Raw genomic sequence first — 57,671 nt, 5'->3', positions numbered from 1 at the left:
TGCGCGGGGCCGCTTCACCCGGAACTTCGTCGTGCAGGGCAGCGCCGCCGACTGGGCCCTGCTGATGCTCGCCGCGCTGCGCAGCCGCTGCTCCCCGCTCGCCGCCGAGATCGTGTTCTTCCAGCATGACGAGGTGATGGTGCACTGCCCCGCCGGTGAGGCGGAGCGGGTGTCGGCCGCCATCCAGGAGGCGGCCGACGAGGCGGGGCGGCTCACGTTCGGCGAGAGCCCGGTGCGGTTCACGTTCACCACGGCGGTGGTGGAGTGCTATGCGGATGCCAAGTAGGTCCCCGCGCCACCCGCGCCCCTGGGTGCGCGCGGGTCGCCCGGCTCATCGCTCCGGGACCAGCGCCCCGGCGACGATCCGGGCGGCCTGGGCGATGGTCGCCCGGCCCGCCGTGGAGTCGGGGTCCTTCGGTGCCGTGTAGACGCTGAGGATCAGCGGGGCGCGGTGGGGCGGGCGGATGAGTGCGACGTCGTTGGTCTCCCCGTGGTTGCCGCTGCCGGTCTTGTCGCCGACGCGCCATCCGCCGGGGAGTCCGGCCCTGATCGACTTCGCGCCGGTGACGTTGGCGTCGAGCCAGGCGAGGAGCTGGTCGCGGTCGTCCGGTTGAAGGGCGTGGCCGAGGGTGAGGGTGCGCAGGTCCGTGCCCATGTGTGCGGGGGTGGTGGTGTTGAGGACGCCGTCGGCTTCGTTGACGCCCGGTTCTCCGCTGTCGAGGCGGGTCACGGGGTCGCCGAGGGTCCGTAGGAAGCGGGTCACGGCCGCGGGTCCGCCCGCCATCGACAGCAGCTGGTTCGCCGCGGTGTTGTCGCTGCGGGTGATCGCTGCCGCGCAGAGCGCGGACACCGTCATACCGTCGTCGAGGTGGCGCCCGGTGACCGGCGAGTTGTCGAGGAGCTGGGACCTCCTGAAGTGGACCACCTTCTTCAGCAGGCCCGGCCGTTCCCGCCCGGTCCGCAGGATCGCCGCCGCGACGAGCAGCTTGAACGTCGAGCACATCAGGAAGCGCTCGTCGGCCCGGTGCCGCACCTCGCTGCCGTTGCCCGTGTCCAGGGCGTACACCCCGATCCGCCCGCGGAAGCGGCCCTCCAGCGCGGCGAGTTCGGCCTCCGCCCGCCCGATCGCGGACGGGGCCGGGGAGGGTGTCGCCGCACGGGACGGCGTTGCCGCGCGGGAGGATCGGGTCGGTGCCGGGTCGGAGGCCGCCGGCCGGTCCGGGCCGCACCCGAGGAGCACGGCCCCGGCTCCCGCCAGGCCTCCGGTCAGCGCGGCACGGCGCGACCATCCGCCGCGAGGGCGGGGGCGGGGGTCGGGGCGAGAGGGAGTCGGCGGATGGTCCGCGGAGGCCTGGGGGGTCGGTTCGTGGGCCGTCGGTGCGTGGGCCTTCAACACCTTGGGCGTCGGCGACGCCCCGGCCTTCGGTGTGAGGGCGGCGGGGGTCTCGTGAGCCGTGACGCGGGCGCCGGCCGGAGTGCAGTCGGTCATGGGCACCAGTCCAGCAACGGCCCACCGATAGCGCAAATATGAACGAAGGCGGGCTACGATACGCGATCACATATGCATGCTGTTCAAAGGCTGGTGTCGGCGACCGATGGACCTGCTGCGCTATCTGAACTTCTTCGTCACCATCGCCGAGGAACGGCACTTCGGCAGGGCGGCACGGCGGCTGGGCATGGCTCAGCCGCCGCTCTCCCAGGGGCTCCGGCGGCTTGAGGACCATCTGGAGGTCACGCTGTTCGACCGGGGGCCGCGCGGGGTGACGCTGACCGCCGCGGGGCGCGACCTGCTGCCGCGTTCCAGGACCCTGCTGGAGGACGCCGCCGCTCTGCACCGGGCTGCGACACGGCACGCCGAGGCGGCGAGGACCCTGCGCGTCGGGGTCGTGCCGGAGCTCGGCGCCCGCGCCGCCGCCCGGCTGGCGGCCCGCGCCGCCCGGCACACCGGCAGGCGCACGTCACTGACCACGGGGCCCACCGTCTCCCTGGTCGACGCGGTCTCCGCCGGGGCGCTGGACATCGCGGTCACCGGGCACCCGGCGGTCCTGGAGGACGCCCGAGCGGGCCCGGTGGTGGCGCTGCCGACCGAGGTGCTCGTGCCGCGCACCCATCCCTCGGCGCGCACCGGGGGACCCGTCGCGTTGCGGGCGCTGCGCGACCTGGAGCTGGCGACCACGCCCCGGGCGCACGCGCCCGCCGCGCACGACCTGCTGCTCGACACGCTGGAGAGCCGCGGCCACCCGCCGCGGCCGGTCGAGGTCGACGGGCCCACGGCCGCGCTCGCGCTGGTCGCCACGGGCGCCGCGTTCGCCCTGACGCCGGACCCCGGCCTCGACAGCGGCGATGTGCGCCGGCTCCCCCTCGCCGGGGAACCGGTGCCGTTCCGGGTGCGGATCGCCTACGGCGAGCCGGCCGCGGCGGGCATCGTCGACGAACTCGCCGACGTCCTGCGGGCTCTGGCCTCGGGGGCCGGAGTGGAGGACGGAGGGGAGGCCGGAGCGGACGCCGGAGAGGAGGACGGAGAGGAGGACGACGCGGGCAGAGTGTCCGCCCGCTCCCCCGCGGCCGCGAAACGCGTCCCCTCGGCCGCCGAACCGAACCCGTCGCCGAGGAGGCCACCCCGGAATGAGGATCACCGATACCGGTACCGGTACCGATAGGGACACCGGCACCGACACCGAAGCCGCCGTCCGCGAGATCTTCCGGGACGCCGGTGTCCGCGGCTGGCTGCACGCCAGGCCCGTCGGGGGCGACGGACCGCGCTCGGCGGGCCGGGAGGTGTGCGTGGGCGCGGACGTGCCGGTGGTGATGGCCTCGGTGTACAAGGTCGTCGTCCTGGTGGCGTTCTGCCGGGCGGTGGACGCCGGCGAGCTGGACCCCCGGCAGCCGGTCACCGTCCGGCCGGGGCGCCGCACCCCGGGATCGACCGGGATCTCCGCGCTCGCCGACCCCGTCACCATGTCCTGGCGCGACCTCGTCACCTCGATGATCACCGTGTCCGACAACGCCGCCGCCGACGCCGTCCTCGAACGCCTCGGCCTGGACAGCGTGGACGCCGTGCTGCGGGACCTCGGCCTGACCGCCACCCGCATCCGCGGCGGCGACGCCGAGGTGCAGCGCACCATGCTCGCGGACACCGGGACGGACGACGTGGCGGCGGCGTTCTCGGTGCTCGCCGACAACGACGTCCCCGTGGCCTTCCGCGAGCTCAGCCCCGCCTTCGGCTCGGCCACCACGCCGAGGGACATGACCCGGCTGCTCACCCGGCTCTGGCAGGGCGAGGCGGCCTCCCGCGGGCAGTCGGACTTCGCCCGCCGCCTGCTCACCGCACAGCTCTGGCCGCACCGGCTGCGCTCCGGCTTCCCCGACGCCGCCGTGGTCGCCGGGAAGACGGGGACCATCGGCGCCGTGCGCAACGAGATCGGCGTCGTCAGCTACCCCGGCGAGCACCCCGTCGCCGTCGCCGTCTTCACGCACGCGGCGCGGACCGACGTCACGGTCCCGCGCGCCGACGCCGCCATCGGGGCGGCCGCCCGCCAGGCGGTGAACGCGCTGCGCGCGCCGGCGCTCGACGAGTGAGTGGCTGACGGACGGCCTCGCCCGCGCCCCGCGAGCGCGAGGGGGGAGGCGGCGTGTAGTCGGGCTTGCCGGTGAACGCCGTCCGCACCCGGCAAGCGCGAGGAAGGAGGCGGCAAGGAGGGCTGAGACCTCCGTGCCGTCCACCATGTGACCGGTATGACCTGCTTACGAAACCGACTGGTACGGTATTCAACCAGTCATGGTCACAGCGGTGCCCGGCGGCTCCAGGCCCGGCGTTGCGCCCGTTCCGCCACCGCTGCCCCGGTCCCGGCGGCCCCCGCGGTCCCGGCCCGTCCGCCCCCACGCGTGAGGTGCTGCACAGGTGCTTGCAGTTGAGTGACCCCCAGGCAACGTCGTCCGGCCCGGCCGCGCCGGGACGCCGGCTCATCCTGATCCTCGCCCTGGCGTGCGGCATCGGGGTGGCCAACATCTACTTCCCGCAGGCCATCAGCCCCCTGATCGCCGACGGGCTCGGCGTCTCGCCGGGCGCGGCGGCGTCCGCCGTGACCGCCTCGCAGTTCGGGTACGCCCTCGGCATCTTCCTGCTCGTGCCGCTCGGCGACCGGATCGCGCACCGCAGGCTGGTCCCGGCCCTGCTCGGCATCACCGGCCTCGGCCTGGTCGTGGCGGGCAGCGCGCCCGGCCTCGCGGTGCTGGTCGCCGCGAGCGCCGTGATCGGCGCGGCCACCGTGGTGCCGCAGGTCATCATCCCGATGGCCGCGGGCCTGGTGTCCGAGGGCCGCCGGGGCGCGGTGACCGGCACCCTGCTCAGCGGCCTGATCGGCGGCATCCTGCTGGCCAGGACGTTCAGCGGGTCGCTCGGCGAGTGGCTCGGCTGGCGGGCGCCCTACTACGTGGCGGCGGCGCTGATGCTCGGCCTCGCCGCGGTGATGGCCGTCGCGCTGCCGGCGACCGCCCCCACCTCCTCCGAGCGCTACCCGCGGCTGGTGACGGGGTCGCTCCGGCTGCTGCGCGAGGAGCCGGCGCTGCGCCGCACCTGCGTCTACCAGGCCGCGGTGTTCGCGGGCTTCAGCGCGGCCTGGACCAGCCTGGCCCTCTACGTCACCGGGCCGGCCTTCGGCATGGGGTCCTCGGTGGTCGGCCTGATCGCGCTGGTGGGTGCGGGCAGCATGTTCAGCACCCCGATCGCGGGCCGGCGGGTGGACCGCGGCGGGCCCGATCCCGTCACGCTGGTCTGCCTGCTGGGCACGCTCGCGGCGGCGGGGATCCTGGCCTTCGGAACGCTGCACGGCATCGCGGGTCTGGTGATCCTGACGGTCGGCATGCTGGTGCTCGACGTCGCCGTGCAGAGCGGCCAGGTCGCCAACCAGGGGCGGATATTCGCCCTGCGCCCCGAGGCCCGCGGCCGCATCAACACCGCCTACATGACCTGTGCCTTCCTGGGCGGCAGCGCGGGCTCCTGGCTCGGCGTGCGGGCGTACGGCCTGCTGGGCTGGGGCGGGGTGGCGGGTCTCGTCGCGGTGCTGGGCGCGCTGGCGCTCGTCCGGCACCTCCGGCACATGTGGCGGGCCCGGCGGACGGGGCCGGACGGCGCGAACGGTACGGACGGCATGGCCCGTACGGACGGCATGGCCCGTACGGACGGTACCGACGGAACGGACGGTACGAGTGTCGGCGGGTCGGCGGCAGCGGCTTCATGCGGCCACGGCAGGCAGGAGGCCAGCTGAGCCCGCTGAGCGGGCGGGCTCGCCGGGGACACGCGGCGTGTCCCCGGCGGAACCCTTGTGGGGGGTGGGGAGATGGCCTTATCGGGACGCCGGCCGGCCACCTTCCGGAGGCCGGGAACGTTCACTTCTTGACGCCGGGATGCCATGGCAACCCGAGGTGGTGCCAGAGAGCGCTCTCTGGTTGACCCGATGATTACGGTTCTGGTGCGTACACGTCAAGAAGGTGAACGCATATCAGTACGGGGGCGGCACGGGAGCGCCGCGGGGGGCCGTTGCCTGGGTTGACGAGACGGTCGGACGCCGCCGGGCGGAGGGGTTGTTGCGGTCGACCACCAGCCGGTGGGTGATCGCTCGCACAGTTCCCCCCGCCCGTTCAGGGCGCAGGTCGGCGGCCGGGCCCCACCGGCACCAGGGCACAAGCGGCCGTGAGGCCGAGGCGCTACCAGGTCGCGCCAGCGACCTGCCTCGTCGTCGCGTTCATGCGGTTGAAGACGTTGGTGACGCCGATCATCAGGACGAGTGCCGAGATCTGCCGCTCGTCGTAGTACTGCGTAATCTCGTCCCACAGGGCGTCCGGAACGGGGTCCGGGCGGTCCGCGAGGCGGGTGACGGCCTCGGCGAACGCCAGTGCCGCGCGTTCCTCGTCGCTGAAGAAGGGCGCCTCGCGCCAGGCCGCGACGGCGGTGAGCTTGTCGTCGTCGACGCCGGCCTTGCGTGCGCTCTGCACACCGCCGTAGACGCAGACGCCGCACCCGTTGATCTGGCTGGCGCGCAGATGCACCAGTTCGAGGGTCGACTGCGGCACACCGCCCGTTCCGGCCGACTTCAGCAGGGCCAGGATCGGCTGCATGGCCTCGGGGATGACCTCCGTGGGGTTCTTCATACGTGCGCGCATCGTTCGCTGCTCTCCCTGTGTGTCCGGGCATGCGCGCGGTACCCGCCTGGTCGCGGGCGCGCGCAAGCACGCGGTGGGTGTGGGTCGTGGTTCGCGGGTCGTGAGCGCTGCGCAGGCGCTCGTCCCTGTGGTGCGCCTTGTGGTGTGCGCTTGTGGTGTGCCTCGCGGTGTGCACGGCCGCTGCACGGACTCGCAGCACTGACGAAGGGCGGCGAGGCGATGTGACGAGATGGTGTGTGCCCCCCTCACTCGCCCCGCCCATGGCCCGCCTCACGTGCTCCGCCATGACCACCGTCGCGGGCTATGCCATGACCACCGTCGTGGGCTATGCCATGGCCACCGTCGCGGACCCCACCCCAGGCGCCGTACCGGGCCCCGCGCCCCGAGGCGCGCCCCACTCCCCGTACCGGAACAGCCCCCAACAACCGGCCGTGCGCGGTTCATTGACACCTGTAGTACGCATTGCTTGGATACGGCGAGCCTTTCGGTCATTTCACCCCGCCACTTCGCCCGTCGCCTCACCCCGTCACTTCACCCGTTGTTCCGCCCGGTCATCTCGCCGACATGGGGAGCGTGCGTCCATGGAGCCGTCGCGCCGCGCCGTGCTGTCCGTCCTGTCCCTCGGCACCGCGGCCGGGCTCTCGGCCGTGGCCGGGGCCGGGCCCGCCTGGGCCGCCTCCGGAGCCTCACGTGCCCCGGGAGCCGCGACCGGCCCGCGGGGCGCCGCGGCCGCCGACGAGGCCGGCGGCGACGAGGCCGCCGTGCTGGCCAACACCGTCGCCATGCTCGCCGGCACCGAGGAGTCCAACGCCCGGCCCGACGTCGCCGCCAAGGTCGCCGCGATCCAGAAGACGGCCCGCGACCGGCTGGCCCTGCTGACGCCCGAGGGTGACGGCGCACTCTTCACGGGCGTGCCGCTCGGCACCAGCGACTCCAACCTGACGAGGTCGTTCCAGTACCTCTACGAGATCGCGCTCGCCACCAGCACGCCGCCGGGCCCTACTCCCCCGGCGGGTGACGTCCTGTACGGCGACGAGGACACCCGGCGCCGGGTCATCGACGGCCTCGCCCGGCTGTACGACGAGTACTACGGGGACCAGTCGAAGGGTTACTACGGCAACTGGTTCAACTGGGAGATCGGGATCTCGCAGCACGTCAGCAAGGCGCTCGTGCTGCTCCGGGACACGCTAGCCGGCTACCGGCCCGACCTCACCGCCACCTACGTCGCCGCGATGGACGGCTACCTCCGCAACGGCAAGGACGGCGACGTCGACCTCGACTCGCGGTTCCACACCGGCGCCAACCTCGCCGACATCACCACCAACCGGGTCCTCCAGGGCGCCGTCCTCGACGACCCGGCGCGGATCTCCAAGGCGGTCTCCGACCAGCTCACCGTGCTCGCCACCGTCGACCCGTACGACCTGAAGCACGGTGTCACCGACGGCTTCTACGCGGACGGCTCCTTCATCCAGCACGCGTCCGTCGCCTACACCGGCACGTACGGCACCGGGCTGCTCAGCCGCGTCGTGCAGACGGTCAAGCTGCTGGACGGCACCGGCTACCTCGGCGACGCGGACCCGGCGGCCGTGGCGCGCGGCTGGGTCAGGGACGGATTCGCGCCGCTGATCTTCGAGGGCTGGATGATGGAGGCCGTCAAGGGCCGCGGCGCGTCACGCTCCAAGAGCGGCTACGGCGACGTCGCGACCGTCGTGGAGGCGGTCGTGGACCTCTCCGCCTACAGCACCGGCACCGACGCCACCGCCCTGCGGGGCTACGTCAAGCACCTTCACGCCACCACGAAGGCCCCGCTCGACCCGGCCACCTTCGTCTCCCCCGTCAGTATCGCCCGGTACGCCGACATCCTCGCCGACGCCTCCGTGCCGGCCCACGACCTCAAGGAGGCGTCGTACACGGCCGCGTTCCACGCGATGGAGCGCACCGTGCACCACCGGCCCGGCTTCGCGTTCGCGCTCGCCCGCAGCTCCGAGCGGATCAGCAAGTACGAGTACATGAGCGGCGAGAACCTGATGCCCTGGTTCCAGGGCGACGGCGCGCACTACCTCTACCTCTCCGGCCAGGACCAGACCGAGGCGTACGGCGCCGCTCACTTCGCCGTCGTGCCGCCGTACCGCCTCGCCGGTGTCACCGCACCCGTCGAGACCCGCAAGACGGTGCCCGAGCTGTACGGCACGGCGTGGTACGACAACCCGGGCGCGGGCTTCACCTCGTCCTCCGAGTCGCAGAACACGTACGTCTACTTCCCGCGCGGCACCAACGCCTTCTCCGGCGGCGCCACGCTCGGCGACCTCGCGGCAGCCGGCCTCGTCCAGTCCGACGACGTCGCCTGGGCGGCGAAGCAGGCCGGTGAGCTGCCCGGCGACTTCGTGGCCTACCGGAACGCCACCGCCACCAAGTCGTGGTTCCTCCTCGACGACGAGATCGTGGTGCTCGCGGCGGGCGTGGGCGACCCGGCCGGGCGCGCGGTGACCACCACCGTCGACAGCCGCATCGCCGCACCCGGGGACACGCTCGCCCTCACGGGACGGTTCGCCGACGGCACGCCCTGGCCGGGCCCAGGAGCCCAGGCGGCCGGGCACAGCGCCCCGCTCGCCTGGCTCCGGTACGCGAACGACACCCGGCGCACGGCCGTCGGCTACGCCTTCCTGACCGGCCCCCGGAACCGGGGCGGCGCCGCGGGCCACCCGGCCCCGGCCCCGACAGCGCCTCCGACGGCAACCTTGGAGACCGTCACGCGGAGCCTGCAGGCCGTCAACACCACCAACCCGGCGACCTCGGTCACCAAGCAGGTCTTCTGGCTCGGCGTGGAGCAAACCGCCGGCGCGCCCGAGGGCACGCTGGCGTACGCGCTGCTGCCGGGCGCCACCGAAGCGCGGCTGCGCGCCTACGCGCACGAACCGCTGACCGTGCTCGCCAACACTCCCCGGCTCCAGGCCGTCGAGCACACCGGCCTCGGCCTCCTCGCCGCCAACGCCTTCGTACCCGGCACGCACCGGGTGGGCCGGCGGCTCACGGTCGACGGACCGGCGTCCGTCCTGCTGCGGGAGGGCCGTGACGGTGCGCTCTCGCTCGCCGTCTGCGATCCGACCACGCACCGGGACACGGTCACCATCACGGTGCACGGCAGGCCGCTGCGCACGGTCACGGCGGACGACGGCGTCGGCGTCCACCGCGTCCCCGGCGGCACCCGCGTCGAGGTCACCACCCGCCACGCTTACGGCCGGAGCCTGACGGCCACGCTGCGGTAAGGCCCCGGGAGGGCAGGTCCAACGGTCACCGTGCGGACGGGCCGTGGACAGGGCAGAGCCCGGAACACCGTCCGGCGAAAGTGTCCCGGGCCCGCGGGAGGCCTGATGCGGCCTTACCCCGTCCATGCCACCCGCTCCGCGGTCGCGAGGCCGAGCGGGGGTTGCGGTGCGGCGCACACTCAACCATCGTCGACTTCTGAGCGCAATATCTGGCGCAGAGCATGAATAAAATCGACAACCGGCCGATCATTCGCGATGCCGCTGGGCGGGGGGTGCCCCGCACCTAGAGGGCGCCACCGATGGGCGCGAAGCGCCCGCTGAAGGGGCGCGGGGATGGGGGCACCTCCCACGCCCTGAAGGCAGTGGGGGAGCGACAAGCCACGACGAGACCGACTGCTTGCCACCCACCGCCACCCACCCAATGACGGGCGCGAAGCGCCCACTGAAGGGGCGCGGGGAACTGCGCAAAACCCACGACGAGCCCGCACCCTGGCGCCGCCGGAAGACCAGGCACCGGCACCCCGGCCGCGTCAGCGGCCCCCTCACCACGCCACCGGCAACCCATGCACCCCGTACACCACCATCTCGGTGCGGTACGAAACCTCCTCCGCCGCCTGATCCAGCCGCAACGTGGGAAACCGTCGCAGAAGGGCCGGATACGCAAGCTGCAGTTCGATCCTGGCCAGGTTCTGACCGAGGCACTGATGCGGCCCGGACCCGAACGCGAGGTGCCGGCGCGGAGTTGCGCGGTCCACGTCGAGGCGGTCGGGGTCCTCGAAGACCTCCGGATCCCGGTTCCCCACGTCGGTCGCGCAGATCACCGCGTCCCCGGCCTTGATGACCTGCCCGCCCACCTCGACGTCGGCGAGGGCGACGCGCCGCCGCCCCATGTGCGTGATGGTCAGGTAACGCAGCAGTTCCTCCACGGCGTTCGCGACCCGCGCCGGATCGCCGTCGCGGACGGCGGCCAGCTGGTCCGGCCGCTGGAGCAGCGCGCAGGTACCGAGGGCGATCATGTTGGCCGTGGTCTCGTGCCCGGCCACCAGGAGCAGCCTGGCCTCCTTGGCGCAGTCCTCCGTCGTGCGCCTGCCCGTGGCCACGTACTCGGTGGCGAGCCGGCTGAGCAGGTCGTCGCCGGGCCGGTCGACCTTGACGCGGACGAGGTCGGCCAGGTAGCCGACCAGTTCCCTGGAGGCGGTGAGCGCGTCCTCGGCCGAGCTCTTGGTGTCGATCAGGACGGAGCTGGCGCGCTGGAAGAAGTCATGGTCCTCGTAGGGCACGCCCAGCAGTTCGCAGATCACCAGGGACGGCAGCGGCAGCGCGAACGCCTGGACCAGGTCGGCCGGCGGCCCCGCCTGCTCCATCGCGTCCAGCAGCTCGTCGATGATCGCCTCGATCCGGGGCCTGAGTGCCTGCATGCGCCGGAGCGTGAACTCCCCCGTGAACTTGCGGCGTTCCGCGTTGTGCTCGGGCTCGTCCATGACGATGAACGTGCGGTTGTGCGTGCGCGAGACCTCCTGCGCCGCGCTGGTGACCGGGAACCCGGGGTGGGCGCTGTCGGCGCTGATGCGCGGGTCCCTGAGCAGCGCGACCTGGTCGGCGTGCCGGCTGACCAGCCAGGCCGTGACGCCGTTCCACAGGGTCACCTTGGACACCGGTTCCGTCGCGAGGAGCCGGGACCGTGAGGGGGAGGGGTCGAAGGGGCAGCCGGCGGCGCGCTCGTTGGTCCACTTGGGGGGTGACGCGGGGGCTGTGGTGGAGGTCTCGGTCATGGCCTTCCTTCCCGGAGCAGATGGGGGTTTCCCAGGGACGGTGGTTGCCGGGCGAGTGCGTTACTTAACAAAAGCAAGCACTTCCTCAGCGGAACGTAACACTCCCATCACCTGCGAAGAAGGGGGCCTAGGTGTATAGGGCAACTTTCTGGCCATGCACGGCCGCGGCGCTCGATCCACACGACGGCGCCCTCACCAGGACCGGGAGCGGCCGGGGTCCGGCGGCCCCGCCGGCGCCCATCGGCGTCCGCCCGTGCCCGCCGGTGCCCGCTCGCCCGCGTCCGCGGCGAAAGTGACTGGGAGACGCCCCTCGCATAGGCCACTATCGGCGGGTGGACCAAGACGAAGGCGGAGCCGGTGCCGGGACAGGGGCGGAGTCCGGCGTGCAGCCGGAAAGCGGGCAGAGGAACCCGGAACGCAAGGAAGGGGAACGGCAACGCCCTCCGGAACCCCCCGACACCGAACAACCGGAACCGCACCCGGACCCGGACCCCGCGGCGGCCGAGCTGTACCGCTCCCTCGCCGACCTCGCCTACGCCATGGCGGGCCCACGCGCCCACACACGCCTGCGCACGGAGGCGGAGGTGCCGGTGGACCGCGCCTCCCTCGCCCTGCTGCGCACCCTCGCGTCGGCGCCCGCACCGATGCGGATGGGCGAACTCGCCCAGGCCCTGATGGTCCGCGCCTCCCACGTCAGCCGCGAGGTACGCCGCCTGGGACAGCAGGGACTCGTCACCTTCCTCACGGACCCCCGGGACCACCGCGTACGGCAGATCACGGTCACCGAGGACGGCCGGAACCTGGTCGACCGCGCCCAGGCCACCGGCCGGCGCTGGCTCGCCGAGGCCCTGCACGACTGCGCACCGGAGGAACTGGACACGACGGCGAGGGTGATCAGGCGGGTGATCGACGCGTATCGCAGCGAATGACGCGCACCTCGGCGAACGAGGCCCGGGGCGCACCTGGCGAACGCCGGCGCGCACCCAGGCGCATGAGAACCGGAGCGTCCCGCCACCACCGCCGGCAGAGGGAGAGGCTGAGGCCAACGCCGACGCCGACGCCGACGCCGACGCCAACGCCAACGCCAACGCCAACGCCAACGCCAACGCCAGCAGAAGCCGACACCCACATAGGCTGACACCGTGGCAACGGCACTGGTGGTGCAGAACACGAGGAACGGCGGTCCGGGCCGCTGGGCTCCCTGGCTCGCCGAAGCGGGGCTGGCTCAGGAGGTGGTCCAGCCGCACGCGGGCGCACGCCTGCCGGAACGCCTCGCCCACGACGCGCTGATCGTGCTGGGCGGCGGCTTCATGCCGGACGACGAGGAGCGCGCCCCCTGGCTGCGGGCGGTACGGCGCCTGGTGGACGAGGCCCTGGAGCGCGCGGTGCCGTACTTCGGCATCTGCCTGGGCGGCCAGTTGCTGGCACAGCACGCGGGCGGCGAGGTGAAGCCCTCGCACGGCACGCCGGAGTTCGGGAGCGTCCGGCTGACGCTGCGCCGGGAGTCCTCGGACGACCCGCTCTTCGGCGGCCTGCCACCGGAGGTGACGGCGATCCAGAACCACGTCGACCAGATCACCCGCCTCCCGGCCGGCGCCACGTGGCTCGCGTCCTCGGCCGACTGCCCCCACCAGGCGTTCCGGCTCGGCCCGGCGGCGTGGGGCGTGCAGTTCCACCCGGAGGCCGGCGCCGACCGCATCCCGAACTGGGGCGAGGCCCGCCTCACGGCCCACGGCGCCGACCGCGCGGCCCTCCACCGCCACGCCCTGGCCGCGGAACCGGAATCCGCGAGGACCTGGCACACGGTGGCCCAGCGCTTCGCGGACCTGACGGCGGACTAGCGACCGGCCCGAGACCCCGGCGCACCCTGCCGGGAACCGGCGCGCCTGGCCGCGGCCGCTACCCCCGGTGCGCGGCGGCGCCGCCCGACTCCGCGGCGCCTCCGTGGTGCCGCCGGTAGTGGCGGGCCACCCGCGCCCGGTTGCCGCAGGCGCTGGTGCACCACTCCCTGCGGGAGTGCTGCTTGATGAAGTACCGGTCGCAGCCGGGTGCCAGGCAGGCCCGCAGCCGGGCCCGGTCCGGTCCCGTGAAGAGGTCGACCGCCTGCCGGGCGAGCAGGGACACCACGCGGTCACCGAAGCCGGCGGTCGAGCCGAACACGGCCTCGGGCTCCGCGCCGTCCGGCCACGCCATCTCCGGCCAGACGCGGGCCAGGCCGCTGAGCCCGTTCACCGTGTCGAGCGCCTCCTGCCGCGTCGGATCCGCGTCCGAGAGGAACTGCGGGGGCGCTCCGGTGACCTCCGCGGCCAGCACGCGCAGGGCGTCACGCAACGCGCGCAGCCGCCCTCCGTCCGCCTCGCCCAGACCCGTCACGTCGGCCGCCTGCCCGCCGCCCACGACCACTGGCAGGCGTGGCGCGACGGCGTCGACCCACACGGCCGCCTGCGACGCGTTCCCGACCACGTCGTACGGCCCCCCGAGCCTGCTCAGGTGGAGCGTGTTCATCAGCTCGACCGGAAGGGGCTCGCCCAGCAGCGGCAGCTCCACGGCCGTCTCACTCTGTCCCATGCACTCCACCGTACCTCACCCCTAATGCTTTCTCTCTCTCCAACCATTTGACAGTCGCCCAGGACCATGCCATAGTCACTAACGGTTGAACGCGGCCCAAGCGTTAGACGGCCACCAGCCTCCGAAAGCAAGGCAGGAGGAGGCGGACGAGACCGGGCCGGCGCAGCCACAGGCACCGAACGCGTCCGCACGCACCGAACGCGCCGAACACGTCAGAGAGCAGGCCGCATGGGCGGCCGGCACGAATGGAGAGGGTTACCCCGATGTCACGACTCCCGCAGATCGACCAGGCCACCGCGACCGGCAAGGCCGCCGTGCAGCTCGACGAGACGAAGAAGGCGCTGGGCTCGGTCCCCAACCTCTTCAAGACCCTGGTCAACAGCCCCGCCGCGGTGAAGGGCTACCACGCCCTGAACGGCGCCCTGGCCGGCGGCGTGCTGCCCTTCCCCGTCAGGGAGCGCATCTCCATCCTGTCCGCCGAGTTCAACGGCTGCACCTACTGCCTCTCGGCCCACACCTTCACCGGCGGCAAGTTCGCCAAGCTCAGCGAGGCCGAGCTGGCGGCGGCCCGCGAGGCCAAGTCCGAGGACCCGCACGTCCAGGCCATCCTGACCCTGGCCCACACCGTCCTCGAAGGCCGCGGCCAGGGCGGGGAGCAGGCGATCGAGGCCGCGCGGGCGGCCGGCGTCACGGACGCGGAGATCGCGGAGGTCGTCGCGAACGTCGCCCTGAACGTCCTGACCAACTACTTCAACGAGTTGGTCGACACCGACGTCGACTTCCCCCGCGTGACGCCGCACACGCACTGACATCGACACCGAGGGGCAGCGACGCCGGGAGGCCGGCGCCCGGTGGCCGACCCCGCGGCCCCGGCCTCATCCAGTCACCCGCCGACGCGCACAATGCAGCCGTACAACGCCGTCGGACAACGCGACCGGACCCGCATCCGCGTGATGCGCCGGACACGCGCTGTCCGACGGCGCCGAACTGTCCGAGCCCGACGGAACCGGGCCGGCGCCGAGCCAGAGAGGAAGCACATGCCGAGCCCCGCGGCGGCCACGCACAGGAGAATCGAGTTCCCCGGATCGCAGGGGGCGCCCCTGGCCGGACGGCTGGAACTGCCCGCGACGGAGCCCGACTCCTTCGCACTGTTCGCGCACTGCTTCACCTGCGGCAAGGACACGGTCGCGGCCTCACGCATCTCCAGGGCCCTCACCCGGCACGGCATCGGCGTCCTGCGCTTCGACTTCACGGGCCTGGGCCAGTCCGGGGGCGACTTCGGCAACACCGACTTCAGCTCGAACGTGGGCGATCTGGTCGCCGCGTCGGCGCACCTGCGACGCGAGTTCGAGGCGCCGAGCCTCCTCATAGGACACTCGCTGGGCGGCGCCGCGGTCCTGGCGGCGGCGCACGACATCCCCGAGACACGGGCCGTCGCCACCATCGGCGCCCCGGCCGACCCGGCCCACGTGACGCACCTGCTGGGCGACCGGACCACCGCGATCGAACGCGACGGAGAGGCGGAGGTCCGCCTCGCCGGCCGCACGTTCCGCATCAGCCGGAGCTTCCTGGCGGACATCGCCGCCCAGCCCCAGGCGGAACGCATAGCCCGGCTCGGCGTCCCCCTGCTCGTCATGCACTCCCCCACGGACGACACCGTGGGCGTCGACAACGCCCGCCGCATCTTCGACGCGGCCCTCCACCCGAAGAGCTTCATCGCCCTGGACGGCGCCGACCACCTCCTCACCGCCCCGAAGGACGCCGAGTTCGTCGCGGACATCCTCGCGGTGTGGGCGTTCAGGCACATGCGGAGAACGACGGGGAGCTGAGGAAGGAGAGCCGGACTCCGGGGAAGCCGGAGTCCAGAGGGAGCCGGACTCCAGAGGAAAGTCGACCTCCAGACGGAACCGGACTCCACACGGAACCGGACTCCAGAGGAAAGTCGACCTCCAGAGGGAACCGGACCATGGACACGGAACGGAGAGGACCGCCGTGCCGTCGCTGACCGAGTGGGCCTACCCGCTGGCCGAGTCGCTGCTCGCCGCCCCGCTGCCGCGCCGCTGGGCGCACTCGCGGGGCGTCGCCGAGCGTGCGAGGACGCTCACGCCTATCCTCGGCCAGGATGCCGGCCTGCTGACGGCAGCCGCCGTGCTCCACGACATCGGCTACGCGCCGGACCTCGTCAGAACCGGTTTCCACCCGCTCGACGGCGCACGGTACCTCCGAGGGGTGGCGCACGCCGATGAGCGGGTGGTGTGCCTGGTGGCGCACCACACGCACGCGTGGATGGAGGCCGAGGCCCGGGGCCTGAGGGACGAACTGGAAGCGGCGTTCCCGCGCCCCGACAGCCGGCTGGCCGACGCGCTCTGCCACTGCGACATGAACACGACGCCGGACGGCGCCCCCACGAACCCGTTGGACCGGATCGACGAGATCACCGCCCGCTACGGCCCGGACAGCCTGGTCGGCACGTTCATGCGCCGCGCGGAGCCGGAGATCCTGGCGAGCACGGCACGCGTACTCACGCGCGTCGCCGAGGCAAGGCGGCCGTAACCCTCCCGACCCTGCCGGAGGCGGAGAAATCCGGCGTGATTATCGTGCATGAGGAAGCACTCGGCAGGCGCCGACCATACGGCTCCCACCAGGGCAGACCGGACGGACGAGCCACGCTCGAGGGCTCCACCGAAACCAGCACGTCGCCCTCCGGCCGGGCACACGCCTCGGAAGACGGCGCCCGGCCGACCTCACACGCGGAGCGAACATCATGGCCAACCTGAAGATCATCGTCGCCAGTACCCGTCCTGGCAGGGTCGGGCTGCCCGTCGGCCAGTGGATCGAGGCGGAGGCCAGGGAGCACGGCGGTTTCGACGACATCGAGCTGGTGGACCTGGCCGAGGTGAACCTGCCGTTCATGAACGAGCCAAACCACCCCCGGCTCGCCCAGTACATCCACCAGCACACCCGCGACTGGAGCGCGAAGATATCCGAGGCCGACGGCTTCCTCTTCGTCATGCCCGAGTACAACTACGGCTACAACGCCGAGCTGAAGAACGCCATCGACTACCTGCACAACGAGTGGCACTACAAGCCGGTCGGCCTGGTCAGCTACGGCGGCGTCTCCGCGGGCACCCGCGCCGCCCAGATGATCAAGCAGGTGGTCACCACCCTCAAGATGATCCCGCTCAACGACGCGGTCTCCATCCCGTTCGTCCGCAACTTCCTCAACGACGACTCGGTCATCGTCCCCAACGACGTCATGAAGTCCGCGGCAAAGGCGATGCTCGACGAGATGGTCCGCGTCGAGTCGGCCCTCCGCCCCCTCCGCACCCAGGAGCCGGACACGGCCGCGGGCGCCTGACCCTGCCCCCTCTGCCACGCGACGCCCTCCCGGGGCCAAGGGACCGACGGACAAGAAAAAGCCCAGGTCACCATGCATGCGACCTGGGCTTTCGCGGAGCCGCCTTCGAGATTCGAAACCCGGGACCTACACATCACGAGACCGGGAGGGATCACGTTGCCCCATGCCGCACGGCGGGTTGAGCTGTGCCGCCAGGCGCTGCACCGCGCCGACGATGACTGCATATCGCCTGCATCGATGCTAAAGTGAAGGCATGACCGCGATCACGATCCGGGATGTCCCGGACGACACGCTCAACGCCCTCAAAGTCCGCGCCGCGCAGGCGGGCAAGTCGCTTCAGGCGTACGCCCTGGAACTGCTCGCCCGGGAGGCCGTCAAGCCGACCCTCGCGGAGATGGCCACACGCCTGGAGCGTGAAACCCACACCGAGCTCGGTACAGCCGACATCCTCGACGCCATCGAGGACGGGCGGGACCGACGTTGATCGTCATTGACTGCTCCAGCCTTGTGCACTTCCTCCTCGACCACGGCAAGACGGGAACCGCGATCCGTGAGCGTGTGGGCCGCGCCGATACTCTCGCAGCGCCGGGCCTGCTGGACTACGAGATCACCTCAGCGGCCTTCGGGCTGTCCCGCGGCCGGCGAGGGGGCAAGCCGAAGATCACGGAAAGACAGGCCCTCAAGGCAATCACCGATTACCAGGCGCTCGCTCTCGACCTGCACCCCACGCTGGTCCTGTGGCAGCGAGTACGCGAGCTGTCGAACAACCTCTCCGTATACGACGCGCATTACGTGGCCCTCGCCGAGAGCTTCGGCGTTCCGCTGATCACCAGCGACGCCAGGATCGAGCGCAGCGGGGCAGCACGCTGCACGATCGAGACCTTCGAGGCCCCCGGCACCTGACTCCGGCAGCGCCCGAGCTGAACCGCCGGCGATCCCGCCATCGCCAGACGGGGCGACGACCTGCCGGTCGGGACAGGCGGCGCCTGCACTCCCAACGCCTGAGGCACGGCGTTGCCATGCTGCCGTGGTTGAACCGGACGGCCGCGAGACCCCCGGAGCCCGCACGCGCGGCCGAGCGGACTGTGTGGGTCATGCAGTATGGGCCCGTTGGCGGTACGAATCGCTGCGCAACAGCCGCGCCCGAGCCGGTCCCTGGAGCCGCTCGGCTCGTGCGGCACGTTCCGCGTCTACGACGACCAAACTCACCCATCACCACCGCGGCATGGGTGGGTCCTGATGGAGCGTCATGCACGTCTGTCCACCACGATCCATCGCGTATGCCCGGCACGATCGGTCCCAGATGGGCAGAAGACCAGGTCAGATACCCGATCCAGAGCTGCACAGCCACCCTCTGGAAACCGCATCTGCGGTCTACGCACTGCGCTGCACAGACCACAGATGCCTGATTCACCCGGAATTCAAGGTACGACAAAAGGCAAACCCCAGGTCAGAGGACCGACCTGGGGTTCATCTTGGAGCCGCCTTCGGGATTCGAACCCGAGACCTACGCATTACGAGGGCCTGAAGGATCGTGACGGATATTATCGTGTACTCACGCTCGGTCCTTTTCTGCCTGCTCAAGGGCTTGTCGACCTTGCGGACGTGACGCCGTGTCCAACGGGTGCGTTCCCGTCCGCTCACGCATCGCTCACGCAGTCCGGCTCTTCGCACAATGTCAGGAGTCGAGCTTTAGCTGCTTCTGCATCTACTTGATGCGGCCCTCGTCGTCTCGGCTCTGCGCCCTTCACCCCGGAGCTTCTCCTGGGCATCTGACAACTCGCTAGCCAGGCCCTTAATCCAGTGCCACACTATCGGCCTAGATGGCCGAGTGAGGTTTTCTCAGAGAAATGATCTTCGCGAAGCGTTGTGAACCGCTCGCCTCGGGGTGGATCGGACGAACTCATCCTGGTCGTGAGCAGACGTAAAGCCCCTGGTAGGACAGGTCTCACCACAAGAACTCGTCCGACCCACCAGAGGCTTCACGTTGGTCACCTATGTTGCCACGCTCGATGTTCCGCGCCATGTCGTGGATCACCTTTCACGACTGCTGGCCGCCCACCGGCGACGGCTGGGCACTCCGCGGGGGTCGCGGGCGCTGGGTCCGTTCCGTCAGGCCGTGCTGGTGCTGCGCTGGTTCCGCGAACAGGCGTGCGTGCACTGTCTGGCCCGCGACGCCGGGGTCTCCCAGGCCACCGGCTACCGCTACCTCCACGAAGGCATCGACGCGCTGGCCGCCCAAGCCCCCGACTTGCACGACGTCCTGAACCGCTGCCGGCGGGAAGGAATGACGCACGTGATTTTGGACGGCACACTCATCGAGTCCGACCGTCTCGCCGGCGTCCGCGACAACGGCAACGACCTGTGGTTCAGCCAGAAGCACAAGGCGTTCGGCGGCAACGTGCAGTTCCTGTCCTCCCCGAACGGCACCCCGCTGTGGGTCTCCGATGTCGAGCCCGGCTCCACCCCCGACATCACAGCGGCCCGTATCCACGTCCTGCCCGTTCTGTACAAGGCCGCCGCCGACGGTTTGCCGACTCTTGCCGACAAGGGTTACATCGGCGCCGGAATCGGCATCCACATCCCGGTGCGCCGCCCCCAGGGTAGATCTGAGCAAGCCCTCCACACCGATACCCGAACCACGAACACCCTGATCAGAGATCTGCGCGCCCTCGGCGAACGCGCAGCCGCCGAACTCAAGGAACGCTGGCGCGCGCTCAAGAAGGTCTCGCTCAGTCCCAGCCGGATCGGCGACATCGCCCGTGCCGCACTCGTCCTCAACGGAATCTTGAAATGATCTTCGTTGAGAAAACCTCAGTGACCCACGTGATTCTCGGTTCGAGGCTCGCGTCCAGCGAATGAAAGCTGGTCAGCCGGCTGCTGTACTCGGCGTTCCAACGTCGGCCGACGCATCAGGACCATCCATCGAGGGAGACCTGGGCACCGTCCTCGAGATAGCACGTCAAGGCGCTGGCGGTGGTGCCCACGAAGGCATGAGGGATTACATCGGCGTCCACCCAACAGACCTGGGCGTGCTTGCGTGGTTCGCGGTTCTCGGGTTCGCCGGTCCACTCGTGGGCGGCGAAGACGACAGTGAGGAAGCCATTGGGAGCCTCAACGCCCCATGCCCCGTGGATGATGTGGGCCACCTTCAGGGACTCGGCCTTCACAGTCAGACCGGTCTCCTCGTGCAGCTCCCGAACAGCGGTCTCGGTAATGGGCTCACCAGGTTCGCTCTTGCCAACGGGGAGGTCCCACATGCCCTGGGCGAACTTGGCGTTCTGACTGCGCTGGATGAGGACGACTCGGTTGGTGGCCGTGTCGTGAACGATGACCGCGGCAACCAGCAGGGTCATGGATTCGAGGGCGGGCGGCAGGGCTTTGGGCTGGTGATCGGTTGTCCGCGGAGCCACGGTTACGTCCCTTCATCGGCCGGTTGGTGGGCAGCTTAGGCCAGTGCTTCGCGTGCATGGCGGGCAAGTTCGGCGGCTCCAGGCACTTTGCGACGCTGGTAGACAGCGAGGGTGGAACGGAGTGAGGTGATCGCCTTGCGGGTGCGGTCGGAGGTCATGCCCTCCATCAGGGTCAGGGCCTGTGACCAGGCGGCAACGGCTTCGTCGGCTCGGGCCTGGGCAGCGAGGCTGTCACCAAGATCGGCGTAGGTGAGGGCGTGAACGCGCTTGTACTTCTCGGGGTCCCAGCGGGTGAGCGCGTCACGGTGCTGCTGTTCGGTGCCGACGTGGTCGGCGAGGTCAGTCAGCGTGCGAGCGGTGTGGCTGGCGACGGTGCCGGCGGCCGGGCCACTCACACGGGAGTAGCTGGGCTGCGGGCCATCCTCACGCAGCAGGGCGTCCTCGGCGGCCAGGAGGGCTCGGGCGGCGGAGGGCCTCTCGCCGATGGAGGCGTAGGCGCGGGCGTGGGTGATGTGGAGCAGGGCCTCGGTCTGGCCGTCGATGTGACCGAGCCCGCTGGCGAGCGCGGCCTCCGCGAGGTCGACGCAGTGGTGCGGCTGCTTGAGGCTGAGGGCCTGGTGGGCCAGGGCCCGCATCATCCAAGCGGCGTGGCCGCGTGGGTCAGCTTCGCAGGCGAGTTGATAGCCGACCTGATAGTAACGCTGGGCCGCGCCTTCTTGGCCAAGGTCGTGGTGCTTCCAGCCTGCAAGGTAGGCGAGTTCGGCGACCGCGCCGAAGGCTGCTCGGCGTAACGCTTCGCTGGCGAATCGGGCGCGGAGCATGGGGGCTGCGGTATCGGCGAGATAGGCCGTGACGGTGGTCAGGCCGTGGCCGCCACCCAGGCGTTCGTCGGCTGCGCTGAAGGCCGCCGTGATCTGGCGTACTACCTCGACGTCCTCCGCGCCGACCAGGGTACGGCCGGTGCGGGCGCGGAGCACACGGGCGGTCGCCTCGTGGTCGTACGCAAGAGGCATGGCGACGCCAGCGGTGGAGAAGGCGGCGACAGCCAGGAAGCGGCGGCGTTCGACGTCTGCACGGCCGAGGTCGGTGGCGGCGATCACCGGGTCCGACTCGGCGGCGGTTGCGGACTCGGTCTCCTGAAGGCCGATCTCGGTTTGCGTGATGGTGCGACCCGCACGGCGCGAGAGCGCTTCGGCGAGGTAATGGCCGGTCCGGCCGGTGGGGCGCCGGACACCGTTGGCCCAGTGGGAGATGGCCGCCTTGTTGGTCTGGAGCATCTCGCCGTTCTCGGCGGCAATGCGGCGTACGTCCTTGGCCAGGGCCTCATACGTGCAGCCGACGGCGTCGATGGTCTCGCGCAGGCGGGGGTTGGGCTTCCTCAGTGCTGCCACGATCGCCTCCGTTCCGGAGCTGTATACCGCGTATACCGCTTGGCGTGCCCTTCACCGTACCCACAGTGCGTGACGGCCGGTTCACTTAATGGCAGCCGCCCGGAACGGTTCCAGACTCCGACCGTGATCCAGGCTCCTCACTTGGCCGGGCGGCTCCCCAAGTTCCGTGCACCTGCTCCGGGTCCGGGCATTGCTGTGCCCGAACCCGGGCGAACAGAGACGGAGACACCGTTGACCATCATCGACGCCACGGCCATCACGGTCGAGCTGCCGAGCGCCTTCGACGAGCGCTGGAGCCGCCTGCCCGGCATCCAGGTCGAGGGCCGGCGCATCACCATCGAACCGGCCGAGTACTTCTTCCGCTTCGGCTCCAACACCTGGCTCGTCGCCGACTGGGAGCTGGTCAAGTCGCAGCTCCTGGACGTGGACGAGACGACCGAGAGCGCGGTCGAGCAGCTCGCCCTCGGCTTCATCAAGGAGCACGGCGAGTCCACATCGGATGCGACTCGGGTCCTGGCCACCGCGTACGAGGTGTACGCGTACCTCTTCCGCGACGAGCACCTCGCCGGACTCGGCCTGCCGCAGATCACCGCCGCCCACCTGCGGATGCTGCGCGAGGCGGCCACGTTCATGGCCCTGAACAAGGTCGAGTTGGACGGGCACATCTCGAACGTCGGCCCGTGCTGGTTCTTCCCGGCCGCCACCTCCGTTGTCTTCGACCTGGACGACGAGATGGGCGGCCTGCTGGACGAGGTGTATCACGGCGGTTGGTTCAACGAGCACCGCCGCATCGAGTCCATCAAGGCCCACGCCGCCCTCGGCGGGCGGCTCGTGCACGGCTGCCAGTCCGTACCGGACCAGTCCGGTGGCGTCGTCGCGCCCTACGGTGCGTCGATGGCCAATTTCCGTGACGACCTCACCCAGTTCAAGGCCGGGTGGATCGAGCAGGTCTACGCCCACCGCGTGACCAGCTCCGCCGCGTAACCCTCACCGACCGGCTCCGGGGCGGGCCGGCTCACTCTCGCCCGCCCCGGACACCACCAACCGCATCGGAGCCCCCATGGACGCGAAGCTCAATGCCGAACTCCTCGGCAGCCTGCTCACCCTCACCGACCAGCCTCAGCCCGAACGAGCGGCGGTCCGCGTGTGGTCCATGTCCGGCGTGGAGCGTCTGACTTTCCCCGACGGCACCACCGCGATCTTCAAGTACGCGCAGAGGCCGTTCGACGGTGAGGCCCAGGCGCTCAGGCTGGCGCACAAGCTCGGCGTCCCGGTACCGGAACTGCACGCTTCCGCGGTCCTGGACGGCTGGCTCGGGATGCTCCTCGAAGACCTCGGCACGCCCATCCGCGAGGCCGACGACCTCGACGGCGCAGCCGCAGCTGTGGTCCTGCACCGCACGCGCCAGGCCGCCGCTCTGCCCGTCCTCGACCGAGGAGGCTTGCGGGCCTTGCCCAGCCGGGCCCTGGATCACCTCGATCAGCTCCGCAAGGCAGAACGGTGGCAGGACGCGGACGACGTCGAGGACGCCCTCGACCGGATCGCTCAGGCGGCCGGAGCACGCGCGACAGAGGCCACGCTGGAACCGTTCGGCTGGGTGCACTCCGAGTTCCACCCCACCAGCCTTCACATCGGTGAGCGCGGCTGGCGACTCCTGGACTTCGCCCGCGCCTTCACCGGCCCTGGCCTCCTCGACCTCGCTAGCTGGCACGGCACCATCGAAGACCCCGATCCGGTACGTCTGAGGGCCTTCCTCGATCAGTACGTCGTCGAGGGCGGGAGCGCCGGCGTCCTTGCCCAGCGGGGCGGCCTGCCCGCCGAGCGGTGGGCGTTGGGCTGGCACCGCATGTGGGCGGTGGAGTGGTTCATGGAGCAGTCCATCCGCTGGATCAACGACCCGGCCACCGACCCCGCGTACATCAAGGTCGTACGCCGACACCTGACCGATGTCCTACAGCTCCTGGAGGTCTAGGTGCTCGCCCAGGCTTCCCCATGGCACGTCCACGCCCGCCAGCGCACCGCGTCCGGCCGCGCCGAACCGCTCGCCGCATCGGCCCGTATGGAGTGGACCACCCGCCCAGGCAGCGGCCCCGGCGCCGAGCTCCTCGGCCCGGACCTGCGTGGCAAACACATACTCGAACTTGGCTGCGGCCCCGGCCACAATGCAGCCCACCTCGCCACCCACCACGACGCCCAGGTCACTGCCGTCGACCTGGTCGGCCTCCAGATCCGCCGCGCCCGCTCACACTACGGACGCCTGCCCAACCTCGCCTTCACCACTGGCCACGCCCTGCACTACCTCCAGGCGTCCGGCGAGCAGTTCGACGCGATCTACTCGGTCTTCGGCGCAGTCGGCCTCGTGGCGCCCGAACTTCTATTCCCGGCCATCACCCAGCACCTCAAACCCGGCTGCTCACTCGCCTTCTCCGTGCCGCACCCCCGACGTCGTGGCATGCGTCCTTCTGTCAGCGACCGGCCCCAGCGGGACTACGTCATGCTCCCCGACCTCACCCGCCTGCCCATTGCCCGCTGGGACTTCGACGCAGACCGCTGGGAGAAGCATCTGAACCACGCGGGACTCGTACTCGCCTCGGCCCAGGAGTTCCACGACGTCCGGCTCGGCCAGTGGCCGACCACGCTTCTCATCACCGCCCGCAGGGCCTGAACCATAGTCCGGCACCGCACGCTCCCAGCCCCTCCTCGGAGGAACCGATGCGCGCTCCCTACTTGCTCCTCGACATCGATGGCGTCCTCATCCCCTTCCCCGCCGCCGACGGGACGACCCCGGCGACACACATTCGCCATGACGTCGTCCCTGCCGGGCGTACGGCCGACGACCCGGTCACGGTCTGGCTCAACCCAGTCCACGGCCCCATGCTCATGGACGTGATCCGGTCCGGCCTGGTCACCCCGGTCTGGTGCACCAGCTGGCGCCAGGACGCCACCACCCTCATCGGGCCGCTCCTCGGCCTTCCGTCGCTGCCCTTCGTCGACCTACCCCGCCCGAACATCACCACCAGCCACCCCGACGGCTACCTGTGGAAGCGGGACTCCGTCGACACCTGGCTCGGCAACGCCCCGGTCGTCTGGATCGACGACGACTTCACCGCCCTCGATCACGACTGGGCCGCCCGACGGACATCTACGGGCAATCCCACGCTGCTCGTACAGCCCGAGCCTCGTACCGGTCTGCTTCCCGAGCACCTGCTGACATTGGTGCTTTGGGCTGTGGGCCTGGGCCGTGTGGCGTCCCGGGCAACTGCCGCATAGCGGGTTCTTGCCCCCGGCCTAGATGTATTGCCCTGTGAGGTTGGGGACGCGGCTGGCGGGTGGTTGGCCTTTCAGCGCGGTGTGTCCGCGGTGGTGATTGTAGGTGTGCAGCCAGTCAGGGAAGGCGTCGCGTCGTTCCTGCTCTGAGCGGTAAGGGCGGGCGTAGGCCCACTCATCGAGCAGGGTGCGGTTGAAGCGTTCGACCTTGCCGTTCGTCTGGGGTCGGTAGGGCCGGGTTCGCTTGTGGGTGATCCCGGCCGCCGCCAGGGCATCGCGCCACAGACGGGACTTGTAGCAGGAGCCGTTGTCGGTCAGCACGCGCTCGACGGTGATCCCGCACGAGGCGAAGAACGCCTGCGCCCGGATCCAGAAGGCGACGGCGGTCTCTTTCTTCTCGTCGGTGAAAATCTCGCTGTAGGCCAGGCGGGAGTGGTCGTCGACGGCGGTGTGCAGGTAGCTGTAGCCGGCGCCGGAGCGGGTCTTGCGGCCCGCTTGGCGGCCAAGGATCTTGTGGCCGCCACCGTCGGGGATATTGCCGAGCTTCTTGATGTCGACGTGGACGAGCTCGCCGGGCCTGGCGCGTTCGTAGCGGCGTATGACGCGGCCGGTGGCCCGGTCCAGATGCGTGAGGCGGGCCAGGCCGTAGCGGGTGAGTACCCGGTGCACGGTGGAGGGCGCCAGCCGCAGAAGGCTCGCGATCCGTGCGGGGCCCCAGCGGCGCAGTACGCGCACCTTGATGATCCGCCGCTCGGTACGTGTCGACGTCTGGCGTGGGCTGGCGTGCGGGCGGCTGGAGCGGTCGGTCATGCCCGCCTCGCCGAGCCTGCGGTAGCGGTCGGCCCACCGCTGTGCCGTTGTCGGCGAGACCTGGAAGCGTTCCGCGGCCCGGCGCAGGGGCCAGTTGTCTTCCACGACGCAGCGGGCCAGCCGCAGTCGTCCTGTCTCGGTCAGGGGTGCATTACGGTGGGGCACGAGGGCCTTTCTGGTCGCCGGTGCAGATGTCGCAATCCACACCGAGCCAGAAGGCCCTCACCTATTTCAAGATCGCTCAGCCGTGGCGTCCGTCACCAACCTCCGTGGACAGAACACCTAGAGCCGTGGCGGCCCGTCCTCGCAACGGGCCGCCTCCAGTGATCTGCTACCGCCGAGGGCGGCTGTCCCGTCTTTGAGCGGGGACGGGATCGGCCGGCTGCGCGTGCCTGCTGCAGTCCGCCCTGCGACTCGGCAACGAACAGTTCGCCGCTCACCTGGGCATCGCCGTCAGGACGGTGGCGGCCTGGCACGCCGACGCGTCTGTCATGCCTCGCCGGGAGATGCAGCAACTACTCGACACTGCGCACGAGCAGGCCCCGCCCGCTGCGCGTCAGCGCTTCGCGCTCCTGCTGGCGAAGGAGCAGGCGCCGCCAGACCCGATTCCACCCGGTGCGCAGGCTCTGCGTGTGGCCATCGCGGTGGTCGTCCGCGACAGCGAGGTCCTCCTGGTCTGCCGACGGGACAGCGACGCCGCGGGGATCACCTGGCAGTTCCCGGCAGGGGTCATCAAGCCAGGAGGCAGGGCAGAGACCACCACGGTGCGCGAGACGTTGGACGAGACCGGAGTCCACTGCGCGGCACGGAAGCACCTTGGGAACCGCCTGCACCCCGCGACCGGCGTCCTGTGCGAGTACTTCCTCTGCGAGTACCTGGCCGGCGAAGCCACCAACAGGGACGCCGCCGAGAACATCGACGTGATGTGGGTCCCCAGAAACGCGGTGTCCCGCTTCATCTCCGTCGATACGATCTTCCCACCCGTCCTGGCCGTCCTGGAGGAGCAGACGTGACGCAGCAGAACGCGGACGAGCGGCCGGGCATCGCCGCCGCCATCGTCGTGCACGAAGGCCGTGTGCTCATGGTCCGCCGCCGCGTGAGCGAGGGACAGCTCTCCTGGCAGTTCCCTGCCGGCGAGGTCGAGCCCGGCGAGGAACGCGAGGACGCCGCCGTACGGGAGACCCAGGAGGAGACAGGGCTGACCGTGGCCGCGGTCAAGCTGCTCGGCGAACGCGTTCACCCGAAGACGGGCCGCCTCATGTCGTACACCGCCTGCCAGATCCTGGGCGGCACAGCTCACGTCGCAGACACCGAGGAGCTGGCCGAACTTGCCTGGGTCACCCATGGAGACATCCCGGAGTATGTGCCCTACGGGCTGTTCGAACCGGTACAGGAGTACCTCGACGGGGCCTTGTCCGTGTGAGCCGCTCCAGCTCGCGGCGGGGTGCTACCGAGGGCACAAAGCTCTACGGCTTTCTGGATACTGACTGGGGTGCAGGCGTCTGCGAACGGAGACGCGCGTTCTCCTCCTCCAGCGCCCTGACGCGTCGTTCAAGTTCGGCCCTTGTCGGCTTCTTCGGCGGCGCGGGTGGCGGCGGGCCAGCAGGTGCGGGCGGTTCGGCGCGAAGTCCGAGAGGTTCGAAGGCGACGATCGTTAGGCTATCTCTGCCGCATTCGGGACACCTCTCGCTGTAAGCACCCGCGGAGACGGGGTCGCTGTACGTGTAGTGCGCCTCGGTCTCGATGATGTGGCCGCAGTACAACCGAACCCGCCACCGCATGATCTCGTGATCCCGCTTCTCGAAGGACTGCATCAACCTGGCGACGTCCTCGAACGCCTGGCGGCGGCACTCCGCCCTCGCCGGGTCCGCTCGGCACTTGGCGACGTCCTCTTCGACCTGTCGCTGAACCCACTCGCTGATCTCCTCGCTCTCCTTCTGGCCACGGTGGTCTTTACGGGTGAGTTCGTAGCTTTCCAACGGAGTGCCGCTGCTTCGGTACTCGATCTCGCTCATGGGCGGCAGCGTAGGTCCGCGGCGCGGGGCGCGATGAGGATGAGCGCCTTCGTCCCCTGCCGTGAACTCTCTTGTCCAGAGAAGGCGCCGGAGGCTCATGCGTGATCGTGAGAGGGCCGCAATTTGTCCTGGTGGATCTATCAGTTGGCTGCATCACACACGCGGACGGTGCTTCGGTTCCGCGAGGAACGCGGGTGGTGCGGGCTGAGTCTCGTCGGCCTTCGGGCCAGTCGTGGACACTCGCATTGTCGTGGTCCTGCGGGCCGCTTCGGCGCGCGGGTTTGGTGCGGGGTCGCGGCTGGTGTGCTGGATGCGGGTGATCAGGACACGGGCGGGCCGGCGGGCGGTCGTGAGTTCGCGTTGGGCGGCGGCTTCCTTGAGGAGTTGGTGGGGTTTGTGGCCGCCGGCTTCGGCGTCGGCAAGGACGGTGGCGAGGGCTGGCCAGGCGGGGTCGGTGAGGATGCGGTCGGCGTGGTCGGGGACGGCGGCGCGTACGTCATGAGCGAGAGTCCGCCGCGCCTGTGCGGTGGGCTGGCGGGTGGTGAGATTGTCGAGGACGGGCGTGAGGGCCTGATCGGCGGCGTTCTGGAGGTGGTGGAGGGTCCTGCGGGCGGCTTCGGCCTGGTGGACGTGGCTCCTCGTCTCGCGCCAGCGGGCGGCGACGATCGTGGCCCAGACGAGGGCGGCAAGCAGGGCGGCCAAGGCGCTGCCGTCGGGGCCGGTGGCGGTGTGAGCGATGTCGCGGGCGGCGTGGCGCAGGGTGCGGGCGGCCTGGTTCTCGGCCCGGATCCGGGAGCGCCGGGCGCGGGCGAATACCTGAGAGGCGGCATGTACGTCGGCGCGGAGGTGGTCGGGGGCTTTCTGGGCGGTGGCCTCGATGAGTTCGCCGAGCGCCACGATGTGGGCCTGGGCGTGGGTCTCGTCGGCCATGCCGGTGTGGAAGGTGTCGAGGGCGTCGGTGGCCTGGTGCCAGGGAGTGGTGGGCCGCTCTCGGCGGGCGGTGGGGTGTTCCTCCGGCGCGGTGCTGTCCAGGCGGGCCTTGAGCTTGGGGAGGGTGAGGTCGGGAGCGATCTTTCCGCCGGGGTGGAAGATCTGTTGGCCGTCCTTGTTGAGGTCGCCGGGGCGGCCGGCGGCATAGCCGAGGAGGTCTCCGGAGGGTCCGCGGCGGGGTTTGACCGCGATGCCGTCGGCTTCGAGGTAGGCGAGGAGTTCCTCGGTGTTGCCGGCGTGGGGGATGGCGGCACGGATGCGGTCCTGGAGCCAGTCGCGGCTCGTCTGCTCCCAGCCGAGGCGTTCGGCCTTGTGCATCTCGGCCTGGGTGGGGCGGCGTCCGGCGGTGCGGTCGCCCTTCTTCAGTTGGCGTAGGCCGTAGTCGGTCTCGATCTGGCGGCAGGCGTCGCCTACGCGGATGCCGCTGTTGTGGAGCTTGGGCCGACGGCCGTCTTCGCGGACGGTGGTGGCAAGGATGTGGATGTCGTCGTCGGCATGGCGTACGGCGATCCACCGGCAGCCGAGGTCATCGCCAGGCGGGGCGATGCCCGCGGCTTCGACGATCCGCTGGGCGATGTCGGCCCACTCGGCGTCGGAGAGGTGACGGTCTTCGGGGGCTGCACGGACAGGGCAGTGCCAGACGTGGTCGGTGACCTTCTTTCCGAACTCACTGTTGCGGAGCCGTACGGGCTCGTCGAGGTGGCGGGCGAGCTGGGTGAGGGTGGCGTCGGGGTTCCGGCCGGGGTCGGGCATGCCGAGCATGACGAAGCCCGTGACGATGTGCGGGTCGAGGTGTTCGTCGTGACGGCCGGGACCGTAGAGGTAGGCGAGTAGGCCGCGGGTGTTGGCTCCGGCCGGTTTGATGGCGGCTATCACGCGGCCCGGTCTTTCCTGGGGTCGGCGGGTTCGCGTAGGGCCTCGGCTATCAGTTCCAGCAGGTGGTGCAGCTGGTCGAGACGGTGACGAATGTCGGGTGGGGTGAGGTCGCTGTTGAGGGCTCGGGCGATCTGGTTGACGTTTACGCCGATGCGGTTGAGTTCGCGCAGCACCTGGGCGCGGAACATGTGGGTGCGTCGGCGGTCCTCGGACAGCGGCAGGTTGGCAGTGAACCGGCCGGTGATGAAGGCGACGACGATGTCGGCGGCGAAGCCGGATTCCCCTTTGTAGCCGTGCTCGGCGGCAGCCTCCTGGAGGGCGGCTTGCTCGTCGCCGGTGAATCGCAGCGGGCCGACACGGACGGTGCGCTTGGTGCCGGTGAAACGGCGAATCGCCGGCTGGATGCTCTGTACTCGCTCGCCTGCCGGGGGCTCGGTGGCGGGTGCGGGGTGGAGGATCTGCTGCTGGACGGCGTGGAGCTCGTCCAGGTCGGGGCCGCCCTCGGCTCCGACCTCCCTGCCCGGCACCCCCTGGCGCCGGGCCGTCTCCGCCACCCCCGGGGCGGAGACCCCCGAAGACCGGCCTTCAGTCGGACTCGGGGTACTACTGGCTCCGCCAGGGGTCACCCGTCCGAACGCCTGCCGCAGGCGTCTCGGCAGCGTAGGGGACTTCGTCAGCGACAGCGGCTCGTCGGGAGTGTGGTCGGGGCGGGGTGGGTGGTGCGTCACGGACGGTTCTCCGGAAGGGGTGGGGGAGGCTGGCGGGTTTCTGGTGGCTGGCGCCTCCGGGCGACTGAGCCGGAGGCCGGCTGGCCGGGGTGACCGGAAGGGGTTCCGGTCACCCCGTGGGAATTCCGGTCAGCTGCTGTCCGGACCGCTCATGGCGGCGGCTTCGATTTCGGGCTGGAGGATCTTCATGACCTCGGTCAGCCGGTCACTGCCGATCGTCAAGTTCCTGTCCTTGACGGCCTTCCGGAGCAGGGACCTGGTGAGCGTGCCGTGCTCAGCGAGGGTGATCCGGCCGATCTCGACAAGCTCCTCGACCGTGGCTTTCGGCGGACGGCCACCGCGCCGCGTGCTCTCCGCAACCTCAAGAGGTGGTTCCGGCACCTGGAGGGGGTGGGCGGCCGGAGGCTCAGTGGGCTGGACGAGCTCAGCCGGTGGCTCGGCGAGCGCGGTGACCGGTGGTTCCGTTACCTGGACGGAATCGGTGCCCGGATGGCCCGCTGGTTGGTCGACGAGCTGGTGGATCTGCCGCATCAGGACACCGAAGGCCAGCAGCGCGGCGGTCGGCGGGACAGCAGCGACGACGTAGTCGAGCAGCGGCACGATTCCGGCACCACCTGCGCCGCTGACCCCGGCCACGTTGAGCGCGATGGAACCGACCGACCCGGTGGCCGTGAGGGCGACCGCCCACCCGTCGGTCACCTGGCGCAGGCCCGCGCGGAGCATGAGAAGTTCGCCTGCGACGATGAACGCGTCCAGGGTCGCAGGCCAGGCCCAGCGTCGGGTGGGAGAGCCGTGGAGTCCGTGCTGTCCGGCGACCTCCGCAAGATGCGCATAGGACAGCCAGAACGCGCCGATGGTGAGGCCGACGATGACAGCGCCCGCCGCGATGAGCGCGTACCGCTCAGCAGCCTGCTTGGTCGTCCTGGGTCGTCCTTCGTCCGGGCGGCGGTCCCGGTAGGTGGGCGTGGAGAGGTGGGGCAAGCGGGATACTCCTGAGGTTTGGCGGTGTGATCCGTCTTTGCCGTCTTGACCGTTACAAGCGCAGGTCAGGGTCGGTACGGCATGGCCTCGATCTGCCGTACCGGAGGCGTTGGCGGGGTCGTGTATCGAGCGGGACGGCGTCGTTGCCTCGTGCCGTCCCGGCCGACAGAGCCCTGACCTGCGCCGATACGGCGGGGACGTGCGGGGACGGCACAAGACGGATCCGGGCAGGGTGCCGGCGGGGGCGGCGCGTGTCGTCTTGATCGCGTTGCCGTCTTGCCCTCGGTTTCCGTCCTGCCTGCATGCCGTTTGATCTGCGGAATCACGGCAGGGACGGCAGGGACGGTCACCTGGGTGGAGGCTGGCTCTCAGCCCAAGGTGGGGGCGGCGGGCTCGACGTCCACCGCGTGGACGGTGGGGCAGTAGCGCCGCCACGGGTCGAGGAACTTGTTGCGCATGTAGCCCTTGCGCTGGGTTCCATCGGTGAGTCGGACGTTGCCGGGCTTGATGTCGTATCGGCGCAGCATCGCCGCGAGGTCGCGGGCGGTCAGGCCGTTGCGTCCCCATTCCGCCCACGGGTTCTCGGCGTTCTGCCGGAGATGGTGCAGCAGTTCATCCGTGGAGAGGCTGTCGACCTCGCGCTGGGCGACGAAGACCCTGCGGATGTCGGCGAGAATCCGGGCCTCGCCGGGCTGGTCCTCCTCGGCCTCGATCTCCGCAGACACCATCCGCGCACACGCCTCGCGGGCGCGACGGGGCCAGGATCCGGCGGCGAGGTCGGCAACGATGACCAGGGGGCTCCCAGGTGTCGGCGGCCCGGTCCTCCACCGGCATCTCCGGCTCCAGATCCGCCGCCTCGTCGAGCAGCGGCCGGGCCCAGGCGGCGATGCGATCGCGCAGGGCATGGAGCCCTGGGATGTCGCGGCGAGAGCGGAAGGGCTTGACGTACTCCCCCTCCGCGCGACGGCGCATGCGGATCACCACCGATCGGTCCATGATCGTGTCGGGCAGCTCACCGATCCCAGCCAGGGCCGCCATGGCGAAGGCGGCGAACCGGTGCGGGGTGTGGTCGTTGCCGACGACCCTCGTGACGTAGCGGTTGCGCTGGTGCCCTGCGTTGAGCAGGCCGCGCATCTCCTCGTTCTTCTCCGCCTGCTTCGGCGTGCCGAAGATGGTGTCTGCCTCGTCCACCAGCAGAGTGGGCGGCTCCGCGGTGATCGAGCGGAAGACCGCCGCCGGTGTGGTGTTGATGGTGAGCATCGGCTCGTGGACCGTCTCGGTCAGCACGTCCAGCAGCCGCGACTTGCCGCACCGCTTCGCCGGCCCGACCACGGCGAGGCGGGGTGCGTGCTGCCAGGCGGGCTGCAGATGTGTCGCCGCCACCCACAGCGTGACGGCGTCCAGGGCCTCTGCTGAGGGAAGAATCACGAACTTCGCTATCTGCGCGCGCAGTTCGTCCAGCAACGATGACCCGGCGGTCGGCTCCGGCTCCGGCTCCGGCTCCGGCGATGCATCCTCAGCGGACCGATCCGCCGTAGCTGCGTCAGGCGCCCCTTCGCCAGCGGGCATGATGACTTCGCCGGTGTGGCGGCCGGGCTGGCCGGGGACTGCGACCGGCGGCCAGGTGTGCTTGCCGGTATCGGGACAGGATTCGGCTCCCGTATGTTGCACGGGGCAGCTCCTCGTCTGACGGTGGCGCCTTACGCGCCGTTGCCGCCGGGTTGGTTCTTCCAGGGCCGTTCGGGGTTGCTGGGCCTCCGGCGTTGCAGCGCCGGGGGCCCGTCCCTGTCTCGCGGGCAGCACGCCATCGCGAGGGAACACGGACCGTACGCCCATGCCCGGCAACAGTCCAACACTTCTGTGTCAGCTCAGCGCAGAACCATCTGCTACGTTGCCGCCCCTTCAAGCCGCAAGCCCGAGCAGATCCAGCAGATCCGCGGTCACGACCCGGTAGGCGTTGCCGAGCCGCAGCACCTTGCACGGGTACTCGCCCCGCTTCGCCAGCTCGTAACCCTTGCTCCGTCCGAGACCCAGAGCGCGGTTGCTTGTCTCCAGGTCAACAGCAACGGGGAGGGCAAGCAGCTCCTCCCGGCTCATCCCCTTCGATCGTCGGGCCGTCGCGTCATCGCGCATACGGAGCGCCCCTTTCGGTACAGCCCTCGGCGAACGTGCCCGTCACGTCCGGCTCCAGGCGTCTTACCAACCAGGATGGCCAAGCTAATGTGTCTTCATGACACAGCACAGCGTGGATGCTGATGAGGACGACGTCCCCGAGTGGGCGGACCGGATCAAGGCCAACGTGGCCGGTGAAATCCGGCGGAGAAGGAAGGAGATGGGGTGGAGCGCCCAGGACCTGGCGGACCAGTGCGAGCGGCTGGGGCACCCGATCCCGCGCAACGTGATCGCCAACATGGAGTCCGGGCGCAGGGCCAGCCTTCCGCTGGTGGACGTGATGGTCCTGGCCGCCGCCCTGAAGACGTACCCGATCTGCCTGATCTTCCCCGTCGGCTACGTCGAGCAGACCCAGGAACTCCCGTTCCAGGACCTCGTACCCACCTGGGACGCCCTGCGACGCTTCACCAGTGAGCAGGACGTTCCTGGCCACGACGCCGGCTTGGTCCCCGACTTCGAGCGCCACGCCAGCCTCGTACGCACCGCGCTCGCCGCACGCGAAGAGGAAGAGCGGGCTCGGTTCGCGGCCAAGACGGCCACCAGCCGCGCAGAGCAGGCGGAGGTCGAACGCAGGCGGAGCGAGTACGCCGACCAGGCCATCTCCGCCAAGTACAGCCTCCGCCACCTCCGTCGCGACCTCCGCGCAGAGGGCGCCGCCCCACCCGACTTGCCCCTAGCGCTAAGCGACGTCGACACGCCCGAAAGCAATGCCGACACCACCCCGGAGGACCGCCTTTGAAGGGCTCCACCTACCGCCGCTGCTCCTGCCGTGACCCGAAGACCGGCAGGGAACTCGGCTCCTCCTGTCCCAAACGCAACAGCAGGAACCACTGCACCTACTCCATACGCCAGGAGCTGCCGCCCCGCGAAGACGGCAGCCGTCGGTCGTTCGCCCGTGGCGGGTACAGCAGTCTCAAGGCCGCCCAGGCCGGTCTGGACCACGTACGTGCCCTCATGGGGCTCGCCGAGTCCGACGACTCCGAAGGCGTCCAGCTGATCGCGGAGATGCTGGCCGAGGTGAGCGGCGAGAAGCTGCCGCTGCCGGACGTGGAGGAGACCCGGCGGCGGCTGAAGGCCGGTCAGGACCTCGTCGGCAGCCTCACCGTGTCCGAGTGGCTGGATCGCTGGCTTGCGGGCAAGCGCATCCGCAAGTCGGGCATCAGCCGCTACGAGACCGACGTCCGCGTGCACCTCAAGCCCCACATCGGCGACCGGCGCCTCGACCGGCTCCGCGTGAGCCACCTCAGTGAGATGTTCACCGCCATCACCGACGCCAATGCCGAGATCCTGGAGCAGAACGCCCAGCGACGTGCGGCGGTCCAGGAGTTGGCAACCGTGCCGTGGAAGGGCGCGGAGAACCGGGCCCGCCGCAAGGCCATGAAGGCCGCGCTCGACGCAATGCCGCCCTTCCGCCGCGTCACCGGCCCGTCCACGCGCCAGCACATCAAGGCCACACTCCGCGCCGCCCTGAACGACGCGATCGGCCAGCAGATCATCACCTTCAACCCGGCGGCCCACGTCGAGATCGACCCGGTCCGCAAACCGAAGGCCCTGGTGTGGACGGGCGAGCGGGTCGCCCGGTGGCAGCAGACTGGAGAAAAGCCCTCGCCCGTCATGGTCTGGACGCCGGAACAGACCGGTGCCTTCCTCGACTTCGTCGCCACGGACCGGCTGTACGCCATGTGGCACCTGATCGCCTTCCGCGGCCTGCGGCGCGGCGAGGCGTGCGGACAGCCCTGGTCGGAGACCAACCTCGACCGGCACTCCCTCACCGTCACGGGTCAGCTCGTGCAGGACGGGTGGGAGGTCGAGTCGTCCGAACCGAAGACGGACAGCGGCTTCCGCGTCGTGGCCCTGGACGACGACACCGTCGGCGTCCTGGAGCGGCACCGCAAGCAGCAAGAGGCAGAGCGCGAGGAGTGGGGCTCAGCCTGGGTCGAGACGGGCCTCGTCTTCACCCAGGAGAACGGCTCCTGGCTCCACCCAGGCAAGGTTACCGACCTCTTCGAACGTCTCGTCGCCGCCTCCGGTCTCCCGCCGATCCGGCTGCATGACCTCCGCCATGGCGCGGCCACGCTCATGCTCGCCGCCGGCATCGACGTGAAGATCGTGTCGGACACGCTCGGCCACAGCGACACCCGGATTACTCGGGACATCTACCAGAGCGTCCTGCCCCACGTCGGCAAGACCGCCGCCGAGGCCACGGCCAAGCTGGTCCCGCTCCAGCGCAAGGCGGAGGCCGAAGAAGCCGCACGCAAGGCGGAGAAGGCCCGGAAGAAGGCCAAGCGCGCCAAGAAGGCCCAGGCCGAGGGCAAGAAGAAGGCCCGACGGAAGAAGCCCAAGAAGTAGGGCCCGATCCCCTCCGCTCACGCATCGCTCACGCAGGCAATCCCACGGCACCTCAGCCGTGTGACCCGTCATGCCCCTAGCAACAGAAAACCCCAGGTCACGGGCTATGTGACCTGGGGTTTGATAGAGCCGCCTTCGGGATTCGAACCCGAGACCTACGCATTACGAGTGCGTTGCTCTGGCCATCTGAGCTAAGGCGGCTTGCGTGTCGCACTCATGGTGCGATCAGCGGCGCCGCCAAGTCTACACAGTTTCCGGGGGTGCTCCGTACGCGCCCTGGTGGTAGCGCCCGTGCCGCGCTGAGCAGTGGTTTCCCTTGGCTCGACCCGCGTGCCGCTACGAGCAGCGGGTGCCGTTCCTCGGTGCGGTGCCGGTGACCAGGTAGCGGTTGATCGCCCTGTCGATGCACGTGCTGCCGCGGCCGTACGCGGTGTGGCCGTCGCCCTCGTAGGTCAGCAGGCGGGCCGAGGAGAGCTGGGACGACAGGGAGCGGGCCCAGCGGTAGGGGGTGGCCGGGTCGCGGACGGTGCCGACGACGACGATCGGCGGTGCGCCCTTCGCCTCGATGCGGTGCGGCCGGCCCGTGGCGTGCACCGGCCAGTAGCCGCAGGTGAGGGCCGCCCATGCCAGGCTCTCGCCGAAGACGGGGGACGCCTTGCGGAAGGCGGGCAGGGACTTTCTCACCTCGTCCGGGGAGCTGAAGGCGGCCGGCAGGTCGAGGCAGTTCACGGCGGCGTTGGCGGACATCAGGTTGGCGTATGTGCCGTCACTTCCCCGCTCGTAGTAGCCGTCCGAGAGGGCCAGCAGGCCGGAACCGTCTCCGTCCTCGATCGCCGCTGCCAGCGCGGCGCGCAGCTGCGGCCACGCCGCCTCGTCGTACATCGCCGCCATCACCCCCGTGGTGGCCAGCGCCTCGCCGAGCATCCGGCCACCGCGGCCCGTGTCGTGACGGCGGTCCCGGCCGGTCGCGGAGCTGCTGCCCATGGGGCTCTGCACGGCGGACAGCGGTGAGCGGTCCAGCCGTTGGAAGAAGGACTTCAGGTGGGCGCCCACCTCGGCGGGCGTGGGCGCCCTGCCGGGTGCCGCGCCGGCCTCCAGCCCACCGGCTCGTGCCCCGCCCGCCTGCGTCGCACCGACCCGCGTCCCCGCACCGCTTGCCGCCCGCGAGGCCGTGCCCGCGCCGGCCGACGCGTCCGGGTCCGTCGCGACGCTCGTGCTGCTGCGGTCGACCGCGCCGTCACCGGTCCCGTTGCCGCTTCCGGTGCCCGGCGCCTTGCCCAGGGGGCAGTCGGGGCGGCGTGCGCAGTCCTTCGCGAAGGACTCGAACGCCGTCTCGAAGCCCGCCGTCTGCTCCAGGTTCATCCGGCGCGCCGGCAGGCTCGGGTCCATCGCGCCGTCCAGCACGAGGCGGCCGGCGCGGGTCGGGAACAGGCTCGCGTACGTCGCCCCGAGGAACGTGCCGTACGACGCGCCGACGTAGTTCAGCCTGCGGTCGCCCAGAACGGCGCGCACGACGTCCATGTCGCGCGCCGCCTCGACCGTGGAGACGTGCGGCAGCAGCGCCCCGGAGCGCCGCTCGCACCCGGCGGAGAACTCCTTGAGCGCGGACACCAGGCGAGCCTGCTCCCGGTCGTCGTCCGGCGTCGTGTCGGTCTGCGTGTACGCGTCCATCCGCTTGCCGTTCAGGCAGGTCACCGGCTGACTTCCGGCGACGCCCCTGGGGTCGACGGCGACCATGTCGTAGCGCGCCCGTACCTCGGCGGGGTAGCCGCGGGCCGCGTACGCCTGGAGGTAGGCGATGGCCGAGCCGCCGGGGCCGCCCGGGTTGACCAGCAGCGAACCGATCCGCTTGCCCGGTCCCGTCGCCTTCTTGCGGGCCACGGCCAGCTTGACGTCGCCCGCGGCCGGCCCGGCGTAGTCCCGCGGGACCCTCACCGTCGCGCACTGGAACTCCGCCTCGCTGCACGCGTGCCAGCCCGGGCGCTGTGCGTAGTACGGCGCCAGCGCCTTCGGGGTGGCCTCCGGCAGCGCCGCCACGGCCGCCACCCCGGCCGCGGACCGGCCCCCGGAACAGCCCGAGGCGAGCAGTCCCCCGACGGCCAGCACGACGACCGCCGCGCGCAGGATCGTCGACCGGGTCACGCGAGCGGTCCGCCCGGCGCCTGTTGCGATGCCGGGGACGGCTGGGGCGACTGAGTCCGCCGGGACGGCCGGGCGCGCGTGAGCACCGGGGCCGGTGGCGGGGTCTGGGCAGCGGCTGGTGTCCATCCGGCGACTCTAACGCTACGGATCGGCACGATTGCGCTGCGTTGCGGCGAGGCGAACACCATCGTGGCGGATGAGGACACCATCGTGGGCGTGGCGTCCGGAGGTGGACGGCTACGGCGTAGGCGGGGCAACGGGCGGGGAGTGAGGCAACGGGCGGGGATGGCGGCGGGGAGCGTTCGATGTGGAGCGCGCGGGTGCGGGGGCTCGCAGGGTGGGGGCGCCGCAAGCTGTGGAGGGCGCCTCCTGCCGCCGTCCGCCGACCCGAGCCGGAGCGGCCCCGCGCTCGGCCTCGTCCCCCCGCCTCAACCTGACTCAACCCGCCCGGAGCGCCAGCGTCATCGCCTCCACCGCGAGGAGCGGGGCGACGTTGCGGTCGAGGGCCTCTCTGCACGCGGCGATCGCGTCTATCCGGCGGAGTGTCGCCTCGGGGGACGTGCCGTGGGCGATGCGCTCCAGGGCGTCCTGCAGGTCGCTCGTCGCCAGGGCCAGCCGCGTGCCCAGTTGGAGGGCCAGCACATCGCGGTAGAAGGCCGTGAGGTCGGTCAGGGCGAGGTCCAGGCTGTCCCGCTGGGTGCGGGTGCGGCGGCGCTTCTGGCGGTCCTCCAGCTCCTTCATCGCGCCCGCCGTACCGCGTGGCATCCTGCCGCCCTGCGCCGCGCCGAGAGCCGCCCTCAGCTCCTCCGTCTCCTTGGTGTCGACCTCCTCGGCGACCTCCTGGGCGTCCTCCGTGGCGGCGTCGATCAGTTCCTGAGCGGCTTTCAGGCAGCCGCCCACGTCGTCGACGCGGAGGGGGAGCTTCAGCACGGTGGCGCGGCGGGCGCGGGCGCGCTCGTCCGTCGCCAGGCGGCGGGCCCGGTCGATATGGCCCTGCGTGGCCCGGGCAGCGGCCTCGGCTACCGCGGGCTCCACGCCGTCGCGCCGGACCAGCATGTCCGCCACTGCGGCCACGGAGGGGGTGCGCAGCGTCAGCAGGCGGCAGCGGGAGCGGATGGTGGGCAGGACGTCCTCCAGGGAGGGCGCGCAGAGCAGCCAGACCGTGCGGGGGGCCGGCTCCTCCACCGCCTTCAGCAGGACGTTCCCCGCGCCTTCGGTGAGGCGGTCCGCGTCCTCCAGGACGATGACCTGCCAGCGGCCGCCCGCGGGCGAGAGCTGGGAGCGGCGCACCAGTTCGCGGGTCTCCTTGACGCCGATGGAGAGCAGGTCCGTGCGGACGATCTCCACGTCCGCGTGCGTACCGATCAGCGTCGTGTGGCAGCCGTCGCAGAACCCGCAGCCGGGGGCGCCGCCCAGCGCGCGGTCCGGGCTGGTGCACTGGAGGGCGGCGGCGAAGGCGCGCGCGGCGTCGGCGCGGCCGGAGCCCGGGGGGCCCGTGAAGAGCCAGGCGTGCGTCATCTTGGACGCCTCGGGAGGCGGGGCCTTCTCGTCCGCGGCGGCGACGAGGGCGTCGGCGTCCCTCGCGGCCGCGACGAGCTGCGCGCTCACCTGCTCCTGGCCCACCAGGTCGTCCCACACGGACATCAGGTCTCCCCTTCCGATCCGGGTCAGCCCTTCCGATCCGGGTCAGCCCTTCCGATCCGGGTCAGCCCTTCCGATCCGGGTCAGCCCTTCCGATCCGGGTCAGCCCTTCCGGTTCGGGTGAGCCCTTCCGGTTCAGGCCGGCCGGCACCGAGGCGCTGCCCGCCGGTGCCGGATCAACGGTCTTCATTGTGCGGGACGGGTCTGACAACGGGGGTCAGGTCACGACAGCAGGCCGATGACCAGCACATTCGTCCACCCGTCAACGAACGCTGGGTCACCGTCCGGACCGGCGCCCCCCGCGTCCGCCGTTGTCCTCGTCCTCGTCGTCGTGGGGGCCCAGAAGCTCGTCCGCCAGGGAGGGGAGGTCGTCCAGAGGCGTCTCCTCGGCCCAGTCGGGGCGGGGCCGGGAGCGCGGGGCGCCCGTCTCGGGGTCCATCTGGGGCAGCTCGCGGGTCCTGTCGTTCGGACCGGTCAGGCCGGTACCGGACGACGACTCCCCGCGCTCCCCATGCTCACGCTCCCCCCGCTCGTCGCGGAAGAGCCCCGGCGGCACGCGGTCGGCGGGATCCCCGGACGCGGGCGCGGGCGTGCCGTCCTCGCGGACGGGCGGCAGCTTCGCCGTCTCGTCGAACGCACCGGACGGGTTCGCCCCCGGAATCGGGAGCACCGCCGTGTCCTCGGAACCCCGGACGGGCCGGTGGGACGCCGCGTCACGCTGCGAGACGACGGGAGTGGGCACCGTCTCCACGGTGTCCGAGGTCCGGTGCACGGAGCCGCCCGGAGCGCCGTGCGCCGCGCCGCCCGGCGCCGTGCCGCCCGCCAGCCCGCCGGCACCCGCGGCCGCCGTCGGACCGGCGTGACCGGACGAGCCCTCCGGGCCGGAGTCCCGCCCGTCCCGGCCGGCGTCCGGCGGCGAACCCGCACCGGGGCCGCCCGGCGCACCCGTGCCGCCGCCGGCACCGTCTCCGTGGCCCTCGCTCTCCCGCCGTTCCTGCTCCGCGCGGAGCAGGGCCTCCTCGGCCTTCCGCTGCTCCTCGGCGCGCCGGGCCTCCTGGGCCGCGCGGACCCGGGCCTCGTCCTCCGCGCGCTGGCGGCGGCGCTGCTCCTCCTCGGCGCGCGCCTTCTCCTCGGCGAGCACCCGGGCGCGCTCCTCGTCGGCCCTGCGGCGCGCCTCCTCGGCCCGCTTCCTGGCCTCCTCGGCCTGCCGTTCGGCCTCGCGCTGCTGTGCCTCCGCGAGTTCGCGCTCCTTGCGCGCGTCCTCCTCGGCGCGGAGCCTGGCCAGTTCGGCCTGGCGCTCGCGCTCCAGGCGCTCTTCCTCCGCCTTGCGCCGTGCCTCTTCCTCCGCGCGCCGCTTGGCTTCCTCCTCGGCCGCCTTGCGGGCCTCCTCCTGCGCCTTCACCTCGGCGTCGGAGAGCGGGAGTACGGAGTCGAGCCGGTGCCGGATCACCATCGTGACCGCTTCGGGCTCCTGGCCGGCGTCGACGACCATGTACCGGCCGGGGTCGGCGGCGGCGAGGGTGAGGAAACCGCTGCGCACGCGCGCGTGGAACTCCGCGGGCTCCGACTCCAGCCGGTCGGGGGCCTCGGTGAAGCGTTCCCTCGCGACCTCCGGGGGGACGTCGAGCAGGACCGTCAGATGCGGGACCAGGCCTCCGGTGGCCCAGCGGGAGATGCGGGCGACCTCCGTGGGCGACAGGTCGCGGCCCGCGCCCTGGTAGGCCACGGAGGAGTCGATGTAGCGGTCGGAGATGACGACGGCGCCGCGCTCCAGGGCGGGGCGTACGACGGTGTCGACGTGCTCGGCGCGGTCGGCCGCGTACAGCAGGGCCTCGGCGCGGTGCGAGATGCCGGCGGACTGGACGTCGAGCAGGATGGAGCGGAGCCGCTTGCCCATGGGCGTCGCGCCGGGCTCGCGGGTGAGCACCACCTCGTGGCCCTTGGCGCGGATCCACTCGGCGAGCGCCTCGGCCTGCGTGGTCTTGCCTGCGCCGTCGCCGCCCTCCAGGGCGATGAAGAAGCCGCTGTGGGCGGGGACCTGCTCGGGGTCGGCGCCGCGGACCGCGTCGCGCAGGTCGTGCCGCAGGGGGACGCCGGAGCGGTCGTCGACCTTGGCGAGCAGCAGCGCGGCGACCGGCAGCAGCAGGGCGCCGACGAGCATCATGACGAACGCGGCGCCGCCGTGGTCGAAGACGAACTTGCCGCTCTCCACGCGGTGCCGCCCGATCGCGCCGGCGAGCACGGGGGCCGCGATGGCGGCGAAGCCGACGAGAGCGCGTACGACCGCGTGCAGATGGCTGGTCGTACGGGGGCGCCGGGCCTCCTCGGTCTCCTGGTCCAGCACGGTGTGGCCGGTGTTGGCGGCGATGCCGGCGGTGAGGCCGGCGACGGCCGTGATGGCCAGGTCGGTCGCGACGTCGGGGACGAGGCCGGCGACGAGGAGGGCGATTCCGGTGAGCGCGGTCGCCAGCGCCATCAGCCTGCGGCGGGACAGGGACGGCAGCACGGCGGGGCCGCTGCGGATGCCGAGGGCGACGCCGCCGGTCAGGGCGAGCACCAGCAGGCCGTAGGCGACGGGGCCGCCGCCGAGGTCCTTGGCGTGCAGCACGGCGACCGCGGCAGCGGCGGCGATGGCCCCGGCGACCGCCGCGGAGGCGAACACCAGGAGCGGTACGGCGCCCGTGCGGCCCTTGTCGACGCCGTCGGGCGTCCGGGGGCGGCGCATGCCTTCGAGGGGGGACTTCGGGCGGGGGGCGTGGGTGCCCTCGGTGCCCGGCAGTTCGAGCGCGGTGAGGACGGACAGCGAGGCGGCGAACAGCCCCGCCGCGACGTAGGACGCGAGAGCCGCCTGGTGCTGGCCGAACCACTCGACGCCGGTCGCGAGGAGGTTGCTCACGAGAGTCACGGCGACCAGTGCGGCGGCGGCCAGCGGCAGCGCCGCGAAGCCGGTGCGCAGCGAGAGGCGGCGCAGGGCGTCCATGCGGTCGGGCAGCGGCCGCACGGCGGCGCCCTCGGGCGGCGGCGGGGGCAGCAGGGTGGGCGCGGCGCCCTCCCTGCACACCGTCCAGAACCGTTCGGCGACGCCGGTCACGAACGCGGTGACGAGCAGGAGCCCGGGCGCGTCGTCCGGGGTCCAGTCGATCCACAGGGGCGCGACGATCATCATCGCGGCGCGGACGCCGTCGGCTCCGAGCAGCGTCCACCGCCGGTCGAGCGGGCCGCCCGGCGCGGTGAGCGCGGTCAGCGGCCCGAGCAGGACGGCTCCGAAGAGGAGGGTCGCCAGGATGCGGGCGGCGAAGACGGCGGCGACGGCGAAGGCGACGCCGCGGTAGCCACCGCCGAAGGAGTCGTCCGCGATGGCCGCCTGGAGGACGAGGGCCACCAGGACGAGCATCGCCAGCGCGTCGGCCGTCGATCCGACGAGGTGGGCGCTCCACAGGCGTTTCAGCGCGGGCACACGTAGGAGGGCGCGGACGGCGCGCTCCCGGGAATCCGCGACCAGGGCGTCGTCTGGAGCCGTTGAGTGCTCAGCACGCGTCATCCGTCCAGCCTATCGGCCGCCACCCCCGGTACCGCCCCTCCCCCACCCTGGGGTGTCCCGTCCCCGGGCGGGGCCAGCCGCCGGCACCGCGCGGCTGCGGCACCCTGCGGGCTGCTGAGCTTGCGCGGACGTGGGTTCCTTCCCCTCGGCCACCTGCCCCTACCTGTGCGGGCCGGTACCGCCCGGCTGCCGCACGCCGTGGGCTGTGCCCACCCTCCCCCAGTGCCTTAAGGGCCTGGGAGGTGCCCCCAGCCAGCGGAACGACTGCCCACAGAGGCAGCAGGCGGGGTGAAGGCGTACCCCCGCGAGGCCCCCTGATGGCCCGCCGGTCCGCAGTCGCGTACGAGACGGGAGGGGCCGCGGGGGGATGTGCGCGCGCAGCGGCCGGCGCCAGGCCCAGGGCACCTTTCATCTGACCGAGGGGCGCCGGACCGAGCACGTACATCCCCCCGCGGCCCCGCACCACAACGAACCAGAAGGCGCCCGATAAGGGGCGCGGGGAACTGCGCGAAGAACCCAAACGCACCCGCACCCGCACTCGCACCCGCCAAAGCACGCCGCATCAAGGCAACAGAACGAGCCCGGCCAAGCCCCGCAGGGGCGAAACCTCAGCCCTGCTCGCCGCTGGAGCCGTTCGACGAAGCCGCCCGCTTCCCGGAAGCGGCCTTCTTCGCCGGCGCAGCCTTCTTCGCCGCCCCCGCCGCGCCAGCGGCTTTCTTCTTCGCCGGCGCCCTCTTCGCCGCCGTCTTCTTCGCCGCCCGCTTCACAGGCCCCTTCGCCCGCTTCTCCGCCAGCAGCTCGAACCCGCGCTCCGGCGTGATCTCCTCCACGCTGTCGGCGGCCCTGAGCGTCGCGTTGGTCTCGCCGTCGGTGACGTACGGCCCGAACCGGCCGTCCTTGACGACGACGGGCTTGCCGCTGACCGGGTCCTCGCCCAGTTCCCTGAGCGGCGGCTTGGCGGCCGCCCGGCCGCGCTGCTTCGGCTGGGCGTAGATCGCGAGGGCCTCGTCCAGGGTGATGCCGAAGATCTGGTCCTCGGTCTGGAGGGACCGCGAGTCCGTGCCCTTCTTGAGGTACGGACCGTAGCGCCCGTTCTGCGCGGTGATCTCCACGCCCTCCGGGTCGGTGCCCACCACCCGCGGCAGCGACATCAGCTTGAGGGCGTCCTGGAGCGTGACCGTGTCCAGGGACATCGACTTGAACAGGGACGCCGTCCGCGGCTTGACCGCGTTCTTGCCGGTCTTGGGCGTCCCCTCGGGCAGCACCTCGGTGACGTACGGACCGTAGCGGCCGTCCTTGGCGACGATCTCACGGCCCGTCTCCGGGTCGGTGCCCAGCTCGAAGTCGCCGGTCGGCTTGGCGAGCAGTTCCTCCGCGTACTCGATCGTCAGCTCGTCGGGGGCGAGGTCCTCGGGGACGTCGGCCCGCTGGTGGCCCTCCTCGTCGCGCGCACCGCGCTCCACGTACGGGCCGTAGCGGCCGACCCGGAGCACGACGCCGTCCCCCACGGGGAACGAGGAGACCTCGCGCGCGTCGATGGCGCCCAGGTCGGTGACGAGTTCCTTGAGGCCGCCGAGGTGGTCTCCGTCGCCGTTGCCCGCGGACGCCGCGGTGGCGCCCTCCGGGCCGCCCTCGCCGAAGTAGAAGCGCCGAAGCCACGGCACGGCCTGCGCCTCTCCGCGCGCGATGCGGTCGAGGTCGTCCTCCATGCGGGCGGTGAAGTCGTAGTCGACGAGCCGCCCGAAGTGCTTCTCCAGGAGGTTGACGACCGCGAACGACAGGAACGAGGGGACGAGCGCGGTGCCCTTCTTGAAGACGTAGCCGCGGTCGAGGATGGTGCCAATGATCGACGCGTACGTCGACGGGCGGCCGATCTCGCGCTCCTCCAGCTCCTTGACCAGGGACGCCTCGGTGTAGCGGGCGGGCGGCTTGGTCGAGTGGCCGTCGGCGGCGATCTCCTCGGCGGTGAGCGCGTCGCCCTCGGCGACCTGCGGCAGGCGCCGCTCGCGGTCGTCCAGCTCGGCGTTCGGGTCGTCGGCGCCCTCCACGTAGGCCTTCAGGAAGCCGTGGAACGTGATCGTCTTGCCGGAGGCGCTGAACTCGGCGTCCCGCCCGTCCGCGGAACGGCCGGCGATCTTCACGGTGACGCTGTTGCCGACGGCGTCCTTCATCTGGGACGCGACGGTGCGCTTCCAGATCAGCTCGTACAGCTTGAACTGCTCGCCGGTCAGGCCGGTCTCGGCCGGCGTGCGGAAGCGGTCGCCGGAGGGGCGGATCGCCTCGTGCGCCTCCTGGGCGTTCTTGACCTTGCCGGCGTACGTGCGGGGCCGCTCCGGGAGGTAGTCGGCGCCGTAGAGCTGCGTGACCTGCGCCCGGGCGGCGCTGACGGCCGTGTCGGAGAGCGTGGTGGAGTCCGTACGCATATAGGTGATGAAGCCGTTCTCGTACAGCTTCTGGGCGACCTGCATGGTCGCCTTCGCACCGAAGCCGAGCTTGCGGCTGGCTTCCTGCTGGAGCGTGGTGGTGCGGAAGGGCGCGTACGGCGAGCGGCGGTAGGGCTTGGACTCCACCGAGCGCACGGAGAACGCGGAGTGCTCCAGCGCGGCGGCCAGCGCCCGGGCGTTCTCCTCGTCGAGGTGGAGGGTGTTCGCCGTCTTCAGCTGCCCGCGGGAGTCGAAGTCGCGGCCCTGGGCGACACGCCTGCCGTCCACCGCCGTGAGCCGAGCGGCCAGGGAGGCGGGGTCGGACGAGTCGCCGGCGCGGCCGGTCGCGAAGGTGCCCGTGAGGTCCCAGTACTCGGCGGAGCGGAACGCGATGCGCTCGCGCTCGCGCTCGACGACGAGGCGGGTGGCGACGGACTGCACGCGGCCCGCCGACAGCCGCGGCATGACCTTCTTCCACAGCACCGGGGAGACCTCGTAGCCGTAGAGGCGGTCGAGGATCCGGCGGGTCTCCTGGGCGTCGACGAGCTTCTGGTTCAGCTCGCGGGGGTTGGCCACGGCCGCCCGGATGGCGTCCTTGGTGATCTCGTGGAAGACCATCCGGTGCACGGGGATCTTCGGCCTGAGCACCTCCTGGAGGTGCCAGGCGATCGCCTCGCCCTCCCGGTCCTCGTCCGTCGCGAGGTAGAGCTCGTCGGAGTCGCGCAGCAGATCCTTGAGCTTCTTGACCTGGGACTTCTTGTCAGCGTTGACGACGTAGACGGGCTGGAAGTCGTGATCCACGTCCACGCCGAGGCGGCGCACCTCGCCGGTGTACTTGTCGGGGACCTCTGCGGCCCCGTTGGGGAGGTCACGGATGTGCCCGACACTCGCCTCGACGGTGTATCCGGGCCCGAGATAGCCCTTGATCGTCTTCGCCTTGGCAGGCGACTCGACGATGACGAGTCGGCGGCCGCCCTGTGCGGTCTCGCTGGTCGGGGACAACTTCGCTCTTCTCTCTCCGGTCGACGCTCGGTGGGCACGTGCTGACGCTGCGGAGTGTGACGGTACCTCCCGCCCCCGTGTCAAACGGGGAAAGCCCGCAACGGCCACTCGAACGGTAACCCGACTTCCGCTGTTCCTGCCGCCCGGAGCGGCGACCTGCCCGTCCGGCTTATGCGGAGGGTCACTTATCAGTTACGCCTGTGTGGTGCCTCACACCGAGCTCAGACGCTCGCGAGGCACCAGCAGCCGATGCCCAGCGCGGCCACTCCGGCGACGGTCGCGACCGTGGCCGATGCGACCTGATTCACACCGTCCGCGACGGGTGCGCGGTGCCGCAGCCGCATCCCGGTCCAGAGCAGCAGCCCCACTCCGAACAGGGTGAACACCACGCCCACGAAGATCGCGGGCACGCTCTCCAGCTCCATGTCGTGTCGTCTCCCCCGCCCACCTCCGCCGGGTTCCTCCGGCGCGCTCACCGGCCGCCCCGCCGGCCTGCCCGGGCCCCGCCCGGGGTGTCTGCGGGCTTGTGAGGTACCGGATGTCGGAGGCTGGCACGCTCGTACGACCGGGCGAAGAATTTGGCGTGAACGGATGGTGGCGTGGCGCGTGTGCGGCCTGGGGCGGCTGCGATGGCGTGTCTTCGGGCTTGTGGTCGGTCTGCCGGTCGCTCCGCAGTCGCTCTACAAGGGGCGCCGTTCCGTAAAGCGCACCCTTCTGTAAAGCACCCCTTGGATGCAGGGCCCATCCGGACGGAGCACTTCCAGGTGCGCACGACGTCCGGATAGGGAGCCGCTTCCGTTCCCGGAGACCGCCGCTCTATGAGGCCGCCGTGCTGGAAGGCCACCCCTCTAGGAGGCCACCCCTCTAGGGGGCCGCCGCCCTAGGAGCCCGCCGCCCCAGGAGGCCGCTGCCCTAGGAGCCCGCTTCCGCGCCGTTCCCCGGCTCGTCGGCGGGATCCAGGAACCCCTGCTCGATCAGCAGCCGGATCTGGGCGGGGGTGCGGTCCCTCAGCAGCACCGGGTCCTCCCCGAGGAGCTGCGCGATGGCGTCCAGGATCCGCCCGGCGTTCAGGGAGCCGTCGCAGACTCCGGCGAAGCCGGCGGTGACCGTGTCCACCTTGGTGGCCCGGCGCATCCCGTGCTGCTGGCGCAGCACGACGTGCTCGGGGTCCTCGGCGCCGGGCAGGCCGATCTGCTCCTGGACGACCTCGGGAGCCAGCCGGAAGCGGGCTTCGAGGAGCGCGGCGTCGTCGTGCGCGGCCAGGTAGGCCTGGCCGCGGAAGTGCGCGCGCACGGCCTGGCCGAGGGGCTGCTCGACAGCGTGCGGCCACTCCTCGACGGTGACCGCCGGAGCCGCGGAGTCCGTGCGGTGCAGGCTGATCCAGCCGAAGCCGACGGCCGTCGTCCTGCGCCGCTCGAACTCGTCCAGCCAGGCGTCGTACCGCGCCGCGTACTCGGCAGGGTCGGCCCGGTGGTCGCCCGCGTCCCGCAGCCACAGCTCCGCGTACTGGGCGACGTCCTGCACCTCCCGCTGGACGATCCAGGCGTCGCAGCCGGGCGGCAGCCAGGAGCGGACGCGATCGGTCCAGTCCTCGCCCTCGACGTGCTGCCAGTTGGCGAGGAACTGGGCGTGCCCGCCGACGTTGAGCCGCTGCCCCGCGCCCTGCACCAGCGACCGGCACAGGTCGTCCCCGCCCATCCCGCCGTCCCGGTAGGTGAGCCGGGCGCCGGGAGAGATCACGAACGGCGGGTTCGACACGATCAGGTCGTACGTCCCGTCGGCCACGGGCTCGTAGAGCGAGCCCTCGCGCAGGTCGGCGCCGGGCGCGCCGGACAGCGCGAGGGTGAGCGCGGCCATGCGCAACGCGCGCGGGTTGGTGTCGGTCGCGGTGACCCGGGCGGCGTGCTGGGCGGCGTGCAGCGCCTGGACACCGGAACCCGTGCCGAGGTCGAGGGCGCTGCCGACCCTGGTGCGGACGGTGATCTGGGCGAGGGTGCTGGAGGCGCCGCCCACGCCGAGCACCACGTCGGCGCCCGCCCGCCGTCCGGGCCCGCCGATGCCCGCGGCCCCGCCGACCGCGCAGCCGAGGTCCGAGACGACGAACCAGTCCTGGCGCAACGGTCCCGCGTACGGCCGCACGTCCACCGTGGCCGCCACCTCGTCGCCGCCCGCGCGGGTGAGCCAGCCCGTCTCCAGGCAGTCCGACACGGGCAGAACGTCCGCCACGCGCGCGTGCGGCACCGGCTGCTGGAGCAGGAAGAGGCGGACGAGCGACTCCAGGGGGCCCTCGCCGCTGGTGGCCCGCAGCGCGGGCACCGCCTCGCCGCGCGCCAGGGCCGCGTAGGCGGCGGAGCCGAGCAGCTTGCGGAGGCCGTCCGCGGTGAAGCCCGCGGCGAGCAGGGCGTCCCGCAGCCCCGCGGCGGCACGGTCGGCGTCCGCGCTCGCGCCGGCGTCCGGCGCACCCGGGGACGGCATGGGGGCGGCCGGCAGGGGACGCGGCGACGGATGGGACGGCTGGGGCGGCCCCGGGGGGCGGGTGCTACTCACGCGCCCCATTGTGTCCGTTCCGCTCTGTCCGTTCCGCGCCGCGCGCCGGTCCATGGGCGGCGACCCCGGCGCGCGTCGGCCCCATGGCCCGGCCCCGGGGTCGGCCTCAGTGCCTCAGCCCGCTGCGGTGGACGGTGCCGTGGACGCCTTCTGGCAGCTCTGCTGCTTCCCCATCGACTTGCCGAGGTCGCCCTCCTCCAGCTTCGCCAGGGCGTCATTGCCGCTCTTGCCGAGCTGCTGGAGGCGGGTGGCGATGCCGGTGAGGCCGTCCGCGAACTTGGCCTGGTCCTCGGTGTCCAGGCCGTCGACCTGCTTCTTCAGACCGGCGTAGGAAGCGGAGGTGGTGTTCAGCTCCTTGACGGCGTCCTGCTGCTTCTTCTCGCCGCCGTCGGAGGGCGGCGGGCCGGCCCGATCCACGGCGGAGGCGAGCGCCTTGTAGGCGTCGGACATGTCCTGGAATGCCTTGGAGTCGGTCTTCTGCACGTCCGAGGGCTTGCTGGTGTCCGAGGTCTGCTGCTGGATGGCGGTGTTGGCCGACCCGATCTTCTGGGCCTGCGGCTGCACGGCGTCACAGACCGTCTTGGCCCAGGCGTCGAGCTTGTTCGTGTCGCCCTTGCACCCCGAAAGCGCCAGTACCAACACCGCACCGCCGCACAGCACGGACGCACACTTCTTCTTCACCGGATGGCCCCCTTCGATGGCTTCCGGCCCCGGAACATACACGCCGCAGAGGTGACACCCATGACCCGAATGCCCGAGTATTAACCTTCTTAGTGCTCTTTAGCCCCAGAGAGATATGACTCACGGAGGCGGGAAGGGGCGGGGTATCCGGCGCGTCCGGCATCCGCCGGTTTCGCGGTTTCCGCCTGCGCGCGGCGGTTCGCGCGCCTGATCCGATCCGGCAGGGCTCGGCGGCGTGCGCCCCAGGGATTTACCCCGGCGCACAAGCGGGCGGTCGGGCAGGCGGGGAGCGGGGAGCGGGGAGGAGGGTGTGCGGGCGGGCGACAGCGCACAAGCGGGCGGGCGACGCCAAGTGCGCGCCGCCCGCCCGCCGGTTGGCCGAGTCCGGAGCCGGAGTCCCGGGTCCGGGGCTGGGCCGAGCCCCGGACCCGATTCCCGGCTCCGAACCCGGGGATGGGAGTCCGCCGCTACGGCACCACCGCCGGGTCCGCCGACTCCCCCACCGGTGCGCCCTTCTTCTTGTCGCCCTCGGCGGCACCTCCCGTGCCGTCCTCGTCGTCCCCGCCGACCGTGATCCCGCGGCGCTTGGACACGAAGACGGCTCCGACGATCACGGCCAGCGCCAGCACGGCGATGATCACCCGCACGGCGACGCTCGCGCTCTCTCCGAAGCTGAACTTGATGATCGCCGGCGCGATGAGCAGCGCCACCAGGTTCATCACCTTCAGCAGGGGGTTGATCGCGGGCCCCGCGGTGTCCTTGAAGGGGTCGCCGACGGTGTCGCCGATCACCGTCGCGGCATGGGCCTCGCTGCCCTTGCCGCCGTGGTGACCGTCCTCGACGAGCTTCTTGGCGTTGTCCCAGGCACCACCGGAGTTGGCGAGGAACACCGCCATGAGGGTGCCCGTGCCGATCGCGCCCGCGAGGTAGGCACCGAGCGCCCCGACGCCGAGGGTGAAGCCGATCGCGATCGGCGCCAGGACGGCGAGCAGTCCCGGAGTCGCCAGTTCACGCAGCGCGTCCTTGGTGCAGATGTCGACGACGCGCCCGTACTCGGGCTTCTCCGTGAAGTCCATGATCCCGGGCTTCTCCTTGAACTGCCGCCGCACCTCGTAGACCACGGCCCCGGCGGACCGGGACACCGCGTTGATGGCGAGACCGGAGAAGAGGAAGACCACGGCGGCGCCCGCGATGAGGCCGACCAGGTTGTTGGGCTGCGAGATGTCCATCACCAGGCTCAGCGGCCCGCCCGAGCCGACCCGCTCGCCGACGTCGTGCGCCGCCGAGGTGATCGCGTCGCGGAACGAGCCGAAGAGCGCCGACGCCGCGAGGACGGCGGTGGCGATGGCGATGCCCTTGGTGATGGCCTTGGTGGTGTTGCCCACCGCGTCCAGGTCGGTGAGCACCTGCGCGCCCGCGCCCTCGACGTCGCCGGACATCTCGGCGATGCCCTGGGCGTTGTCGGAGACGGGACCGAAGGTGTCCATGGCCACGATGACCCCGACCGTGGTGAGCAGGCCGGTACCGGCCAGCGCCACCGCGAACAGCGCCAGCATGATCGACGTGCCGCCGAGCAGGAACGCCCCGTACACGCCGAGCCCGATCAGCAGCGCCGTGTAGACGGCGGACTCGAGCCCCAGCGAGATGCCGGAGAGCACGACCGTGGCCGGGCCGGTCAGCGAGGTCTTGCCGACGTCCCTGACGGGGCGCCGGCTGGTCTCGGTGAAGTACCCGGTCAGCTGCTGGATGAGGGCGGCGAGCACGATGCCGATGGCGACGGCGACGAGTGCGAGGACCCGCGGGTCGCCGCTCTTGCCCTGGATCGCCGCGTCGGTGACGCCGTTCAGGTCGGCGTACGAGGACGGCAGGTAGGTGAAGACGGCGACCGCCACCAGCACCAGCGAGATCACCGCGGAGATGAAGAACCCGCGGTTGATGGCGCTCATGCCGCTGCGGTCCGAGCGGCGGGGGGCCACCGCGAAGATGCCGAGCATCGCCGTGATCACGCCGATCGCCGGGACGATCAGCGGGAAGGCGAGTCCGGAGTCGCCGAAGGCCGCCTTGCCGAGGATCAGCGCGGCGACCAGCGTGACGGCGTACGACTCGAACAGGTCGGCGGCCATTCCCGCGCAGTCGCCGACGTTGTCGCCCACATTGTCGGCGATGGTCGCGGCATTGCGCGGGTCGTCCTCCGGAATGCCCTGCTCGACCTTGCCGACCAGGTCGGCGCCGACGTCGGCGGCCTTGGTGAAGATGCCGCCTCCGACACGCATGAACATGGCGATCAGCGCGGCGCCGAGGCCGAAGCCCTCCAGGACTTTCGGCGCGTCGGCCGCGTACACCAGCACGACACAGGAGGCGCCCAGAAGCCCGAGCCCCACCGTGAACATGCCGACGACGCCGCCCGTCCGGAAAGCGATCTTCATTGCCTCGTGCGAGACGGTGGTGAGATCTTTTTCCGGCTCGCCTTCACCGGGTGTGGCCTTTCTTGCCGCAGCAGCCACACGAACATTGCTGCGCACCGCGAGCCACATCCCGATATAGCCGGTGGCGGCCGAGAAGGCCGCACCGATCAGGAAGAACACCGAGCGTCCGGCGCGCTGGTTCCAGTCGTCCGCGGGCAGCAGCAGGAGCAGGAAGAACACCACGGTGGCGAAGACGCCGAGGGTGCGCAGCTGCCGGGCCAGGTAGGCGTTGGCGCCCTCCTGCACGGCGGCCGCGATCTTCTTCATGCTGTCGGTGCCCTCGCCCGCGGCGAGCACCTGGCGCACCAGGACCCCGGCGACGATGAGTGCGGCGAGGGCAACGATCCCGATGACCACCACGATCAGGCGGTTGTCGTCGGTCAGCACTGCGGCTGCGAAGGTTGAGGGGTGGTCAAACTTTTGAGGGGTGGAAAGCCCCGCCATTCGTCCTCCTTGACGCTTGGGCTGAGCTCAAGATGTGGACGGATTGTAGGTACTAGATCCAGATCCAAACAGTGGGCGGTAATCGATATCGGCCCGCACCTGCGCCGTAGCAAATGATCGCCGCGAACGGCCCGCGCTCGAAAGGTGTAATGCCTTTAAAGCATTGACCCGCACCTATGATCGACAATCACTTGATCCACCACCGTAATGGCCGCCCAAACGATCAGGTGACACATTACGAAGATGATCAGAGAAACGATCAGTAATGCGATCGAAAATCGTGTGGGCGGAGTGGGGGAATTGTGCGCGGCAATGCGGTCCGCGCTGCTCATCGGGGGTGCGCGGGAGGAGGGCGACTCCGGCCGCCGTCACAGTGAGCGGGGTGGCGGATGGGGGCCCCGGGGACGGGAACAGGGTGTGGGCGCGACTCCCGGGCCGGGAGCGGACGCACCGGGCGCGGGCGTCCCGGGGCGATCCCAGAGGCTCCAGGGGGCAGCGAGGCCGCGGAAACCGGTGGGGCGAGGGTGCCGCAAGTTGGCTGACTTCAGGGGAGGGGTGGGGTGGAGGCGGGGTGAGCGGCGTGAACGGCTGCGGGGCTTCGAGGGGCGCAGGCGTGAGGATATGTGGGGCACCCGGACGAAGAGCGTGAATATGTACCGAGCGAGCACGAAGGGTGCGGATACGGGGCGTACGGGCGTGTAGGCGTGCCGCCACGACGGCTGCGGGTCCGTGGGCCGCCAGCACGAAGGGTGCGTGTTTGTGGGCCTGGCACCACGAAGGGTGCGGGTCCGTGGGCCGCCACCACGAAGGGACGCGGGGAACTGCGCGCTCAGCCCCCATCGGCGGAGAGCCGGAGAAGAAGCCCCGAGGGGCAGGTCCGATCCGGGGACCGCCGCAGGCGGAGTCGCCAGACGGACCGCCCGGCATCAGGGCAGACGGGTCGCCCGAGGCCAGCGCAGAGGAGCCGCCGGACTCAGGGCAACAAGTTCGCCGAACTCAGGGCAGCAGAGTCGTCGGAGGAGTCGGCCAGCTCATCCGGATGTGCCCGCCGTTCTCGCCGGCGGAAACCTCCACGTCATCCACGAGCCCGCTGATGACGGCGAGACCCATCTCGTCCTCGCTCTCCGCGTCCACGTCGGGCCCCCCACCGGAGGCACCCACCCCGGCCACGGAGTGCGGCGCCTCGTCACCGACCTCGATGGAGAACTGCTTCTCCTCCTCGATCAGCAGCACGTACACCGGCTCCGAGAGACCGTTGATCTGGTGCAGGCCGACCGCGCGGGTGCAGGCCTCGCCCACGGCGAGCCTCACCTCGTCGAGCACGGCTTCGTCCACCCCCGACCTGCGCGCCACTGCCGCCGCCACCAGACGGGCGGTCCTGACGTGCTCGGGCAGCGGGCTGAAGCGGAGTTCGACGGTGGCCATGCGTCCCCCTTTTGGCATACGGAAGTGCTGAGGGGGCCGGGCCCGGGGCCCGGTCCCCCCTGGTGGTGAAACCCCCGGGCCCTTGGCCCGGGGAACCGGCTCAGTCGGTGGCCGCGACCGCTTCCTCGACCGAGGTGTGGATCGGGAACACCTTGGTCAGGCCGGTGATACGGAAGATCTTGAGAATGCGCTCCTGGTTGCAGACCAGGCGCAGCGAGCCCTCGTGCGCGCGGACGCGCTTGAGGCCACCCACCAGCACGCCGAGCCCGGTGGAGTCGAGAAAGTCCACGCCCTCCATGTCGACGACCAGGTGAAAATTGCCGTCGTTCACGAGCTCGACCAGCTGCTCACGCAGCTTGGGCGCGGTGTACACATCAATTTCGCCACCGACCTCGACGACCGTACGGTCGCCGACAGTACGGGTCGACAGGGACAGGTCCACGGATCCTCCAGCACCTTGCTATCGAGCGGTCGCCCCTAGGGACACCTCGGCTTGAACCCCGGGACGGATCGCCAGCCGCGATGGCATTCAATCACTTACGACAGACGTGCACGACGCCTTGGGTCCATTGTCCGTCGTGCCGGTGACACACTCGATGCCGATGCCCAAGAATCACCGTCCCGAAAGATCCCCGGCGGACACCGCCGCCCGGCTCTCCCCGCAGACAGTCCTGGACCGTCTCGCCCCGGGGCAGGACCGGGTTGCGCGCATCACCCATACGGAGCACTTGCCCCCACGTGCGGGGCGGCATGCCGTCTGGTCCGACCGTATCCGACCGGAGATCATCCGCGCTGTCGAACGGGCGGGAATCGAGCATCCATGGGCCCATCAGGCACTCGCAGCCGAACATGTGCTCGACGGAGAGTCCGTTGTCGTCGCCACCGGCACCGCCTCCGGGAAGTCCCTCGCCTACCTCGTGCCCGTCCTCAGCACCCTGCTGGACGGCTCCGAGGCGCCGAACGGGCGGGGCGCGACCGCGCTCTACCTGGCCCCCACCAAGGCACTCGCCGCCGACCAGTGCCGGATGGTGAAGGAGTTCGCCGCACCCCTGGGCACCGCGATACGGCCCGCCGCCTACGACGGGGACACCGCCTTCGAGGAACGCGAGTGGGTCCGCCAGTACGCCACGTACGTGCTGACCAACCCCGACATGCTGCACCGGGGCATCCTTCCGTCCCACCCCCGATGGTCCTCCTTCCTGCGCGCGCTGCGCTACGTCGTGATCGATGAGTGCCACACCTACCGGGGTGTCTTCGGCTCGCACGTCGCCCAGGTGCTGCGCCGGCTGCGCAGGCTCTGCGCCCGGTACGGCTCCTCGCCCGTCTTCCTGCTCGCCTCGGCCACCGCCGCCGAGCCGGCCGTGGCCGCCGAACGGCTGACCGGTGTCCCGGTGCGCGAGATCAGCGACGACGCCTCGCCCCGCGGCGAGCTGGTCTTCGCCCTCTGGGAGCCGCCGCTCACCGAGCTGCACGGCGAGAAGGGCGCCCCGGTGCGCCGCACGGCCACCGCCGAGACCGCGGAACTCCTGACCGACCTCGTCGTGCAAGGCGTGCGCACCGTCGCCTTCGTCCGCTCGCGGCGCGGCGCCGAGCTGATCTCCGTGATCGCGCAGGAGCGGCTCGCCGAGGTGGACCGCTCGCTGCCCCGGCGGGTCGCCGCCTACCGCGGCGGCTACCTGCCGGAGGAGCGGCGCGCCCTGGAGCGCGCCCTGCACACCGGCGAGCTGCTGGGCCTCGCCGCCACCACCGCCCTGGAACTCGGCATCGACGTCTCCGGCCTCGACTCCGTCCTGATCGCGGGCTACCCCGGCACCCGGGCCTCGCTCTGGCAGCAGGCGGGCCGGGCGGGGCGCTCCGGGCGGGGCGCGCTGGCCGTGCTGGTCGCGCGCGACGACCCGTTGGACACGTATCTCGTCCATCATCCGGAAGCGGTGTTCCGCCAGCCGGTGGAGTCCACCGTGCTCGACCCCGACAACCCGTACGTGCTCGCGCCCCATCTGTGCGCCGCCGCCGAGGAGCTTCCGCTCACGGATGAGGACCTGCCGCTCTTCGGTCCCGCCGCGGCCGAGCTGCTGCCGCAGCTCGAGGCCGCGAAACTGCTCCGCCGCCGTACGAAGGCCTGGCACTGGACACGGCGAGAGCGCGCCGCCGACCTCACCGGCATCCGCGGCGAGAGCGGCGACCCGGTGCAGGTGGTGGAGGCCGCGACGGGCCGGCTGCTCGGGACCGTGGACGCCTCCGCCGCGCACACGACCGTGCACGACGGCGCGGTCCACCTCCACCAGGGCCGCACCTACGTGGTCAAGGAACTCGACCTCGACGGCGGGGCCGCGCTCGTCGAGCCGGCCGACCCCCCGTACTCGACCATGGCGCGGGACACCACCGCCATCTCCATCCTGGAGACCGACACCGAGGTGCCCTGGGGCGACGCCCGGCTCTGCTACGGGTCCGTGGAGGTCACCAACCAGGTCGTCTCCTACCTGCGCCGCCGGCTGATCACCGGCGAGGTGCTGGGCGAGACCCGGCTCGACCTGCCGCCGCGCACCCTGCGCACCCGTGCCGTCTGGTGGACGGTCACGCAGGACCAGCTCGACGCCGCCCGGGTGAACCCGGAACAGCTCGGCGGCGCCCTGCACGCCGCCGAGCACGCGTCCATCGGCATACTCCCGCTCTTCGCCACCTGCGACCGCTGGGACATCGGCGGCGTCTCCATCCCGCTGCACCCCGACACGCTGCTGCCGACCGTCTTCGTCTACGACGGCCATCCGGGCGGCGCGGGCTTCGCCGAGCGTGCCTTCCACACCGCCCGCGAGTGGCTCACCGCCACCCGCGAGGCCATCGCCTCGTGCGAGTGCGACGCCGGCTGCCCCTCCTGCATCCAGTCCCCCAAGTGCGGCAACGGCAACGACCCCCTCCACAAACGAGGCGCGGTACGCCTGCTGACGGTGCTGCTGCGGGGTGCCGAGGCCGCGGGCGACGGAGGCGATGCGGACGGCATCGGCTCGGAGGCCGCGTCCGGCGGTGGCGACGTACCCGGCGGTGGGGGTGCGGAAAGCACCGTCTCGCAGGCCGCGAGCGGCGGTGCCGTTCCCGACGGAGGGTGAAGCGGCCGGCCGCACCGGGGGTGGTCGCGGTGTCGTGGGTGCGGCGAGGCCGGCACGGGCGCGTTCCTCCAGGTGGAAGGGGCCGACGTCCTCCGCGGCGGTGACGTCGGAGACCTCGCCGATCAGCGCGCAGCGCAC

45 protein-coding genes, 1 tRNA gene and 2 pseudogenes (2 of these 48 running past the window's edge) are annotated in these 57,671 nt (G+C 71.4%); 23 read left to right on the top strand and 25 right to left on the bottom strand.

Annotated features, from left to right (window positions below; translation table 11 throughout):
- A protein-coding gene (locus Sm713_RS01290; protein ID WP_212907859.1) for a bifunctional 3'-5' exonuclease/DNA polymerase crosses the window boundary here: on the top strand, positions 1-286 show its 3' portion. Its footprint begins 1,550 nt before the window's first position; only the last 286 of its 1,836 coding nucleotides appear in the window; the start codon falls outside the window, past its left edge; it ends in the stop codon at positions 284-286.
- Between the two features lie 45 nt (positions 287-331).
- Here Sm713_RS01290 and bla read toward each other — a convergent pair whose 3' ends face one another.
- The gene (bla, locus tag Sm713_RS01285; RefSeq protein ID WP_212907858.1) at positions 332-1,489 is read right to left on the bottom strand and encodes a class A beta-lactamase; all 1,158 of its coding nucleotides are present in this window, start codon (positions 1,487-1,489) and stop codon (positions 332-334) included.
- 106 nt (positions 1,490-1,595) lie between these two features.
- On the opposite strand from bla, the gene Sm713_RS01280 reads away from it, so the two are divergent.
- From Sm713_RS01280 to Sm713_RS01270, 3 genes are all read left to right on the top strand, one after another.
- Positions 1,596-2,660 carry a LysR family transcriptional regulator gene (locus Sm713_RS01280; protein WP_212907857.1) on the top strand — a complete coding sequence of 355 codons (1,065 nt, stop codon included), beginning with the start codon at positions 1,596-1,598 and terminating at the stop codon, positions 2,658-2,660.
- Positions 2,626-3,579: a serine hydrolase gene (locus Sm713_RS01275; RefSeq protein ID WP_212907856.1), complete on the top strand. Its 954-nt coding sequence runs from the start codon at positions 2,626-2,628 to the stop codon at positions 3,577-3,579. The genes Sm713_RS01280 and Sm713_RS01275 overlap by 35 nt, the downstream gene beginning before the upstream one ends.
- Before the next feature lie 332 nt (positions 3,580-3,911).
- A complete protein-coding gene (locus Sm713_RS01270) occupies positions 3,912-5,267 on the top strand; it encodes an MFS transporter (RefSeq protein WP_212907855.1) in 1,356 nt (451 codons plus the stop codon).
- 439 nt (positions 5,268-5,706) lie between these two features.
- Here Sm713_RS01270 and Sm713_RS01265 read toward each other — a convergent pair whose 3' ends face one another.
- A complete protein-coding gene (locus Sm713_RS01265) occupies positions 5,707-6,162 on the bottom strand; it encodes a carboxymuconolactone decarboxylase family protein (RefSeq protein WP_212907854.1) in 456 nt (151 codons plus the stop codon).
- Positions 6,163-6,743: 581 nt separating this feature from the next.
- On the opposite strand from Sm713_RS01265, the gene Sm713_RS01260 reads away from it, so the two are divergent.
- Positions 6,744-9,428, top strand: a complete 2,685-nt coding sequence (locus Sm713_RS01260; RefSeq protein WP_212907853.1) for a polysaccharide lyase family 8 super-sandwich domain-containing protein — start codon at positions 6,744-6,746, stop codon at positions 9,426-9,428.
- Positions 9,429-9,970: 542 nt separating this feature from the next.
- Here Sm713_RS01260 and Sm713_RS01255 read toward each other — a convergent pair.
- On the bottom strand, positions 9,971-11,200 hold the full coding sequence (locus Sm713_RS01255; protein WP_212907852.1) for a cytochrome P450: 1,230 nt from the start codon (positions 11,198-11,200) through the stop codon (positions 9,971-9,973).
- A 332-nt stretch (positions 11,201-11,532) separates the two neighbouring features.
- On the opposite strand from Sm713_RS01255, the gene Sm713_RS01250 reads away from it, so the two are divergent.
- On the top strand, positions 11,533-12,129 hold the full coding sequence (locus Sm713_RS01250) for a MarR family transcriptional regulator (RefSeq protein ID WP_212907851.1): 597 nt from the start codon (positions 11,533-11,535) through the stop codon (positions 12,127-12,129).
- Between the two features lie 213 nt (positions 12,130-12,342).
- Positions 12,343-13,041, top strand: a complete 699-nt coding sequence (locus tag Sm713_RS01245; protein WP_212907850.1) for a type 1 glutamine amidotransferase — start codon at positions 12,343-12,345, stop codon at positions 13,039-13,041.
- Positions 13,042-13,099: 58 nt separating this feature from the next.
- On the opposite strand, the gene Sm713_RS01240 is transcribed toward Sm713_RS01245, so the two are convergent.
- Positions 13,100-13,768, bottom strand: coding sequence for an ABATE domain-containing protein (locus Sm713_RS01240; RefSeq protein WP_212907849.1), 669 nt, complete (start codon positions 13,766-13,768; stop codon positions 13,100-13,102).
- 263 nt (positions 13,769-14,031) lie between these two features.
- Here Sm713_RS01240 and Sm713_RS01235 point away from each other — a divergent pair, with 263 nt between their 5' ends.
- The 7 genes from Sm713_RS01235 (at position 14,032) to Sm713_RS01205 (ending at position 19,923) form a co-directional block, all read left to right on the top strand.
- Positions 14,032-14,577, top strand: coding sequence for a carboxymuconolactone decarboxylase family protein (locus Sm713_RS01235; RefSeq protein WP_212907848.1), 546 nt, complete (start codon positions 14,032-14,034; stop codon positions 14,575-14,577).
- 228 nt (positions 14,578-14,805) lie between these two features.
- Positions 14,806-15,597 carry a S9 family peptidase gene (locus Sm713_RS01230; RefSeq protein WP_212907847.1) on the top strand — a complete coding sequence of 264 codons (792 nt, stop codon included), beginning with the start codon at positions 14,806-14,808 and terminating at the stop codon, positions 15,595-15,597.
- Positions 15,598-15,760: 163 nt separating this feature from the next.
- Positions 15,761-16,321 (top strand): HD domain-containing protein, encoded by a 561-nt coding sequence (locus tag Sm713_RS01225; protein WP_212907846.1) that lies wholly within the window; start codon positions 15,761-15,763, stop codon positions 16,319-16,321.
- 211 nt (positions 16,322-16,532) lie between these two features.
- Entirely contained in the window at positions 16,533-17,126 is a 594-nt protein-coding gene (locus Sm713_RS01220; protein ID WP_212907845.1) for an NADPH-dependent FMN reductase, read from the top strand.
- 253 nt (positions 17,127-17,379) lie between these two features.
- Positions 17,380-17,610: an antitoxin gene (locus tag Sm713_RS01215; RefSeq protein WP_212907844.1), complete on the top strand. Its 231-nt coding sequence runs from the start codon at positions 17,380-17,382 to the stop codon at positions 17,608-17,610.
- Positions 17,607-18,029 (top strand): type II toxin-antitoxin system VapC family toxin, encoded by a 423-nt coding sequence (locus Sm713_RS01210; RefSeq protein ID WP_212907843.1) that lies wholly within the window; start codon positions 17,607-17,609, stop codon positions 18,027-18,029. Before Sm713_RS01215 ends, Sm713_RS01210 begins: the two co-directional genes overlap by 4 nt.
- Positions 18,030-19,113: 1,084 nt before the next feature.
- The gene (locus Sm713_RS01205; RefSeq protein WP_212907842.1) at positions 19,114-19,923 is read left to right on the top strand and encodes a transposase family protein; all 810 of its coding nucleotides are present in this window, start codon (positions 19,114-19,116) and stop codon (positions 19,921-19,923) included.
- 115 nt (positions 19,924-20,038) lie between these two features.
- Here the strand turns inward: Sm713_RS01205 and Sm713_RS01200 are convergent, their stop codons facing one another.
- Complete coding sequence (locus Sm713_RS01200; protein WP_212907841.1) at positions 20,039-20,539, bottom strand: NUDIX domain-containing protein; 501 nt, start codon at positions 20,537-20,539, stop codon at positions 20,039-20,041.
- 35 nt (positions 20,540-20,574) lie between these two features.
- Complete coding sequence (locus Sm713_RS01195) at positions 20,575-21,930, bottom strand: tetratricopeptide repeat protein (protein WP_212907840.1); 1,356 nt, start codon at positions 21,928-21,930, stop codon at positions 20,575-20,577.
- 231 nt (positions 21,931-22,161) lie between these two features.
- On the opposite strand from Sm713_RS01195, the gene Sm713_RS01190 reads away from it, so the two are divergent.
- The 4 genes from Sm713_RS01190 (at position 22,162) to Sm713_RS01175 (ending at position 25,200) form a co-directional block, all read left to right on the top strand.
- On the top strand, positions 22,162-22,914 hold the full coding sequence (locus Sm713_RS01190; protein WP_212907839.1) for a hypothetical protein: 753 nt from the start codon (positions 22,162-22,164) through the stop codon (positions 22,912-22,914).
- A gap of 76 nt (positions 22,915-22,990) precedes the next feature.
- Positions 22,991-23,902 (top strand): phosphotransferase, encoded by a 912-nt coding sequence (locus tag Sm713_RS01185; RefSeq protein WP_212907838.1) that lies wholly within the window; start codon positions 22,991-22,993, stop codon positions 23,900-23,902.
- Positions 23,903-24,595 carry a class I SAM-dependent methyltransferase gene (locus Sm713_RS01180; protein WP_212907837.1) on the top strand — a complete coding sequence of 231 codons (693 nt, stop codon included), beginning with the start codon at positions 23,903-23,905 and terminating at the stop codon, positions 24,593-24,595.
- A gap of 47 nt (positions 24,596-24,642) precedes the next feature.
- Positions 24,643-25,200, top strand: coding sequence for an HAD domain-containing protein (locus tag Sm713_RS01175; protein WP_212907836.1), 558 nt, complete (start codon positions 24,643-24,645; stop codon positions 25,198-25,200).
- Positions 25,201-25,218: 18 nt separating this feature from the next.
- On the opposite strand, the gene Sm713_RS01170 is transcribed toward Sm713_RS01175, so the two are convergent.
- On the bottom strand, positions 25,219-26,172 hold the full coding sequence (locus Sm713_RS01170) for an IS481 family transposase (protein WP_212907835.1): 954 nt from the start codon (positions 26,170-26,172) through the stop codon (positions 25,219-25,221).
- Positions 26,173-26,399: 227 nt separating this feature from the next.
- Between Sm713_RS01170 and Sm713_RS01165 the strand changes: the two genes are divergently transcribed.
- Positions 26,400-27,020 (top strand): NUDIX hydrolase, encoded by a 621-nt coding sequence (locus Sm713_RS01165; protein ID WP_212911702.1) that lies wholly within the window; start codon positions 26,400-26,402, stop codon positions 27,018-27,020.
- Entirely contained in the window at positions 27,017-27,430 is a 414-nt protein-coding gene (locus Sm713_RS01160; protein ID WP_212907834.1) for an NUDIX hydrolase, read from the top strand. Before Sm713_RS01165 ends, Sm713_RS01160 begins: the two co-directional genes overlap by 4 nt.
- A 43-nt stretch (positions 27,431-27,473) precedes the next feature.
- Here the strand turns inward: Sm713_RS01160 and Sm713_RS01155 are convergent, their stop codons facing one another.
- The 6 genes and pseudogenes from Sm713_RS01155 to Sm713_RS01130 form a co-directional block, all read right to left on the bottom strand.
- Complete coding sequence (locus Sm713_RS01155) at positions 27,474-28,022, bottom strand: hypothetical protein (protein ID WP_212907833.1); 549 nt, start codon at positions 28,020-28,022, stop codon at positions 27,474-27,476.
- A 153-nt stretch (positions 28,023-28,175) separates the two neighbouring features.
- Entirely contained in the window at positions 28,176-29,888 is a 1,713-nt protein-coding gene (locus tag Sm713_RS01150) for a relaxase/mobilization nuclease domain-containing protein (protein ID WP_212907832.1), read from the bottom strand.
- On the bottom strand, positions 29,885-30,442 hold the full coding sequence (locus Sm713_RS01145) for a MobC family plasmid mobilization relaxosome protein (protein WP_212907831.1): 558 nt from the start codon (positions 30,440-30,442) through the stop codon (positions 29,885-29,887). The genes Sm713_RS01150 and Sm713_RS01145 overlap by 4 nt, the downstream gene beginning before the upstream one ends.
- Before the next feature lie 303 nt (positions 30,443-30,745).
- The gene (locus tag Sm713_RS01140; protein ID WP_212907830.1) at positions 30,746-31,597 is read right to left on the bottom strand and encodes a DUF2637 domain-containing protein; all 852 of its coding nucleotides are present in this window, start codon (positions 31,595-31,597) and stop codon (positions 30,746-30,748) included.
- Positions 31,598-31,965: 368 nt separating this feature from the next.
- Positions 31,966-33,166: pseudogene (locus tag Sm713_RS01135) on the bottom strand (DUF3631 domain-containing protein).
- Between the two features lie 333 nt (positions 33,167-33,499).
- Entirely contained in the window at positions 33,500-33,730 is a 231-nt protein-coding gene (locus Sm713_RS01130) for a hypothetical protein (RefSeq protein WP_212907829.1), read from the bottom strand.
- A 97-nt stretch (positions 33,731-33,827) separates the two neighbouring features.
- Between Sm713_RS01130 and Sm713_RS01125 the strand changes: the two genes are divergently transcribed.
- Together Sm713_RS01125 and Sm713_RS01120 are read left to right on the top strand one after the other, a co-directional pair.
- Positions 33,828-34,508 (top strand): helix-turn-helix transcriptional regulator, encoded by a 681-nt coding sequence (locus Sm713_RS01125; protein WP_374195946.1) that lies wholly within the window; start codon positions 33,828-33,830, stop codon positions 34,506-34,508.
- Positions 34,505-36,118 carry a site-specific integrase gene (locus Sm713_RS01120; RefSeq protein ID WP_212907828.1) on the top strand — a complete coding sequence of 538 codons (1,614 nt, stop codon included), beginning with the start codon at positions 34,505-34,507 and terminating at the stop codon, positions 36,116-36,118. The genes Sm713_RS01125 and Sm713_RS01120 overlap by 4 nt, the downstream gene beginning before the upstream one ends.
- A gap of 127 nt (positions 36,119-36,245) precedes the next feature.
- Here the strand turns inward: Sm713_RS01120 and Sm713_RS01115 are convergent.
- From Sm713_RS01115 to bldG, 11 genes are all read right to left on the bottom strand, one after another.
- A tRNA-Thr gene (locus Sm713_RS01115) sits at positions 36,246-36,319 on the bottom strand.
- 135 nt (positions 36,320-36,454) lie between these two features.
- A complete protein-coding gene (locus Sm713_RS40030; protein ID WP_374195945.1) occupies positions 36,455-38,386 on the bottom strand; it encodes an alpha/beta hydrolase in 1,932 nt (643 codons plus the stop codon).
- 312 nt (positions 38,387-38,698) lie between these two features.
- Positions 38,699-39,904: a DNA polymerase III subunit delta' gene (locus tag Sm713_RS01105; protein WP_212907827.1), complete on the bottom strand. Its 1,206-nt coding sequence runs from the start codon at positions 39,902-39,904 to the stop codon at positions 38,699-38,701.
- A gap of 274 nt (positions 39,905-40,178) precedes the next feature.
- Positions 40,179-43,442: a dTMP kinase gene (gene tmk / locus Sm713_RS01100; protein ID WP_212907826.1), complete on the bottom strand. Its 3,264-nt coding sequence runs from the start codon at positions 43,440-43,442 to the stop codon at positions 40,179-40,181.
- 608 nt (positions 43,443-44,050) lie between these two features.
- Positions 44,051-46,867, bottom strand: a complete 2,817-nt coding sequence (gene topA, locus Sm713_RS01095) for a type I DNA topoisomerase (protein WP_212907825.1) — start codon at positions 46,865-46,867, stop codon at positions 44,051-44,053.
- A gap of 221 nt (positions 46,868-47,088) precedes the next feature.
- Positions 47,089-47,292: a hypothetical protein gene (locus Sm713_RS01090; RefSeq protein WP_374195944.1), complete on the bottom strand. Its 204-nt coding sequence runs from the start codon at positions 47,290-47,292 to the stop codon at positions 47,089-47,091.
- A gap of 487 nt (positions 47,293-47,779) precedes the next feature.
- Positions 47,780-49,342 carry a methyltransferase gene (locus Sm713_RS01085; protein WP_212911698.1) on the bottom strand — a complete coding sequence of 521 codons (1,563 nt, stop codon included), beginning with the start codon at positions 49,340-49,342 and terminating at the stop codon, positions 47,780-47,782.
- 186 nt (positions 49,343-49,528) lie between these two features.
- Positions 49,529-50,113 carry a small secreted protein gene (locus Sm713_RS01080; protein ID WP_212911697.1) on the bottom strand — a complete coding sequence of 195 codons (585 nt, stop codon included), beginning with the start codon at positions 50,111-50,113 and terminating at the stop codon, positions 49,529-49,531.
- 449 nt (positions 50,114-50,562) lie between these two features.
- Positions 50,563-53,004, bottom strand: coding sequence for a sodium-translocating pyrophosphatase (locus tag Sm713_RS01075; RefSeq protein ID WP_212907824.1), 2,442 nt, complete (start codon positions 53,002-53,004; stop codon positions 50,563-50,565).
- A 996-nt stretch (positions 53,005-54,000) separates the two neighbouring features.
- Positions 54,001-54,429 carry an ATP-binding protein gene (locus Sm713_RS01070; RefSeq protein WP_212907823.1) on the bottom strand — a complete coding sequence of 143 codons (429 nt, stop codon included), beginning with the start codon at positions 54,427-54,429 and terminating at the stop codon, positions 54,001-54,003.
- A gap of 100 nt (positions 54,430-54,529) precedes the next feature.
- Complete coding sequence (gene bldG / locus Sm713_RS01065) at positions 54,530-54,871, bottom strand: anti-sigma factor antagonist BldG (RefSeq protein ID WP_010986038.1); 342 nt, start codon at positions 54,869-54,871, stop codon at positions 54,530-54,532.
- Positions 54,872-55,025: 154 nt separating this feature from the next.
- Between bldG and Sm713_RS01060 the strand changes: the two genes are divergently transcribed.
- Positions 55,026-57,533, top strand: coding sequence for a DEAD/DEAH box helicase (locus tag Sm713_RS01060; protein WP_212911696.1), 2,508 nt, complete (start codon positions 55,026-55,028; stop codon positions 57,531-57,533).
- Positions 57,534-57,641: 108 nt separating this feature from the next.
- On the opposite strand, the pseudogene Sm713_RS01055 reads toward Sm713_RS01060, so the two are convergent.
- A pseudogene (locus Sm713_RS01055) lies at positions 57,642-57,671 on the bottom strand (Rv3654c family TadE-like protein); its annotated part runs 180 nt beyond the window's last position; the annotation flags it as partial.

The sequence above is a fragment of the Streptomyces sp. TS71-3 genome, assembly GCF_018327685.1.
Lineage (GTDB): Bacteria > Actinomycetota > Actinomycetes > Streptomycetales > Streptomycetaceae > Streptomyces.
Note: the sequence above shows the minus strand (reverse complement) of the source record. Positions and strands in the feature narration are given on the sequence as shown.

Bases quoted from the DNA above. Each gene is read 5' to 3' on its own strand.
- tmk (WP_212907826.1), bottom strand. From the start codon at position 43,442: ATGACGCGTGCTGAGCACTCAACGGCTCCAGACGACGCCCTGGTCGCG.
- Sm713_RS01255 (WP_212907852.1), bottom strand. From the start codon at position 11,200: ATGACCGAGACCTCCACCACAGCCCCCGCGTCACCCCCCAAGTGGACC.
- Sm713_RS01280 (WP_212907857.1), top strand. From the start codon at position 1,596: ATGGACCTGCTGCGCTATCTGAACTTCTTCGTCACCATCGCCGAGGAA.
- Sm713_RS01130 (WP_212907829.1), bottom strand. From the start codon at position 33,730: ATGCGCGATGACGCGACGGCCCGACGATCGAAGGGGATGAGCCGGGAG.
- Sm713_RS01185 (WP_212907838.1), top strand. From the start codon at position 22,991: ATGGACGCGAAGCTCAATGCCGAACTCCTCGGCAGCCTGCTCACCCTC.
- Sm713_RS01235 (WP_212907848.1), top strand. From the start codon at position 14,032: ATGTCACGACTCCCGCAGATCGACCAGGCCACCGCGACCGGCAAGGCC.
- Sm713_RS01125 (WP_374195946.1), top strand. From the start codon at position 33,828: ATGACACAGCACAGCGTGGATGCTGATGAGGACGACGTCCCCGAGTGG.
- Sm713_RS01265 (WP_212907854.1), bottom strand. From the start codon at position 6,162: ATGCGCGCACGTATGAAGAACCCCACGGAGGTCATCCCCGAGGCCATG.
- Sm713_RS01275 (WP_212907856.1), top strand. From the start codon at position 2,626: ATGAGGATCACCGATACCGGTACCGGTACCGATAGGGACACCGGCACC.
- Sm713_RS01230 (WP_212907847.1), top strand. From the start codon at position 14,806: ATGCCGAGCCCCGCGGCGGCCACGCACAGGAGAATCGAGTTCCCCGGA.
- Sm713_RS40030 (WP_374195945.1), bottom strand. From the start codon at position 38,386: ATGGACACCAGCCGCTGCCCAGACCCCGCCACCGGCCCCGGTGCTCAC.
- Sm713_RS01215 (WP_212907844.1), top strand. From the start codon at position 17,380: ATGACCGCGATCACGATCCGGGATGTCCCGGACGACACGCTCAACGCC.
- Sm713_RS01175 (WP_212907836.1), top strand. From the start codon at position 24,643: ATGCGCGCTCCCTACTTGCTCCTCGACATCGATGGCGTCCTCATCCCC.
- bla (WP_212907858.1), bottom strand. From the start codon at position 1,489: ATGACCGACTGCACTCCGGCCGGCGCCCGCGTCACGGCTCACGAGACC.
- Sm713_RS01085 (WP_212911698.1), bottom strand. From the start codon at position 49,342: ATGCCGTCCCCGGGTGCGCCGGACGCCGGCGCGAGCGCGGACGCCGAC.
- Sm713_RS01075 (WP_212907824.1), bottom strand. From the start codon at position 53,004: ATGGCGGGGCTTTCCACCCCTCAAAAGTTTGACCACCCCTCAACCTTC.
- Sm713_RS01240 (WP_212907849.1), bottom strand. From the start codon at position 13,768: ATGGGACAGAGTGAGACGGCCGTGGAGCTGCCGCTGCTGGGCGAGCCC.
- Sm713_RS01070 (WP_212907823.1), bottom strand. From the start codon at position 54,429: ATGGCCACCGTCGAACTCCGCTTCAGCCCGCTGCCCGAGCACGTCAGG.
- Sm713_RS01155 (WP_212907833.1), bottom strand. From the start codon at position 28,022: ATGAGCGAGATCGAGTACCGAAGCAGCGGCACTCCGTTGGAAAGCTAC.
- Sm713_RS01220 (WP_212907845.1), top strand. From the start codon at position 16,533: ATGGCCAACCTGAAGATCATCGTCGCCAGTACCCGTCCTGGCAGGGTC.
- Sm713_RS01060 (WP_212911696.1), top strand. From the start codon at position 55,026: ATGCCGATGCCCAAGAATCACCGTCCCGAAAGATCCCCGGCGGACACC.
- Sm713_RS01260 (WP_212907853.1), top strand. From the start codon at position 6,744: ATGGAGCCGTCGCGCCGCGCCGTGCTGTCCGTCCTGTCCCTCGGCACC.
- Sm713_RS01090 (WP_374195944.1), bottom strand. From the start codon at position 47,292: ATGGAGCTGGAGAGCGTGCCCGCGATCTTCGTGGGCGTGGTGTTCACC.
- Sm713_RS01105 (WP_212907827.1), bottom strand. From the start codon at position 39,904: ATGTCCGTGTGGGACGACCTGGTGGGCCAGGAGCAGGTGAGCGCGCAG.